We start from the raw sequence: 56,809 nt of genomic DNA on the forward strand, positions 1-56,809 counted from the left end.
GGCTTTGGCGCGATTTGGCTGGCCTCGCCTCACCCATCGCTGTCGTCCTCCGCGAAAGCGGGGGGACCAGTACGCCGCGGCTTCTCGGTTCTATCACTGGCGTCTTCTGGAATACTGGGTCACCCGCCCCCCGTGCGCAATTGCGCACTCGGGCGGGTGACGACAACTGAATGTGTGGCCGCGTTCTCGCGGCGCGATGCGCCCGAGCTTTGCCAGAAATTCCTTGCCCCCAAATGAGAGGGCGCAGGGAAGACCGGGTGCGCGCTGCACCCGCGGTCTCGCGTGCGGTTTGCACAAAACAAAGTGCACACGAGCATACAGGGCAGCGGAGAACACCCGGCCTTCCCTGCGCAGTGGCTTTACGGCTTATGCCGTGCTCTCCCCGGAGACGAGTTCTTGGTTGACTCCGTCGCTGTCGTTCAGCTCTCGCCTACCCGACAGCTTGACACCTGCAACGGGTGCCAGGACCACACGGTTTTGCCGTACGCTTATCCACGCCGTCGTCGAGGCGTAAACCAGCGTCCACCGCAACCCGTCCAACGTCCGTGACGACGGCCGACGCCCTCTGAGAGGGACGGGATGGCGATATATGTGCACCTGATTTTCCTTCTGGTAAACAGAAATATTTTTTATTCTGAGGCTTGACACGTTTTCCGAAAACCAGAACTGATTTGCCCGACGGGTTGTTTTGTCGCAGCCAACCGTCATTGCAAGCGGAACATTCGCCACTCGAATTTCGAGGCCTGCAAGCGCGCTCACATGAAAAAAACACACAAACACATCAGATTAAGAACACACAAACAAATCAGATTGCACTTGCCAACGAAAATGCGGCGGGAACAATCCGGTCCTGTCGGCATTATTGTCAACGCTTCGAATTCCGGGAGACTTCCATGAAAACGGCAAAGATCATGCTGGCTGGACTGGCCGCCCTCACCCTCGTTTCAGCGGCCTCAGCCCAGCAAGCGATGACGGGAACGGTCACGCGAATTGACCGGACCGACGGGACGATCGCAATCCAGTTGCACCGGACTCCAACGCAGAGCGGCACCGTCGGCGCCAACACCGACGGCGCTAAAACAGAGGGTCCTGCCGAAGAGCTCAAGACCAAGATCCAGGGCAATCTGTTGAACGTCCTGCACGCCGGCGACCGGGTCAAGTTTACGCTCACCGACGCGGGGGGGAGCAAAACCATCACCAACGTCGAGCGACCGTAACTGACGGGCACGCACAGCCAAATCGAAACGCAAAAAGGGCCGCGGCAAAACCGCGGCCCTTTCTCCTGGAAGGGTCTGTCGTTACTCCGTGCAGACCTTGGTCGTCTTCATGCCGGTTTCGGCCTCCGTCTTGGTCTTGTAGATGCCGTTGTCGACGACGACGGTGGTCGTGCTGGCCGGCTTGGTTTCGACCACGGTGCACTTCTTCGTGGTGCTGTCGCGAACGACGTAATATTCGGCAGCCATCGCGGTCCCGGCTACGCTCGTTGCGGCAAACGCCAGTGCGCCGATCATCAGAAATTTCTTCAAGGTATCCTCCTCCGATTTTAGTGATGCCATCAGCAACCTGCGGAGAAACCGGATGTTCCACTTTTTCCCGAATGGTTTGCACTTCCCGGATTCCATCCTGGCCTATGCGCAGCGAGCCGGCTCGGTAACAGATCGGGAATAGTCGGCAATACCGCCCACTAAAGACCTCGGTCTTTCCGGCGAGCGGAACAAACATATGGCCGGGAACTTATAGACGTAGTCGCAATCATGCGATGGAGGACGACTGCATGAGACGCATTGCATTGATTGGCTGCGCACTGCTGCTGGCAATGACCGCATCCGCTTCCGCCAGGCTGGGAGTTGCGCCGCTTACCGTGCCGGATGACGGGGTGACCCAGGTCAAGCACGGACGTGGGCACGGTCACGGACATCGCATGGGCCGCGGTGGCCGGGGCCATCATCACGGTTGGGGCCGGGGTCGCGGGCACCATTACGGCTGGCGCCATCACCGTCGTCACTACTGAAACGCTCGCCCGGTGCTGCTTTCATCGATCCATTGCCCCGACGAAAGCAGGCACCGGCGGTATGGACGGTCGCGCCGACAGGCGCGGCCAGTTCAGTTTCCTGACGCCGGTCAGCCCAGCTCCATCTCGACGGCGATCCGGATCAAGTCGGAATGGTTCTTGGCGCCGAGTTTCTGCTTCAGCAGCGAGGTGGTGTTGGCCACGGTCTTGTAGGAAATATCGAGCGCGTCGGCGACTTCGACGATTTTGTCGCCGCGGCCCAGCAAGCGCAGGATTTCCAATTCGCGCGCGGTCATTTGCGAGGCCGGATTGGCCTTGATGGAAGCGCCCGAGAACGTCACTGCCTCAGCCAGTTGCGGCGAGATGAAATTTTCTCCCGAAGCCACCTTACGAACGGCCTTTACCAGCGTCCGCGGATCGTCGCCCTTGGCGACGTAACCCTGCGCGCCCATTTCCACCGCGCGAACCACGAAGGCAGGGTCGTCATTCATGCTGAACATGATGATTTTCGCGTCCGGATCCTCCTTGCGGATCCGTCGCATCAGCTCAAACCCCGAGACGTCGGGAAGTTTGATATCGATGATTGTGACATCCGGTCGCCGCGTCATATAGGCCTTGTGACCGGATTTGGCGTCCGCGGCGTCGTCAATTTTCACCGTCGCGTCCGAAGCGAACAGCGAACGGCATCCGGAAACGACCACGGGATGGTCGTCGACGATCAGGATCCTGGTTGCCGATTTGGCGATGTTCTGCATCCTTGCAGCCCCTTTTGGGATAAATAGGCATTTCGCGATAATTGAAAAGAGAAACCTGCGCTACGGGAGTTAGAATAGTCCGAATGTGGCAGAATCTTTCCCTTCGCATGCGGCTAATTCTCCCGCTCGGCACCATGTTCGTGGCCGCGCTGCTGCTCGGGGCGGTCTCGCTGCAGCTTTTCGCGCCGGCCCAACTGGTGGATGAAAGCGAGCCGGCATCGCGATCGGCAAAGGTGGTCGCCGAGGCGCTCAACAGCGCGCTGCTGACGTCCGCCAACCCGCAGCAAACGCTCGACGCATTTGTGCAGGCGCTGGGCACATCCGAGGCCATCCGCTTCCGCCGTACCGGTATCGAGACGGCGACGCCGTTGCCGGCGGAGATACGCACCCCGCTTGGACGCGTGCCGCACTGGTTCGTCGATCTTCTCGGCCTGCCGGAGATCGGCGCCTCGTTTCCGGTGAGGATCGATGGAAAGCAGGTCGGCGACATCCTGTCTTCGCCCGATCTTTCAGCCGACATCTACGAGAAATGGGTCGGCTTTCTCGCCCTCGTTTCATCCGTCATCGCCCTGATGCTGGTGACCGGAATTATCGCCTATTTGACCGCAGGAACCGTGGTCGATGCGCTGCGGAATCTGGGTGAAGGCCTGACCCGGATGCGGACGGGGGACTACCAGCACCTGATCGCGGCGACGGGTCCGCCGGAGATACGCAAGAGTTCCGAACTGGCCAATGAACTCGCGCGCACGCTGAACCAACTGAGCCAGGACAATCGCAGCCTGCTGCGGAAGGTCGTCTCGCTGCAGGACGATGAGCGCCGCGACATCGCGCGCGACCTTCATGACGAACTCGGGCCATTGTTGTTCGGGATCCGGGCCAACGCGGTGGCGCTACAGGACGGCGCGGCACAGCACAAGAAACTCGGCGCTTCGGTCGAGGCGATGCTTAAATCGGTCGAGGCGCTGCAACTTGCGAACCGCCGTATCCTCGACCGGTTGCGGCCGCTTCATATCCAGGAACTGGGGCTCGAGAAGAGTGTCCAGACCCTGCTGCAGTATGCGCGATCACAGGCGCCCGGCCTCAAGCTGAATGTGCGGATCGATCCCGCTCTGAACGACGTCGACGGGCTGCTTTCCCAGACCATCTACCGGGTTATCCAGGAGGGCGTGACCAATGTCCTCAGGCACGCCAATGCCAGCGCGATCAGCGTCGAGGCGATGATCGAAGGAAACCAGGTATTGGTGGAAATTTCCGACGATGGCGTTGGATTTACACCGGACCAGCGCTTTGGCCGTGGATTGACGGGAATGCACGAGCGCGTCCGGGCCCTGAGCGGGACATTCGAATTCAAGCGGCAGAACAGTCGGACCTATGTCCGGTGCCGTTTGCCGGCTGGCGTGTGAGGCGCACCGCTGGCCCAAGGATGCAGCGAAGGATGCAGCGCGAAAGAACATCAGGTTGAAAACTGGAGTGGCGACCGCGCCGTCACCAGGCGCGATCCGGCACACCAGCGACATCCGGCGCGGTTGCCGGCGCGAACGGGGCGCAGCGGGTTTGCAGAATCTTCCCGGCCGCGTCGAACGTGAAGACAATGCGAACGGGCCTGCCTTCGGAGTTCAGGTAATCGAGCATGACCCCGTCGGCAGACGGCGTGATCTCTTCCAGTCCGAAGGCATTGGGCGAGAACGCCTCGAGCCGGGGCCGCCAATATGATTCAAGCGCAGCCCGGCCCGCATAGGTGTTTCCGCCGTCGCAGCCACATTCGAGCCTTGCTTCGGACGCGTACAGGTCGAGCAGCGGACCAAGCTCATGTCGCCGGCAGGCATCGAGCCAATCGACGACAACAGCCACCTGATCGATATCGTTCGCGATATCCTTGGCGTTATCCTTGGCAATTTCCTTGGCAGTATTCTTGGGCAGGTTCGACATGTCCATTGGCTGCACCTGGCTCGATGGGTCGAGAAAGGCAACGGAGTTAAGGCGATCGTCGTGAACGGGCACTGAACCACCGGTTACCCGCAATTCAGTTTGAAACCAAAAACAATTTGGGTCCACGGAAGTTCCAGGCGCGATCAGCGGATTCAAGACAACCGTACTTTCGAACCAGCAATCTCTGGTAGCGGCAATCCGTACAAACGGTGAGCACGCGGATTCAAGCGTGGCAGCGCGTTTGCACCTTGCAGCCACACACTGCATGCGTCGCGCGTCTGCCTACGCCACAATGCGGATTGACTAGCCTCCGACGCCGCGCCCATAATCCCGATGCAAGGGGCTTTCTGCACGTACCGACCACAAGAGTCGTGACAGTCTGGTGCAAAGGCGGGGTAACGGGCTTGTCGGTATCGCGGCGTCCAATGTTCGGCGAGCAACAGCGGTTCATGCTGTTTCTCATTGCGCCGGCGGCACTCCTGATGCTGCTGTTTCAGGTGCTGCCGATCGTGATCGGCGCCAATGCCAGCTTCCGCGACTGGGCGCTCTACAACCCGAAAAAAATCTGGGTCGGCTTCAGCCATTATTACGCCGTGCTGTCGGATCCGGCGTTTCTCTACGTGGTGCTGCCGAACACCTTCCTGTTCATGATCCTGAGCGTGGCCGGGGCGCTGGTGACGGGACTGGCGCTGGCGCTGCTGCTCAACCGCCCGTTTCGTGGGCAAAAGCTGGTGCAGACCATCCTGCTGGTGCCGCTGATGGTGGCGCCGGTCGTGGCCGCTATCATGATCCGCTGGATGTTCAACGACCAGTTCGGCATCGTCAACACGGTGCTGGAGGCGATCGGGCTGGAAGGCCAGCCTTGGCTGGTGCAGCGCTGGAGCGCCTTCGGCATCATCCTGCTCACCGACATCTGGCTGTGGACGCCGTGGTTCACGCTGCTGCTGCTCGCGGGATTACAGAGCCTGCCGAAGGAGCCGTTCGAGGCGGCCGCGATCGACGGCACCACGACCTGGCGCGTGTTTCGTTTCCTGACCCTGCCGATGCTGCGCCCTGTCATCGTGGTGTGCGTGGTGATCCGCGCCATCGACGCCTTTCGCACCTTCGATATCGTATGGACGCTGACCGGCGGCGGGCCGGGCCGCTCGACCGAGCTGTTCAGCCTCTACGCCTATGTGCACGCATTCCTCAACCTCGATCTCGGCCGCGGCTCGGCGGCAGCGATCATCGGCGGGCTCATCATCCTCGTGATCGGCGTGGTGCTCTACCGCCTCGTCGACCGCATCGCAAAGGCATAATCAGATGCCGATCGTAAGCCGCCCCGATTTCCTGCCCGGATTACCGAAATGGAGCCGCAAGACGCTGTTCGCGCTGGCGCTGTTCGGCATCTGCTTTGCGTTCGCGTTTCCGGTGCTGTGGCTGATCCTGACCTCGCTGCGGCCGGAGTCCGGCGTCTATTACGTCCATCGCGGCACCGAATTCACGCTGGCCAGCTTCGCCGAGGTGCTGACCGACGACCGCATCGTGTCGGCCTTCCTCAACAGCGCGCTGATCTCGACGCTGGCGACCATCTTCTCGCTGCTGGTCACCGTCTCCAGCGGATACATGCTGTCGCGCTTCACCGGACCGGCGTCGCGGATCTGGTTCGGGACCATCTATGTGTTCCGCTGCATCCCCTATATTTCCTGGGTGCTGCCGCTGTATTTCGTGACCCAGAGCTGGGGCCTCTACGACACCTATACCGGGCTGCTGCTGCCGCACGTCGCGGTGCATATCTGCTTCTTCTCGTGGCTGATGAAGGGGTTTTTCGACGGCATCGATCCCAGCATGGAATATGCCGCGATGATCGACGGCTGCACGCGGTGGGGCGCCTTCATCCGCGTCGCCATACCGTCGGCGCTGCCGGCGATCTCGGCGCTCGCGGTGCTGTGCTGGCTGTTCACCTGGAACGAATTCCTGTTCGCGCTGATCCTGACCGGCAACCGCGTGCCGATGATCACGGTTGTCATGGCGCAGTTCGTCACCGAGATGGGGCTGCGCTGGAATTTGATGGCGGCGACCGCCGTGATGGCGCTGGTGCCGGCGTTCCTGGTCGCGCTGTTCGGGCAGAAATATGTGATCCGGGGACTGCGTATCTAGAAACGAAGGGGACGCTGAATACGACGAGGAAACAACACCAAAAACGAGGGAGGGAAGCGATGAAGCAACTGACAAAACTGGCTGTCGCAACGACGGTGGCCCTGTGGGCCGCCGCGGGAAGCGCGAGCGCCCAGGTGACTGAACTGCGGGTCGGCTACCAGCCGAGCCCGATCCAGGACAATTCGATTGCGATGTTCGAGGCCTGGGGCGCCAAGAACGGCGTCAAGATCGTCAAGGTGCCGAATTCCTACGGCGTCTATGTCGAGAAGATGACGGCGTCGCTGACGTCGAACTCCGATCAGTACGACGTGATCTGGCACAATGACGATTGGGGCCAGACCTGGGCGCATCTGCTCGAGCCGATGGATGACGTCGAAGCCAACAAATTTGCTTCCAAGTGGAGCATGTCACCGATCGTGTTCGGCAACGACAAGGGCCAGAACACCGTCGTGCCGATGGGCCAGACCTTCAGCGTGTTCTTCTACCGCTCCGACCTCGTCAAGCCCGAGGAAGTGCCGAAGACGCTGGATGAACTCGTCACCGTGAGCAAGAAGCTGCAGGCTGACGGCAAGGTGAAGTTCGGCTATGTCGCCGGCGCGTCGATGAACAACTCCTGGTTCACCTGGTTCTGGTCGATGTGGGGCAACAATTGCGACGTGCTGCTGCCGCCCTACGAGCGCGACAACAAGAAGCTCGCCGCGGCAGGATGGAAGTCGGGCATGACCGAGCCCTGCATGCAGAAGAACGTCGAATATTGGTGGGATGCGATCAATACCCACAAGATCGTGCCGCGCGGCATGCCGGCCTATGACCGCAACGAAGCCAACGCCGTGTTCATGGCCGGCGACGCCGCGTTCACGGTGGCGGACTCGCTGTGGTGGGGCACGTTCAACGATCCCGCCAAGTCGAAGATCGTTGGCAAGGTGGCTGCGACGCGTTTCCCGCTCGGTCCCGACCGCGCCAAGCCGTTCGCCTGGGACGACATCTGGGGCTGGGCGATCCCGAAGTCGATCTCGCCGGAGCGTAAGAAGAAGGCCAAGGAAATGCTTAACGCGATGATGCTGGACAAGGAAGGCCAGAAGAAGCTGTTCAAGGCGACCGGCGCGCCGCCGCCCAACACCGAGTTCTGGGCGGAGATCGCGGCGGAAGATGCGTTCATGAAGCTCTTGAAGGAATCGGTGCTGGATTCCCCGGACAAGGTGCGCGGCGCCTATTACTTCCCGCAATGGCCCGCCGTGCACAAGGCGTTCAACGACACCGTCACCAAGGCCGTCACCGGCAAGCGCGAGGATATCGCCAAGGTGCTGGCCGAAGGCGCGCCGCTGGTCAGCAAGGCGGCGCAATAAGTCGAAAGCAATATCCCGCCGCGGGAAATCGCGGCGGGATTGTTTTGGGTCAACATGATCTTTATCTTGACGCGTTTTCTTCACGCGAACCGGTATCCACTTCGCTTGAAAACGCTCTAGTAGGGTAACGGCGGGTAAATGGCAGCGATTTCACTCAGCAAGCTCAACAAGCATTATGGCTCGCTGTTCCACGCCGTAAAGGACGTCGATCTCGAGATCGCCGACAAGGAATTCGTGGCGCTGGTCGGCCCGTCCGGCTGCGGCAAGTCGACGACGCTGCGCATGATCGCGGGGCTGGAGGACATCAGTAGCGGTGACATCCGCATCGGCAACCGGGTCGTCAACGACCTGCCGCCGCGCGACCGCGACATCGCGATGGTGTTCCAGAATTACGCGCTCTATCAGCACATGAGCGTCTACGACAATCTCGCCTTCGGCCTGCGCAACAAGAAGACTTCGGAAGCCGAGATCAAGGCCGCGATCGACCGCGCGGCAAACATGCTCGGACTGCACGAATTGCTGGCGCGCAAACCGAAGCAATTATCCGGCGGCCAGCAGCAGCGCGTCGCGCTCGGCCGCTGCATCGTGCGCAATCCGGAAGTGTTTTTGTTCGACGAGCCGCTGTCGAACCTCGACGCCAAGCTGCGCGCGCAGATGCGGATCGAGATCAAGCGCCTGCACGCCGCCATTCCGACCACGTCTGTTTTCGTGACCCACGACCAGGTCGAGGCCATGACGCTGGGCGACCGGGTCGTGATCATGCGCGACGGCCGGGTGCAGCAGGTCGGCACGCCGCTGCAGGTCTACGGCAAGCCCGCCAACAAGTTCGTCGCCGGTTTCATCGGCGCGCCCGCGATGAATTTTGTCAGCGTCACCGTGCGCAGCGATGGCGGCGCGACGACGGTCGAGGCTGATGGCCTCAAGCTGACGGTCGGCGGCGCGGATGCGCGTGCGCTCGCGGCCTATCATGACAAGCCCGTGATCATGGGGGCGCGGCCCGAACATCTCGCCCTCGGCGAGGGCGCGCCGGGCGCAAGCTTTGACGCCCATGTCGAGGTCGTCGAGCAGCTCGGCTCCGAGATCCTGCTCGAGACCCGCGTGGGGAGCCACGGCATCACGGTGGCCCGGGTGCCAGCGGAAACGGTGATCGCGCGTGGCGATCAGGTCCGCGTCTCGGCCCAGCCCGGCCGGCTGCATTTCTTCGATCCGGAAACGGAATTGCCGATTACGGGTTGATTCCTCCCTCTCCGTCATGGCCGGGCTTGACCCGGCCATCCACGTCTTAACTCGGACGAATGAGAAGAAAGTCGTGGATGCCCGGGACAAGCCCGGGCATGACGAAGAAAGAACCCCTCACCGCTTCACGGCGCCGGTCGGGCTGGCAAACCCTTCCATGGTCCGGATCCGCTTTTCCAACCACCAGCCATATTCGGGCGCCCAGTCCTCGAACTTGCGGTTGATGCCGAGATCATGGGCCCAGTGATGGGCGATGTTGGGGTTGTACTGCGATTGCCGGCCGACCGCGATCAGATCGGCCTGGCCTTTTTCGAGCACCGCTTCGGCCTGCTCGGCTTCGAGAATGATGCCGACCGCCATGGTCGCGATGTCGACTTCCTTGCGGACACGCTCCGCATAGGGCACCTGGAAACCGAGGCCGCGCGGCACTTGGGCAGCCGTTGCCGAACCGGAAATGCCGCCGGAGGAGCAGTCGACCACGTCGACACCGCGCGCTTTCAATTCATGCGCCAGCGCCACCGTGTCGTCCATGTTCCAGCCGTTCTGCGCGCCGTCGACCGAGGACACGCGCACGAACAGCGGCATCGTGTCCGGCATTTCGCGCCGTACCGCCTCGACGATGTCGAGCGGCAGCCGCATCCGCCCCCTTCGGTCGCCGCCATATTCGTCGTTGCGGGTGTTTGATATCTGCGACAGGAACGAGGCCAGCAGATAGCCATGGGCCATATGAACCTCGATCACGTCGAAGCCCGCCTTGACCGCGTTTTTCGCGGCGTGCGCCCAGGTCTTCACCATGGCGCGGCAGTCTTCGGCGGTGAGCTGCCGCGGCGTCAGCCATCCCGGCGCCACCGGTTCGCTGGTCGGACCGACCGGCTGCCATAATTTGGCGCCCGCCTCGATCTCTTCCGGCGTGAGCGGACCCATACCGTCCATCGCCTTTTGCGAGGACGATTTGCGGCCGCCATGGGCGAGCTGAAGACCGATCGCGGTGTTCTCGCGCCTCATGAAAGCGATCAGCGGCTTGAAGCTTTCGACCTGGGCGTCGTTCCAGATGCCGAGATCGAACTCGTTGATCAGGCCGATTTCCTCGACGCCGGTAGCTTCGACAAACACCAGACCAAAACCGCCGAGCGCGTAACGACCGAGATGCACCTGATGAAACATGCCGCAGGTCGCCCCGGGATCGGCGCGGTAATGCACCATCGGTGGCACCACCAGGCGGTTCTTCAGGGTCAGGCCGCGAATGCTGAACGGCTGGAACAGCAGGGGGCGTGCGGGATCGGCGGGGGGCGCGTCGGACATCGGTGGCCTGTGGCGTGAACTGCGGGTAGCGAATGATCCATCATTTGAAATCCACGGTCCAGCCAGCCCTTGCATGTCATGCATGCAGCGACGCGCTTCGGCCCCCTAGTCGCCACCGACATCGACATCGAGGCTGGCGGCCTTCAGTGAGGCGATGGTCGCCTCAAGATGGGTCCGGTCTCGGGTTTCGATGACAACCTCAAGGACCACCGCCTTGGCTGGCAGGTCGGTGAAGATGCGTTGATGCGACACCTCGACGATATTGGCGCCTGCCTTGGCCAGGACGGCGACAACCGTGCCGAGCTGTCCGGGCCGATCCACGATGTCGAACTTCAGCTTCGAAAGCCGACCTTCCCTTGCGAGTTGACGCGTCAGCACACCGGAAAGGAGCCGCGTGTCGATATTGCCTCCGCTCAGCACCAGGCCGAGCGAACGGCCCTTGAAGCGGGCCTGATCGGCGAGCACGGCCGCCAAGCCCGCCGCCCCCGCGCCCTCGGTCACCGACTTCTCGATGGTGATGAAAAGGCTCAACGCGTGCTCAATCTGCTGTTCGGTGACGAGTACGATATCATCGACGAGCGCGCGCACGATCTTCGACGTGATCTGACCGGGCGCCTTGACGGCAATGCCCTCCGCGAGCGTGTCACCACGCATGGCTAGATGTTCCCCCTTGATGAGGTTGTACATCGAGGGATAAAGCGCGGCCTGAACGCCGACGATCTCGATATCCGGCTTGAGGGTCTTGGCGGCAACGGCGATGCCGGATATCAGGCCGCCGCCCCCGATTGGAACAACCAGAACGTCGAGATCGGGCACCGAAGCCAGCATCTCGAGCGCGATGGTACCTTGACCCGCGATGATCAGCGGATCGTCATAGGGATGGATATACGTCAAACTCTGTTTTCGACCGTAGTCAGTGGCGAGGGTGGCGGTATCCTCCAGCGTCGCCCCGCCCTCGATCACGGTCGCACCGTGCCGGCGCGTGTTCTCGATCTTCACAGTTGGAGTTCCCACCGGCATGAAGATCGTTGCAGGGATCGAGAGGCAGGCCGCGTGATAGGCCACGCCCTGTGCGTGGTTGCCCGCCGAGGCGGCTGCCACACCGCGCCGCCGTTCGTCGGCCGATAACGCAGACAGCCGATTGAGCGCGCCGCGCTCCTTGAACGTCGCCGTAAACTGCAGGTTTTCGAATTTCAGCCATATGTTCGCGCCCGTGATGTCGGACAACGTACGACTAGGCTCGAAGCTCGTCCGCTTCACGAAGCCGGCGAGCACGCCTGCCGCCGCCTCGATATCGCGAAGGGTAACCGGCAGGTGCGCGAGGGAAGCTTTCAACGTCTCGGTCATGACTATCGAATCTCTGCCGACACGTTCCACGCAGTAAGGGCGAAGACGGAGACGGCGGGTTACACTACCCAACCCACCCTATGAAGCTATTTCAGGAAAAAATACAGTGGCTTCGTAGGGTGGGTTAGCCGAAGGCGTAACCCACCGAGTAAGGGACGAGGATGGTGGGTTACGCTTCGCTAACCCACCCTACGACACCAAGAAGCTACGAAGCGGCGCTCCGCCTTTGCGCGCGCCACCACACGCCGAAGGCGATCACAACCGCGGCCGCCAGGCTGAACCAGGTGATGGCGTATTGCATGTGGTCGTCCTTGAGATGGACATTGAGCGGCCCCGGTTTCGGAATGCCGCTCTCGGGCACCGGTGATTCCAGATCGATATAAAACGGCGCGACATTCTTGCCGCCCTCGCCCCAGCCGAGCGCGCGCGCCATCGCAAGATGATCGCGGGTGAACCAGAGCCGCTTGGCGATGTTTTCCGACGGCGTCAGCGTGCCGGCGGCTTCGGGAAAGCGGAGGTAGCCGGTGAATTTGACCGGCTGGCCGGTGACGAGACGGCCGACCGCGCGATCCTGCTGGGCGCGATCCTGCATCGTGTTCTGCACGAAGCCGGTATTGACCGCGACGATTGCCCCATCGGCGGTTTGCGCCGGCAGGAACGCCCAGGTGCCCGGGCCGGACACGTCGTTACGGACCGAAGAGCCGGAGCTATAGACCATCACATCGGGAAGCCGCGCGTAAGCTCCGGTGAAACTGACGCGGCGGAATTCGTCTTTGGCCGGTGTCAGCGTGCCCCACTGCGCCTGTTCCGGCAGCGCCTTGGGCGCATCGGCCAGCCTTTCGTTCAGGGCGGCGATCAGCGCGTGCTTCTGGTCGCGCCGCTGCAATTGCCAGATCCCAAGGCTCAGGCAGGTCACGATCATCACGAGCGTGAAGATGGCAAAGCCGAGCGTACCACGCCGCCGCGCAACGACGCCGGTCATTTCGGCTCGCGGTCGATCAGGCGGCCGGGTGCGGCCTTGTGATGGTATTGCAGCGCGATCAGCAGCGACTTCATCGAGCGCAGCGGCAACAGCGTGGTCGCCAGAATCAGCGGCAGCCACAGCGCTGCATGCAGCCAGAACGGCGGCTGGTATTTTATCTCCACGATCAAGGCCGATCCGACCACGATCGCACCGGCGATCATGATGATGAAAATCGCCGGCCCGTCGCCGGCATCGATGAAGGCGTAATCGAGCCCGCAGGCTTCGCAGTTCGGCCGCAAATCGATGAAGCCCGCGTAGAGCTTGCCCTTGCCGCAGCGCGGGCAACGGCAGGCGATGCCGCGCAATGCGCTCTCGGTCAGCGTGGGAAGTGTCTCGTCCATTTGCATCCTTCTTCCCCTCTCCCCTTGTGGGAGAGGGTGCACTCGCGAAGCGAGGGCGGGTGAGGGGTCTCTATCCGCGGCGACAGACCCGTCATTCGGTGCCCTGGCCGACGCGAAGCGTCGGCGTTCCAAGAAACGGCGGCCGGAGGCGGCCTACGCCACCTTCATATGTACCGCAAGCTACTTATTGGAGAGCCATTCGCGTACTACCGGGTTGCCTCCACCTCAAGGCTCCCCGAGTGAATAATGGCCGTTTTGTTGCGCTGCCGCCAGTCCCATGGCGCGATGATCGATCCGGACCAAAGGCCCGCACGGTTCTTCTCTCGCAGCGATCTCGTCGGCATCGTAAGCGTGGGAATAGCGGACGAACGACAATGCCCACCCGATCGCACCATCCGCTTGCGCACTCCTCGCCTTCGACGAAGCAACTCGCGAGCGATCTCCGCATTCCCAAGCCTGTCTGCTGGAATGCCGGAATCAGTTTATGGCGGCCGCGACACCGCAGACCCATTTTTCCCAGCGCCTTCGAGGCGACTGCCCTAAGCGGCGCACAGGGAGGTGTGCGTGGCTTTAATGGATGGAAAGTTTGGAGAACTCAGTACCTTGCAACGACGGGGCCACCAAACCGGTACGCTATTCCTATCATTCCAATGTGCGTGTTGAGTTTCAAATCCGTGGCTACCGTTACAACTGAAACACCGGGGGATACCAGCACCAGCGAATTGCTCCACGTTCCGAAGTCCGAGTAACGATACTCAGCACGAAGCATCCAGTTTGCGAAAATTTTCGTGTCGATGCCGACGCCGGCCGTCCAGCCCGTTCGGGTGGAACTGTTCGTCGTCGTCGTAAGAAGGGGGATTGGCGTTGGTCCGCAAAGCGGATCAGTAAAGCTGGTTTCGCAGGTTATGGAGTTGGAGAAGTTCTGGAACGCGATACCGCCAGTCCCATAGAGCAGAACATTGGGAGCTACCAGATATCCGAGCCGCCCCCGCACATTCGCATCCCATCGAGCTTTCACGCTCGATACATTGGCGCCGGGGCCCGGGACACCCAGAATGCAGGTGACCGTGCAGCCGGGCGCGCCCACCGTCGTGACGGTACCATCAAAATACGCGGCATCGAGGACAATGCCGGCAACCCATTGAGGCGCGAACTGATAGTCGTATCCTGCAAAGCCGCCGTAGCGACCGTTTGAGGGGCGAAAGCCTCTAGGCGAACTACCGTCTACCGTTGGGGGAGGAATTACAAAGCCCGGCGCGACAACGCCAATCGACGTCGTGGTCCAATCGGCGTTGGCCTGCTCGCCGCCGATCGAGGCTCCAACATAAAAGCCGGTCCAGGTCGAAACCGCGGCTTCGGGCGCGTAACGAGGGGCTTTCACAGCCATGTCGGCAGCGGATGCGCCCATGGCGCTGGCCGCGAGAACGGATATTGCCAAAGCAAGTTTTCTCATGGAAAGCCCCAGCGCTCGTTGAATGGCCCGAACCAAAGCTTAAACGGGTTCATCGTGCCCAGATGTATCGTTCAGGCCACAGTCGGGACATTTCGGACGAACATGCGGAACCCTGTTCCGCTCTTGCCAACCCGTCCGCCGGCCTGGCGACCGCCAATCGCTGACGATCGGCATCGTGGTGTAGCCGAGCAAGAGCGGCGCCTCGTCAGCGAGCGCATCAACGCCGCGCTTGCAGCCACCAAGGCCGTGCGGCTGCACCTCTTCCGGTAGATCAAGGCCTGCGCCGACATATCCGGAGGCTACGGATGATGGCGGTTTGCTGCCCGTGGTGGAGTGGCCACAGGACCAGCATCAGAGCCTTGAGGAGCAAATTTGAAGCAGCCTGGATGAAATTTCCAAGCAGCACGGCGCGACACAGCGGCAGCGCCTCGCAAGGATCGGCCCCCGACGGTCAAGTCGAGCGTCATCCGATCATATCAACCGGTCGCTTTGCAAAAATCCCTCGCCGTGTAAAAAAACCGCCTTGCCCCGTGATACCACCACCCCACTCTTTGGAAAAGAAATCTGGATTCTCTTTTCGAAAGGTGAAGTATCTTCTCGTTGACAAAAACCTTGTGCGGATTTCTGGGGGCGCCGTCTGTTTCAACAGGAACAATTTCGGCATCATAAATTAGGCCATGCAATTCCGCGAAGATCATGGCTTCGATGACCAATATATCAATGAAGTATTTTTTATGTTTATCATCACCACGAAATTTCGTGCTTTGCGGATGATACTTTCTGGTTGCCATCCACGCATAGATCGCTCCTGAATCAAACAGGAAAGCGGCGGCGGCTTCTATGCCGTCTTTGTCTTTTACCGCAAGCGCGAACGCTTTCTGACGACGGACGCCATTCTCGATGAGTGCCTCTGCAATGCTCAGCGGGGCATAGCTCTGCGCGCCATTGCTGGTAAGATTGCTCTGGTAAAACTTACAAAAGTCAGACGCTGAGATATCCTCTATTTTAGCTTGTTCCAATGCGGTTCTGTATCTAGTTCTTCCGTCTCTTGAAATGGTTTTCAGTACTTTTTCTCTGGCTTGCGCATACGCGTCACGCTCATAATTTTGTTTGCTGGGTGAACGGACGTATTTGGGTATTTTGATGCATTCAAACCCGGCTTTGATGAACGCATCGCGAATGATGCCGGAATCATCATCCAGGATGAATTGGCAGTAACCAATCGATCTAGGTAGCTGCTTTATAATATCGGCAATCGCACCTCGTTTCTCTTCATCACTTATGTGCTTGTCGAGAAAGACGAATGAGCTGAGCCGTCTCCAGTTATCTAAACTTGTTATCCTTGGAAAAATGCCCAGTACGTTTGTTTGGCAATACGGAAAAGCGCATATCAGCTTGCCGGCTCTGTTGAATGCTTTGGCTACCCGGTGCTCCTTCCTGTACGCGATATCTACGAACCAGGGCTGCGAAAAGATCGATACCTCGTCCGGGTGTGCGCCCGCGATCCAATCGCGTTTGCTACTCTTCGGCACGAGCGTCGCCGCCAAAAGGCGGCTCCTCCAATTTTCGAAATTCGCGATGTTCAATATCTTCCGGCGGTAATCGTTCAGTCTATCGGCGCGCGCGGGAGCTCCCCCGACCGCCCGGTAGCCTGTTCAGAGTATTCGGGGGGCGACGCAAGAGTGAGTGCGCAGAAGGATTACCCAAACCGGCAAGCCGCTCCGGCTAGCGCTGAACCGGTCTCCATGCTGTCACGATCCGAGACTTCACCCGTCGGTGACCGTGTCAGCATGAGGATGGTTAACGCCCGGCGATACACGCATCTCGATCGTTAGCCCAAAAGGCAAACGAAAGAAAAAGGGCGGCCCTGCGGCCGCCCTCTTGCAACACAATGATGCCAGATCAATGTGTGGCGTGCGCGACAGCGTCAGCGCCGCGGAACCAGACATAGATGCAGATGAACAGGAACAGCCACACCACGTCGACGAAGTGCCAGTACCAGGCGGCGAATTCGAAGCCGAGATGCTGGGTCGGCGTGAAGTGTCCGGCGTAGGCGCGGAACAGGCAGACCAGCAGGAACACGGTGCCGACAAGTACGTGGAAACCGTGGAAGCCGGTCGCCATGAAGAAGGTCGCGCCATACATGTTGCCGGAGAAGTGGAATGTGGCGTGGGCGTATTCGTAGGCCTGCACGCAGGTGAACAACGCGCCGAGCACGACGGTGAGGATCAGGCCGTATTTCAGGCCCTTGCGATCGCCTTCCAGGAGCGCGTGATGCGCCCAGGTCACCGTGGTGCCCGAGGTCAGCAGCAAGAGCGTGTTGAGCAGCGGCAGATGCCAGGGGTCGAAGGTCTCGATGCCCTTCGGCGGCCAGGTGCCCGGCACGCTGCAGGCGCCTGCCGCGGTGCCGGCGCCACAGCCGAACACCGCGTCGCGGGTGGCGTGGATGGCATCGGCCGGGAACAGCGCGGAATTGAAGAACGCCCAGAACCACGCGACGAAGAACATCACCTCGGAGGCGATGAACAGGATCATGCCGTAACGGTGGCTGATCTGCACCACGCGGGTGTGGTCGCCCTTGAACTGGGCTTCGCGGATCACGTCGCCCCACCAGCTCGCCATGGTGTAGAGCACGCCGATGGTGCCGGCGCCGAACACGATCGGCGCCGCCGCATACATATGGTGCATCCAGCCGATCGCACCGACGGCCATGATGAAGGCCGAGATCGAGCCGACGACCGGCCACGGGCTCGGATCGACGAGGTGGTAGTCGTGGTGCTTCGCGTGCGCCGTAGCCATTGCGGTCTCTCCGTTAGCGGTGCCGGATCCTTCGGCACATCTTCGTCTCAAAAATTCAAAGTCGGGAATTTCGAAAGGCCGAAATTCCCGGAGTTACAGGCTTCCCTTGCGCTTGTCCGGCTCGCCCGAAGCCACCGGCTTCGGCGCCGGATCGCGCACGGGATAGAAGGTGTAGGACAGCGTGATGGTGTTCAGCCCGTCATTCTCGCTGTCGGCGATCAGCGCCGGATCGACGTAGAACACGACCGGCATCTCGCGCTTCTCGCCCGGCGCCATGGTCTGTTCGGTGAAGCAGAAGCAGTTGATCTTCTGGAAATACGCGCCGACCGTCAGCGGGGTTACATTGTAAGCGGCCTGGCCGACCGTGGGCCGCGCCGCCTGGTTGGTCACATGATAAAATACGGTGACGACCTCGCCGATCCTGACCTCGATCTCGTTCTGCTCCGGCTCGAACTTCCAGGGCAGGCCGGCGCCGACATTGGCATCGAACCGCACCGAGATTTTGCGAGCCAGCGGGCCTTGCGACGGCGCCGAGGTAGCGACCTGGGTGGTGCCGTTGAAGCCGGTGGCGCGGCAGAACCAGTTATAGAAGGGAACGGCGGCATAGGCTGCGCCGACCATGAACACCACGACGAAACCGCAGATCGAGGCCACCATCGCATCGCGCGTCAGGCCGCGGCGCGAAGCCTTGCGGCTTGCCTCCGTTTCCCCTCGCGCGATCGGTTGGTTTGCCATCTCCACCACCTACCTACATTTCCAGTTTACATGGGCCGAACTAGAACGGCCGGCCCCTTGACCATGGTGACGGCGAAAAACAGCACGACGAGCACGAGGAGCGCGAGCGCAATCGCGACCGACCGCTGCCGCCGGCTTCTTTTCTGCGCCTCGGTGAGGACGATTCCATCTGGCATCCGCTTGTCGTCCATTCCGGTCCCATGCGCCCCCTACCCGATCAAAGCCATGACGCCGCGCACGACAACCTCGAGCAGCAGCGTGGCGAACAGCGCGAACAGGTAAAGGATCGAGAAAGCAAACAGCCGCCTGGTCGCGCGCAGCGCCGCGGTACCCTCGCGGCGGCGGTAGACGTTGATCGCCAGCGCCATCATTCCGGCGCCAAGCACCAGCGAGGTGATGCCATAGATCGCGTCGAAATAGCCGAGCGGCCAGGGGGCGACGGCGATCGCGACCAGTACGACCGTATAGAGCAGGATCTGCAGCCGGGTCGCGTCGGGGCCGGCGACGACCGGCAGCATCGGCACGCCGGCGCGGGCGTAATCGTCGCTGCGAAACAGCGCCAGCGCCCAGAAATGCGGCGGGGTCCAGAAGAAGATGATCAGGAACAGCAGCACCGGCTCCATCGACAGCGAGCCGGTCGCCGCGGCCCACGCCACCACAGGCGGCAGTGCGCCGGCGGCGCCGCCGATCACGATGTTCTGCGCGGTCCAGCGCTTCAGGAGCATGGTGTAGATCACGACGTAGAAGAAGATCGTGAACGCCAGGAGGCCGCCCGCGAGCCAGTTGACGAGGATGCCGAGCGTCATCACCGAGAAGAACGCCAGGATCAGCCCGAACGCGGTGGCTTCCTCGCGCGTGATGCGGCCGCGCGGGATCGGCCGGTTCGCGGTGCGCGACATCAACGCGTCGATATCGCCCTCATAGGCCATGTTCAGCGCACCGGAGGCGCCGGCGCCGACCGCGATGCAGAGGATGGAAGTGAACGCCAGGATCGGGTGGATATGCCCGGGCGCGATCACGAGGCCGACCAGCGCGGTGAAGATCACCAGCGACATCACCCGCGGCTTCAGCAGCGCGAGGTAGTCGCCGACCTCAGCCTCGGAAATCCGGGGCAACTCGATGGCGTTGTGATCGACGACCGACAAGATTGATCTCGCTTGGTTCTAGGCCGCGGCGCGCCCGAAAGAGCGCGCCGCGAATTATAAGGTTTATTGCACCCGCGGCAGAACTTCGAACTGGTGGAAGGGCGGCGGCGACGACAGCGTCCATTCCAGCGTGGTGGCGCCGGGGCCCCACGGATTATCCGCCGCCTGCTCCTTCTTGATGAATGCATCGATCACGCCATAGATGAAGATCAGCACGCCGAAGCCCGAAATGTAGGAGCCGAGCGAGGACACCAGGTTCCAGCCGGCGAACGCATCCGGATAGTCGATGTAGCGGCGCGGCATGCCGGATAGCCCGAGGAAATGCTGCGGGAAGAACACCAGGTTGACGCCGATGAAGGTGACCCAGAAGTGCAGCTTGCCGATGGTTTCCGAGTACATGTAGCCGGACATCTTCGGGAACCAGTAGTACCAGCCGGCGAAGATCGCGAACACGGCGCCGAGCGACAGCACGTAGTGGAAGTGCGCGACGACGTAATAGGTTTCCTGCAGCACGCGGTCGACGCCGGCATTGGCCAGCACGACGCCGGTGACGCCACCGAGCGTGAACAGGAAGATGAAGCCGATCGCCCACAGCATCGGCGTCTTGAACTCGATCGAGCCGCCCCACATCGTGGCGATCCAGGAGAAGATCTTCACCCCGGTCGGCACCGCGATCACCATGGTGGCGGCGACGAAATAGGCCTGCGTCGCGCTGGACATGCCGACCGTGTACATGTGGTGCGCCCACACCACGAAGCCGATGCCGCCGATCGCGACCATGGCGTAGGCCATGCCGAGATAGCCGAACACGGGCTTCTTCGAGAAGGTCGAGACGATCTGGCTGACCATGCCGAAGCCGGGCAGGATCAGGATGTAGACTTCGGGATGGCCGAAGAACCAGAACAGATGCTGGAACAGCAGGGGGTCGCCGCCGCCGTCGGCGGAGAAGAAGGTGGTGCCGAAATTGCGGTCGGTCAGCAGCATGGTGATCGCACCGGCGAGCACCGGCAGCGACAACAGCAGCAGGAACACGGTGACCAGGATCGACCAGACGAACAGCGGCATCTTGTGCAGGGTCATGCCCGGCGCGCGCATGTTGAAGATCGTGGTGATGAAGTTGATGGCGCCGAGGATCGACGAGGCGCCGGCCAGATGCAGCGACAGGATCGCGAAATCGACCGCCGGTCCCGGATGGCCCGAGGTCGATAGCGGCGCGTACATGGTCCAGCCCGCGCCGACGCCGTTGGCGCCCGGCTCACCCTCGACGAAGGTGGACATCAAGAGCAGCGCAAACGAGGCCGGCAGCAGCCAGAACGAGATGTTGTTCATGCGCGGGAACGCCATGTCGGGCGCACCGATCATCAGCGGCACGAACCAGTTGCCGAAGCCGCCGATCATCGCCGGCATCACCATGAAGAAGATCATGATCAGGCCGTGCGAGGTCACGAACACGTTGTAGGTATGGGCTTCGTGGAACAGCTGGACGCCGGGATACATCAGCTCGATGCGGATCGCGATCGACATCGCCGCGCCAATGACGCCGGCGATGACCGCGAACACCAGGTACATCGTTCCGATGTCCTTGTGGTTCGTCGAATAGACGAAGCGCCGCCATCCGGTCGGATGCGCGTGCGCGTGGTCATCATGGGCGTGATCGTGGTGTGTCGCTGCGCCTGTTGCCATGTTCAAATCCTGCCTTGCAGTCCCTTTTCGGACCTTGCGGTCCCGTCGCCCTTGTCCCTTGCGCCTAAGCCTTAAGCTTGCCTGAGCTTTGCGGCTTACTGCGCCACCGCGCCAGCCGAGGCGTACGAATTCGCCGGGTTGGTCGCATATTTCTTCTTCGCGGTTTCCACCCAGGCCGCGAATTCCTGATCGCTCACGACCCGCACCGCGATCGGCATGAAGGCGTGATCCTTGCCGCACAGTTCGGAGCACTGGCCGTAGAACATCCCGGTCTTGGTGGCCTTGAACCAGGTCTCGTTCAGACGCCCGGGGATGGCGTCGATCTTGATGCCGAAGGCCGGCACCGCGAAGGCGTGGATGACGTCAGCACCGGTGGTCAGAACCTTGACCACCTTGTTGACCGGCACCACCATCTCATTGTCGACGCCGAGCAGCCGGGGCTTCTTGTCCGCCGCCATCAGCGAATCGAACTCGAACTTGCCGTGATCGGGATAGGCGTAGCTCCAGTACCACTGCTTGCCGGTCGCCTTGATGGTGAGATCGGCCTTTGGCACGTCGAGCTGCAGAAACAGCAGCCGGAACGACGGCACCGCGATCGCGACCAGAATCAGCACCGGGATCAGGGTCCAGGCCACTTCGATCAGGGTGTTGTGGGTGGTCTTGGAGGGGACCGGGTTGGCCTTGGCGTTGAATTTCACGACGACCATGACCAGCAGCACGAGCACGAACAGCGTGATGACGGTGATGGTGCCGACCAGCCAGTTATGGAACCAGATGATGTAGTCCATCACAGGCGTAGCGGATTCCTGCAGGGTCCATTCCCACGGCGCTGGCTGCCCCAATTCGGCTGACGCCGTACCGCCGGCGACAAGGGCCATGCCCGCCACCGCAAATCCCAGCAACCGCCGGCCAATCTGGCCCTTCGACATCTTCATGCCGCTCGCGCTCCCTTGATAAATCCCCAAAGCATCCCCGCCGGATGGCCGGAAATGCCGCACGATCCGCCCCTACAAACAGCCCGCCGGAGGTGGCTTGGATGCACACCTCAAAAGTACCGGGGCCAAATCGCTAGAACGCTTCGAAATCCAGCCTCTCAAACCATAATTCGCAGGCTCTCGCAATGCAGTAGTGGGGACCAAAGCCATGCGTCACCGGCTAATCTCTGCATGTCAGGTTTTCCCGGTGAAACAGGCAAAACCCGCCTTTTTGTCCAGCTGCGCCGCTTGACAGGCGGATTACTGGATGTACGCAAAGGCAGGGTGCGCCGCGGGGACCTGATTCGCCGCTGAAGCGCCCTTCCGGCTTGGCATCGGGCTTGATATCGGGCTTGGGAATTGCTTCGAGATTTAGCGAAAGACCGCCTTCAAGGCGCCGTCATTACGTATCAGTCCGAGTAATCATTCAGAGGATCGACCCGGATGAGGCGTTCGAAACATCAGGCAGGACGCAAGCCAGGGCCAGGCCGCTGGCTGGGCGGACTGCTCGCCACCGCGCTCCTGCTCGGCCTGACGGAGGCTGCCAGCGCCCAGGGCGCGGTGCGCTCGGTCCATGGCGACTGGCAGATCCGCTGCGACACCCCGCCGGGCGCCCAGGGCGAGCAATGCGCCCTGATCCAGAGCGTGGTAGCCGAAGACCGCTCCAACGCCGGCCTCACCGTGATCGTGCTCAAGACCGCCGACCAGAAGAGCAAGCTGATGCGGGTGGTGGCCCCCTTGGGCGTGCTGCTGCCCTCCGGGCTCGGCCTGAAACTGGACAATCAGGACGTCGGCCGCGCCGGTTTTGTCCGCTGCCTGCCCAATGGGTGCGTGGCCGAGGTCGTGATGGACGAAAAGCTGCTCGGCCAGCTTCGCACCGCCAAGACCGCGACCTTCATTATCTTCGAGACCCCGGAAGAGGGCATCGGCTTTCCGCTGAGCCTGAACGGGATCGGCGAGGGGTATGACAAGCTGCCGTGAGGCGCCGGGCGCTCACCTCAACGTCCGCTTCGCTTAGTCACGCGCGGCGCCGGCGTAGTAGTCGAACAACCGGCGCGCCTCGATCGAGAGCCAGTCCGCTTCACCCGTGATGTAGCCTTCGACTTGCCCGGTGACGCCGAGCAGGAAGCTGATCGGCATGCCGTACAGCGCGAATGGCGTGTCGACACCGTCGCTGGCGCCGGCACGCCCCACCAGTCCACCGGGATCGAAACCGATTCCGAGGTGGCGAAGCTTCAGCTGCCGGACGAACGGCACGACCACGGATCGATCGCGATCGGTGGTGATGGCGACGACCATAAGGTCGGCGCGGCGGCTTTCCGCGAGTTGATCCAGTATCGGCAGTTCCGTCCGGCAGGCCGCACACCAGGTCGCCCAGAAATTGACGAGAACCACCTTGCCGCGGAAGGACTGCAAATCGAGCACACCTCCGCCGAGACGCGGGATCGGTACCGGCGGGACCGGCCGTGCGCCGCGAAGAAGCGTGAACTGATGCCGGGCCGTTGCGAATGGCGGCGGCCCGCCGGCCGCGGCGCGGCCCGGCAGGGGCGGAATCGCAAGCGAGGCAACCGCGCCCATTATCCCCGCGACAAAGCTGCGGCGGGTCGGGCCGCGAGGCGACGTCATGTCGGATACTCCGCTGTGCAGTTTTGCATCCAGGTTCTGAATCCAAATATCACGATCGGATGTAGGACCAGCCGGCTTCCTGCAATTCGATGATGCGCCCCGGCCCGCTCGGCACCAGATCGACGCCATCGATCAGGGTGACCGGACGCCCCTCCTGGCGCTCCATACCGAGCTTGGTGGCGTCGCAGACCACGAAGCGGATGTTCGAATTGACCGTCCTTAACACCCGCAGCATGTCCTTCACCGGCGAAGTGTCGGCGCGCAGCATGTGAACGCCGGCATTGTAGGCGACGACTTCGATCGTGAACGCTTCGTTCCGCTCCTGGTAGTATTTTGGAAGGTTGAGCGAGGTCGAGATCAGCGCCCGCATCGTGGTGGGATCATCGGTGTTGATCGGCAGCACCAGCCGATGCACGCCGACCGCAGCGGCCTTCGCCTGCGGCTTTGGGCTCGCCGCCTCCGATCCTGTCAGCAACAGGGTCACGGTCAGCGGCACCATGAAGGCCAGGATGAGCCCCGCGGCAATCGTCAATTCACGGCGAGAAAGGTGCATGGCAGCAGTTTCACAAATGCCTGTTCACAAATTCTTGGCAAGCGATGCGATCTGGTCGCGCTTCGCGTAGGCGACGATGGCGCTCAGTGCCAACAGCACCAGAGCAGGCACAGCCGAGCCGCCGATCACAAAGAGATGAGTGACGGTCGCGCCGATCATGATGCAGATCAGCAGCACGGCACCGAAGGCCGCCAGCGACGGCGCGAGGATCAGGATGGCCCCGAGCACTTCCAGCGCCCCGGTCAAATAGCGGAACCATTGACCAAGTCCGATGTGCTGAAATTCCTCAACCAGCATCGGCAGGCCATAGAGCTTGGCGACGCCTGCGCCTGCAAAGGCAAGGGCCAGTAATCCCCTGACGACCCAGAGACCGGCAGACTTCCAGCGCGGCGGCGCCGATGCGGCGGCAAGTGACATTGGTAGCTCCCGATATGTTCCAGCGGTTCAGACCGCGCGGCGCCGTGGCCGACCCGTCAAAGGCTTTCGACACACAAAATTCGGGAGTAAGATAAAAAGTACAAGTAGGATGCTTTTTGTGAGGTAGTATGAAAAAGATGACTATTGCAGAATGCAACGATATTGCCGCCGCGGAACCGTGCCAGCGCGGGGTGGTGGAGCAATTTCATCGTGCGCTGGGGGTCCTGGCCGGAAAATGGAAGGGCGAAATTCTCTGGCAATTGGTCCAGCGCAAGCACCGGTTCGGCGAATTGCGCCAATCGATCCCCGGCGTCACCCAGCACATGCTGACGACGCAGCTGCGCGACCTTGAGGCCAACGGACTCGTGAAGCGCACCGTCTATCCCGAGGTGCCGCCGCGCGTCGAATATGAGATCACGCCATCGGCAAGAGCCCTCAAACCGGTGTTCGATGAACTGTTTCGCTGGTCGCAGGAGCATGGCTTTCCGACCGCGGCGCAGCCCAAGGGTTCTTCCGCCGACAAGAAAGCGTAGCCAAGGTAGATTCCCCCGTCATTGCGAGCCACCGGGTCGCAATGACGCGGAACGACACAGTGACCTCGCTCACAGCCGAGGCAACGGCAATCCTGCCAAGGTTTCCCCATCAACGCGGAGGAGACCGCCATGACTGACGACCGTACGTTCGAGACCCGTGCAGACGCTGCGAAAAGCGAGCTGACCGGGGAGCAACTCAACATCGTATCCGGCGGCAAGTGGTTTGAAATCGTGCGCGTCGAGCACAGTGTGAAGTCCCCGCGAGACGCGGCGTCAGGATTGGCAACCGGGCGCCGCCAGCACTGACCCTGATCTGATTGGGCGTCGTCAGGTTTTCGCCGTCAGGTTTTTCCCGTCAGATTTTTCTTGGCCCTGCCGCTAGAACAGCAGCCCCATCAAAATCAGGTTTTCGTAGCTGCCATCGACCAGGATGGCCTCGCGCTGTACGCCTTCGATCTCGAAGCCGACCTTCTTATAGAGCGCGATCGCGTTCACGTTGTTTTCCCGGACCGTCAGTTCGATCCGCTGCAGCCCGAAGGCCTGTGCGGCGCCCAGCGCCTGCGCGATCAGGCGCTTGCCGATGCCCCGCCCCCGGAATTGCGGCAAAAGGCCCATGCCGAGAACGCCGTTATGGGCATAAATCGGCCTTGGCTTCGGGGTCACGTCGCACCAGCCGATGACTTCACCGCCCGACAGCGCGACAAATTGCGGATAACCCTGTTCGATGATGTCGAGAATGAACGCCCGCGTCGCTTCCAGCGGCGGGGCCTCCAGGAAGGACAGATAGCGCCGCTCCCGCGCCACGATATCGAGGGTCCGGTGAAAGCTGTCGATATGGCCTTGCGTTATCGGAACAATTTCGATCGTAGCCATCGTGCCTGCAACGTGTTGATCCAGCCTCTCGCGAAACTACGAGGAAACAACTATCTTGGTTGCACCCCTCCGACAACGGACTGAATGTAATGACCAACTCCCCCGCTACAACCTCCCTGATCGACCGCGCCAACCTCGACCGCGATTCCGTCCGCCGGGAGATCGCGCGCGGGCTCGAAGGCGCCGATGACGGCGAATTGTTCCTGGAATATGGCCAGACCGAAGCGCTGATGTTCGACAATGGAAGGCTGAAGCAGGCGACCTACGACACTTCGCAGGGTTTTGGCCTGCGTGCGGTCAAGGACGACGCGGTCGGTTACGCGCATTCCTCCGACGTCTCGCTGCCGGCGCTGATCCGCGCCGCCGATGCGGTCGCAGCGGTCCGTGGCGGCTATTCCGGCAGCTTTGCCGCCGCCCCCGCTCACACCAATGTGAGACTCTATGGCGACGACAATCCGCTGGATGCGCCGGGTTTTGAGGCCAAGGTGAAGCTGCTCGCCGAAATCGACGCCTATGTGCGAGACAAGGACCCGCGCGTGCGGCAGGTGACGGCCAGCCTCAGCGCCACCTGGCAGGTGGTGGAAATCCTGCGGCCCGACGGTGAAAGCTACCGCGACATCCGCCCCCTGGTGCGGGTCAATGTTTCCGTGGTTGCCGGCCAGGGCGACCGGCAGGAAAGCGGCAGCAAGGGCTATGGCGGCCGCGAGGGCTATGCGCGCTTCATCGAGACCAAGGCCTGGCGCGATGCCGCCGACGGCGCGATCCGCGAAGCGCTGGTCAATCTGGAATCGGTTCCCGCCCCCGCCGGCGAAATGGACGTGGTGCTGGGGGCCGGCTGGCCCGGCGTCATGCTGCATGAAGCGGTCGGCCACGGGCTCGAGGGTGATTTCAACCGCAAGCAGACCTCGGCCTTCGCAGGCCTGATGGGCAAGCAGGTCGCCGCCAAGGGCGTCACCGTGGTCGACGACGGCACCATGGCCTCGCGGCGCGGCTCACTGTCGATCGACGACGAGGGCACGCCGACCAACCGCACCGTGCTGATCGAGGACGGCATTCTGGTCGGCTACATGCAGGACCGCCAGAACGCCCGGCTGATGAACATGAAGCCGACCGGCAACGGACGACGCCAGAGCTACGCCCATGTGCCGATGCCGCGCATGACCAACACCTACATGCTGTCGGGTGGGCGCGACCCCGCCGAAATCCTGGCCTCAGTAAGGAACGGCATCTACGCCGCGAATTTCGGCGGCGGCCAGGTCGACATCACCTCGGGCAAATATGTGTTCCAGTGCACCGAGGCCTACAAGATCGAAAACGGCAAGATCGGCGCGCCCTTGAAGGGCGCGATGCTGATCGGCAACGGCCCGACCGACCTGCATCGGATCACCATGGTCGGCAACGACCTCTCGCTCGATACCGGTATCGGCACCTGCGGCAAGAACGGCCAGGGCGTGCCTGTTGGCGTCGGCCAGCCGACGCTGCGGATGGAGCGCATTACGGTCGGAGGAACCGGCTAGTGACCAGCGAAAACGAAACTGCGGGTGCCAAACCTTCGAGCTGGCGCGCGCAGCTAGCCCAGATCGCGGCCATCGTGATGGTTGTGTTCGTCGCCAAGGGCGCCTTGGCCGAACCGTTTTACGTACCGTCCGGTTCGATGGAGCCGACGCTCCTGATCGGCGACGCGCTGCTGGCGTCGAAATTCCCCTATGGCTACGGCGCGGCCTCGCTGCCGATCCAGATCACGCTGCCGGAAACCGGCCGCCTGTTCGGCGAGACGCCCAAGCGCGGCGACGTCGTCGTGTTCCGCTGGCCCGGCGACCGCTCGCAGGCCTGGGTCAAGCGCGTGGTCGGGTTGCCCGGCGACCGCATCCAGATGCGGCAGGGCCAGCTCTTCATCAACGACCATGCTGCGACCTTGAAGCCGGATGGCGTGGGCGAAGCTGAAGACGACCGCGGCGGCAGCGAGAAGGCCTATCGCTATGTCGAGACGCTGCCGAACGGGGTCACGCATGCGATCTTCAAGATGCGCGACAACGGCCGGCTCGACAACACGCCGGAGGTAACGGTGCCGACGGGAAAACTGTTTGTGCTCGGCGACAACCGGGACAATTCCGCCGACAGCCGCGTCGCGGTACGCGACGGCGGCGTCGGCCTGTTGCCGATCGACAATCTGATCGGCCGCGCCGACGCCGTGGTCGGCTCATGGGATCTCGGCATCCGCAGCCAGCCGGTATGGACCTGGCTCTCCGGCTTTCGCATGGCGCGGTTTTTCACGTCGGTGCATTGAGAAAGTGTGACCTTCGACGACGTCAGGACGTTCGCGCTGCTGTGGGACGAGGTCGAGGACGGCACGTCCTACGGCACGCCGGCGCTGAAGGTGCGCAAGAAGCTGCTGGCGCGGCTCCGCGAAGACAATGATAGCCTCGTCATGTTCGGCATTCCCCATGACGAACGCGAGATGCTGATCGAAAGCCAGCCGAAGATTTTTTACTTCACCGACCACTACCGCGATTATCCGATCGTGCTGATCCATCTCTCGAAGGCCAGGCGCGCCGTCGTCGAGCCGCTGCTGCGCCGGCACTGGCGCACGCTGGCGTCGAAAAAGGCGGTGAAGGCGTACGACGAATCATAGATCATTCCCGTCATTGCGAGCGAAGCGAAGCAATGACGTGGAAAGAGCATCCATGACCCAAGACGAATTCCTCAACCTTGCGCTGCGCAATCCCGCCAACCGCATCATCGCCGAAAAACTGTTCGAGCTGGCGCTGCCGGATGCCTGGATCGTGGCGGGATGTCTGGTGCAGACGGTGTGGAACGTGCTGACCGGGCGCGATGTCGGTTACAGCATCAACGATTACGACGTGTTCTATTTCGATCCCGATACATCCTGGGCGGCCGAGGACGCCGTGATCCGCAGGCTGCACGGCGCGCTCGGCAAGCTCGACGCCAAGGTCGAGGCGCGCAACCAGGCGCGCGTTCATCTCTGGTACGGAGAAAAGCATGGCCTGCCCTACCCGCCGCTGCGCTGCTCGACCGAAGGCATCGATCGGTTTCTGACGAGGAATACGCAGATCGGCATCCGCCGCACGCCTGATGGCTACGACGTCTACGCGCCCGATGGTTTCGACGATGCCGCCGGCCTGATCGTGCGGCCCAATCCGGGCCCGAATTTCTCCGCGGCGAATTATGCGGTGAAGGCGGCGCGGTGGAAGAAGCTATGGCCGGAGGTGACGGTGCTGGCGGTGGAGGGAATCGCAGAACCGCAGGGTGGGCAAAGCGCAGCGTGCCCACCATTTCAAGACCAAGCTCTTGCTGATTCCAAAGATGGTGGGCACGCTTCGCTTTGCCCACCCTACAGAGCCAACGCAGCTACCGCACCACGCCAGAGGTAAACCCGGCCTTGCGCCGCGGCGGCTTGATGTCTTTTTTCAGGAAGCAATGGCCTTCCGTGCCGGCATAGCCCGGCCGCGCATAGGTCCAGGCCCGGCACTTGTTGTCGGCGGTGCAGGCGGTCTTGCAGGCGTCGTCGCCGTCCTTGCTCTTGACGTCGAAATTCTTGTAGTCGCCGCCGAAGCGGTCGATCGAGGTTTCGATCGCGCTGTTCCTCGGCTCGACCACGCCGGCGCCGCGCACCCCGGAGACGCAGCAACTGTCCTGGACGCGCGTCGGGACGTTGCTCTTGAGCCAGCACACCGCGCCGCTGGTCAGGTCGGTCGGATAGTTGAAGCTCCACGACCGGCAACGCTTGTCGCGTTCGCACACCAGCGCGCAGTCGGCCGGATCGCCCGAGATCACCGGCGAGTTCAGATAATCGCCGCCGGGGCGGTCGAAATTGGCCTGCGCCGCGGCTGGGCGTGCGGGTGCTGCCGCCGCCAAAAAGGCGAGCGTCACCAAACACGCCCTGAGCAGGCGGCCTATCCCCATGTGATTGCTTTCGAATGCGCGCGTTCCGAAGGTTGCCATTGGAGCGGCATCAACCTGTACGGCGGATGAACGGCCCAGAAACGCGGCAACGAGCCGAGCGTGATGATCTCATCACGCTCTATGCTTTTGTTTGCGCATGATCTTTCTCGGAAAACCGGTACCCACCCCGCATCAAGTGCGGGGCATGCTTTACCGGATCATGCGCTAGAAAGCGTATTCCTTGTAGGCCGGTTCCACGGAGCCGCCCCAGGCGCCGTTGAATTTCTCCAGCATCTCTTCGGCCGGCGTGCGGCCGGATTCGAGGATCCGCTCCAGCGGCTCGAGGTGACGGCTTTCGTCACGGCCGAGGTGATCGATGCGGCTGCGCCGCCGCAAGCCGGCATGCGACAGCTTCACGCATTCCCGCGCGATTTCGAACAGATAGCGGTCGCGGATCCGGGCCTTGAAGCCGAAGCGCGGCACGTCGTCGCGCAGCGCCTGACGCTCTGCCGCCGTCCAGTGCTTCACGAGATCCCATGCCGCGTCCAGCGTCGTGTCGTCGTACAAGAGACCGACCCAGAACGCCGGCAGCGCCGGCAAACGGCCCCACGGCACGCCATCGGCGCCGCGCATTTCCAGATAACGTTTCAACCGTACTTCCGGGAAAATCGTCGAGAGGTGATTGGCCCAATCCGACAGCGTCGGCCGCTCGCCGGGCAAGGAACTGTTCCTGCCGTCGAAAAAGGCGCGGAACGACGAGCCTGACACGTCGATATAGCTGTCGCCGCGCTTGACGAAATACATGGGAACGTCGAGCGCATAGTCGACCCAGCGCTCGAAACCCATGCCGTCCTCGAACGCCCATGGGATCATGCCGGAACGCGCATTATCGGTATCGCGCCAGATTTCCGAGCGGAATGACAGGAAGCCGTTGGGCTTGCCTTCGGTGAACGGCGAATTGGCGAACAAGGCGGTCGCGATCGGCTGCAGCGCCACCGATACCCGCAGCTTCTTGACCATGTCGGCTTCGGAGGAGAAGTCGAGATTGGTCTGCACGGTGCAGGTCCGGTACATCATGTCGAGGCCGTATTGGCCGACCTTCGGCATGTAATTGGTCATGATCTTGTAGCGGCCCTTGGGCATCAGCGGTACCTGCGACCGCGACCATGACGGCGTCATGCCGAGGCCGAGAAAACCGATCCCCAAAGGGGTCGCGATCTCGCGCACCTGCGCCAGATGCGCCATCAATTCCGCCTGGGTCTGGTGCACGGTCTCGACCGGGGCGCCCGACAATTCGAACTGCCCGCCGGGCTCCAGCGAAATCGCGCCGCCGCCGGTGACGTCGTACAGCCCGATGATGTTGCCGTGCTCCATGATCGGCTCCCAGCCGAGCAGAAGCTGCATGCCCTCCAGCAGCGCACCGATGCCGCGCGCGCCTTCGTATGGCACGGGGTGATAGCCCTCGAGCGTGAACGGGGTCTTCTCGTGCTCGGTGCCGATGCGGAATTCCGACGGCGGCTTCACGCCGGCCGCCAGCCACGCCACGAGTTCGTCGCGCGATTGCAACGGCGTCATATCGATTTGGTCACGCGCCATAAAAAATCCGGATCTTTGGCGATTCGACCGAACGCGCCGTGTGGCAGGGAGCATTGCGGACAGCGTTGTCCGCAAAAACGATAAGATGAAGGCGTATCATCGGGCGGGAACGCCGTCTCGCGCGGCGACCGCCCTGACTTCGCTGCACGAGCAGCCCAGCCGGTCGAGCAGACCGCAGAGCTTGATGGCGTCGGTGTCGGACAGTTTCGAGCCGACGTGTTTTTCGATCGCGGCGGAATAGGCGCTCCACATTTTCTTCTGCAGCTCGCGTCCCGTCTCCGTGATCTCGACGAACTGGCCGCGCTTGTCGATCTTGCATTCGCGCCGCGCCGCCAGCCCCTCGTCGACCAGACGGTCGATCAGGCGCGAGGTCGAGTATTGCGGGATCAGCATCTGCTTCTCCAGCTCCACCGGGCGCATCTCGCCGGACGGCGCGCGCGACAATTCCAGCAGCGCGTCATACCAGGCGAGCGGCGGGAAGCCCGCCTTCTTCAAATCCTGCTCGACGGCGTCCAGCACCCGGCTCTGCACCCGCATCAGGCGGATCCAGGCGTTGGTCGCCTCGGTCGATGGTTTGCGTTTCATGGTCTGGTCCGTATCCGTCACAGGTCCGTGTCTGTCACAGGTTAGTGTACCGCACTAAATGCAGCTGCATCAATCTTGACTATTACATGCAGATGCATTTAGTCGTTCCTCGGCCCCAAGCCAAGGTTTCCAAAGGCAAGAACTTCCAAAGGGAGAAAATCCAATGAAATTGTACTATTCGCCAGGCGCCTGCTCGCTGTCTCCCCATATCGCGCTCCTGGAGGCCGGTCTCCCCTACGATCTGGTCAAGGTCGATTTGCGCGCCAAGAAGCTGGAAAACGGCGACGACTATCTGACGGTCAATCCGAAGGGCCAGGTGCCCGCACTGGCGCTGGATTCCGGCGAACTGGTCACCGAAGGCCCGGTCATCGTCCAGATGATCGCCGATAAAGCCGCGGACAAGAATCTTGCCCCCACCCGCGACCACGCCGATCGCTACAAGCTGCAGGCCTGGCTCACCTATATCAACAGTGAACTGCACAAGAACATCGGCCCGCAGTTCAGCCCGGTGCTCTCCGATGACGCCAAGGCATTCTTCAAGGACCGGGCGATGGGCAAGTTCAAATATGTCGATGGCGAGCTCGCCGGGAAAGACTACCTAATGGGCAAGCAGTTCAGCGTGGCCGACGGTTACATGTTCACGATGCTGTCATGGGCCGAACGGATGAAATGGGATCTCGCTGATCTCTCCAACCTGATCGCCTACAAGGCCCGCGTCGGCGCCCGCCCGAAGGTGCAGGAAGCGCTGACCAAGGAAGGCCTGCTGAAGGCGGCGTAAGCGATTTTTATATCGGAGATAAGAAAAGGGCCGGATCGATGATCCGGCCTTTTTTGTTTTACCCCGCGTCGTGCCAGCGAAGGCCGGGACGACAACTTTTTTTACGCTGCAACCACAACAAGACGATCAGTATCGCGCCGGACTGAACGCTGATGGATCGGTGAATGTCGCCTCGCCGCTCATCATCTCGGCGAGCAGGCGGCCTGTGGTGGGGCCAAGAGTGTGGCCGTGATGACCATGCCCGAAATGCATCCACAGGCCTTTGTGCTTCGGTGCAGCCCCCACGACCGGCAGCATGTCGGGCATGCAGGGGCGGACCCCGCTCCAGGGTTCGGCCTCCACCGCGGTGCCGAGATCGACAAGCCGCCGCGCCGCCTGCTCCGCCCGTTCGAGCTGGCGCGACTGCGACGACCTTTCCGGTCCCATCAATTCGGCGCCCGACGTAATCCGCAATCCCTTCGCCATCGGCGCCATGGCGTATGCGAATTCGGGGTCGTGCAGCGGCAGATTGAGCCTGCCGCCGCCGGTGAAATGCCGATGATAGCCACGCTTGCGCAGCATCGGAAAACGATAGTCAAACTTTTGCAATAGATCGGGAGACCACGGACCCAGCGACACCACGGCCGCCTCGGCGTCGATCGGGCCATCATCCGACTGAACCGTCCAGCCGGCAGGACCCGGCGCCAACGTGGTCGCATCCCCGTTGACGAAGGTGCCGCCTGCGCGTGTGAACAGATCGGCATAGGCGGATACGAGCCCGCCCGGGTCCGAGACCGTCCATGGGTCGCGCCAGTGAACAGCCCCCGCCCCGGTCTCGTTTAGCCCGGGTTCGGCCGCGGCAAGCTGTGCCGGGCTGATAATTTCCGATCGCACACCGAATTCGGCCGCCAGCATCTCGGCGACCAGCGCCACTTCATCCAGCGCAGCCTGGGTGCGGCGCAGGGAATGATAGCCGCTTCGCTGCACCAGATTGTCCGCGCCGGCTTCCCGGATCAGCACATCATGCTCGCTTGTCGCCCGTGCGATGATCCGCGCGTAGGCCTGCGATATGTGCTGGTGCCGATCCGGAGCGGAATGCCACCAGTACCGCAGCAAAGGACCAAGATGCCGCGGCAGCCATTTTACGCGGTAATGGACATCGTTGGCGCGCCCTGTTGCGATCGCCGCCAGCGTCGCAAGATCGCGCGGCATCGGATAGGGCCGCACCGCTTCGGCCTGGATGAAGCCGGCGTTGCCGTAGCTGGTCTCGCGGCCGGGCTGATTGCGATCGAGCAGCACGACCGACCAGCCGCGGCGCTGTAACTGCAGCGCGGTTGCGACCCCAACCATTCCGGCGCCGAGAACGATAACACTTGGCATTGCGACCATCACCCTTGCATGGGTCCGGGACCGGTCAGGACCAGGCTTCCGCTAATCTCTGGGACCAGCTACATCAAATCGCGGCTGGGCAGTAGGCGGAATTGCGGATGGTGGCTCTGCCTTATATTGATTTGTCAGGATTTTGATGGCCGAGCATGTTCGCGAAACACTCGACCTCCCTGATTGCGAGGTTGTGCTCTTGATTGGTCTTCCAACAAGCAGCACCGGTTTGCGTCAATGGCGATGGCTCTCTGAGATGGAGAGCTGCTTTGCAGAAGCAAAGCTGAAAACCCTATTCACAAAATAAAGGGCCGGATAAATGATCCGGCCCCTTTTGTTGGATGTCGTCCCGGCGAAGGCCGGGACCCATACCGCGTGATCTATCAATAAGACATTGCGGCTAACGGCATCTGCAACAATGAACGACGGTGGTTATGGGTCCCGGCTCAAGGCCGGGACGACGATGGATTTGTGTTACGCCGCCGCCAGCTTCTTCGGCGGGAAGCGGCCATAGAACGTCTCGCCCTTGGCCGCCATGTCCTCGAGCAGTTTCGGCGGCGTGAAGCGGGAGCCGTATTTGGCCTCGAGCTTGTGGCAGAGCTCGACGAACTTCCTGGTGCCCATGAAGTCGATGTAGGACAGCGTGCCGCCGGTGAACGGCGCAAAACCGAAGCCGAGGATCGAGCCGACGTCGGCCTCGCGCATGTCGGTGATGACGTGATCCTCCACCGTGCGTGCGGCTTCCACCGCCTGCACGACGAGAAAACGCTGCTTCAGTTCCTCGATGTCGAGCGTGTCGGGGTCGAGCTTCTTCGGCTGCAGATCGGCAAGTCCCGTCCACAGGCTCTTCTGGCCCTTGCCCTTCTCGGGATAGTCGTAAAAGCCCTTGCTGTTCTTGCGGCCGAGACGGCCCTGCTTCTCGACCAGTTCCACCATCAGCTTCTTCTGATCGGGGTTGATCGAGTTCGGCCCGAGATCGGCCTCGGTCGCCTTCATCACCTTGAGCCCGAGGTCGAGCGCCACTTCATCGGAGAGCGACAGCGGACCGACCGGCATGCCGGCCATCTTGGCGCAGTTCTCGATCATCGCCGGCGGCACGCCTTCGAGGAACATCTCGTTGCCTTCGGCGATGTAACGGCCGACGCAGCGGTTGGCGTAGAAGCCTCTGCTGTCGTTGACGACAATGGGCGTCTTGCCGATCATCCGCGTGTAATCGAGCGCAGTGGCAAGCGCCGCATCGCCGGTGTTCTTGCCGACGATGATCTCGACCAGCATCATCTTCTCGACCGGCGAGAAGAAGTGGATGCCGATGAACTTGCCCTGGTCCTTGAATTCCTCGGCCAGCGAGTTGATCGGCAGCGTCGAGGTGTTGGAGGCGAAGATCGCGCCATCCTTCAGGAGCGGCTGCGCCTTGGCGTAGGTTTCGGCCTTTACTTTCCGGTCCTCGAACACGGCCTCGATGACGAGGTCGCAGTCTTTCAGCACGCCATAGTCGGCGGTGGCGCTGATGCGCGACATCACGGCGTCGCGGTCGCTTTCCTTGGCGCGGCCTTTCTTGATGAGGTCGTCGATCACGGTCTGGGCGTGGCCCTTGCCCTTGTCGGCGCTGGCCTGGTCGCGGTCGATCAAGACCACGTCGATGCCTGCCCGCGCGGAGACATAACCGACGCTGGCGCCCATGAAGCCGGCGCCGATCACCGCGAGCTTTTTCACCTTGGTCGGCGGCACGTTTGGCGGGCGGCGTGCGCCCTTGTTCAGTTCCTGCATCGACAGGAACAGGCTGCGGATCATCGCGGCCGCTTCGTTGGAGCGCAGTACTTTCGTGAAGTAGCGCGACTCGACGCGCAGTGCCGCATCGATCGGCAACTGCAGGCCTTCATAGACGCAGCTCATGATGGCGCGCGCCGCCGGATAATTGTCGTAGGTCTCGCGGCGGTAGATCGCGTTGCCCGCCGGGAACATCTGCATGCCCGCCTTGGAGAACACCGGGCCGCCGGGAAGCTTGAAGCCCTTCTCGTCCCAGGGCGCGACGGCCTTGCCGCCGCCCTTGATCCAGTCCTTCGCCGCCTTGATCATGTCGGCGGGCGGGACGATGGCGTGAATGAGGTTGAGCGCCTTGGCGCGGGTGAGGTTAACAGCCTCGCCCTTGAGCAACAGCTGCATCGCATCGGCAGGCTGCACGATACGCGGCACGCGCTGGGTACCGCCGGCGCCGGGGAACAGGCCGACCTTCACCTCGGGCAGACCGAGCCGGGTCTTCGGGTTGTCGGCGGCGACGCGGTAGTGACAGGCCAGCGTCAGTTCAAAACCGCCGCCGAGCGCGAGACCATTGATCGCGGCGACCCACGGCTTCCCTGAAATTTCGATGTTGCGATACACCTGCGAGAAGCGGCGGCTCTGGTCGAACAGCATCTGGTTGGCGGCCTCTTCGCCCTTGGCCTTGAGCAGATCGGCATATTGATGGGCCATGCCTTCGAGCATCGACAGATCAGCGCCGGCGCACAGCGCCTCCTTGCCCGAGGTGATGACGACGCCTTTGACGGCGGCGTCGGCGGTGGTCTGCTTGACGATCTCCTCGAGTTCGGTGGCCGAGGTCTCGTCGAGCACGTTCATCGAACGGCCGGGCGTGTCCCAGGTGACGAGCACGATGCCGTCGGCGTCGGTTTCCAGCTTGAAATTCTTGAAGGCCATGTGTTGCTCCCGATTGCTTCTTCCTTCTCCCCTTGTGGGAGAAGGTGGCGCGCAAAGCGCGCCGGATGAGGGGTCTCTATCCAATGAGAGATATCTCTCCGCGGAGAGAACCCCTCACCCGTCGCCTCACTGCGTGAGGCGCCACCCTCTCCCACAAGGGGAGAGGGTAAAAATCAAACCCGCTCGATGATGGTCGCGGTGCCCATGCCGCCGCCGATGCACAGCGTCACCAGCGCGGTCGACTTGTTGGTGCGCTCGAGTTCATCGAGCACGGTGCCCAGGATCATCGCACCTGTCGCGCCCAGGGGATGGCCGAGCGCGATTGCGCCGCCATTGACGTTGATCTTGGAGCTGTCGATGTCGAAGGCCTGCATGTAGCGCAGCACCACCGAGGCAAAGGCCTCGTTGAGTTCGAACAGGTCGATGTCCGACTTCTTCATGCCGGAGCGCTCGAACAGCTTTTCGGTGACGTCGACCGGGCCGGTCAGCATCATCGCGGGCTCCGAGCCGATATTGGCAAAGGCGCGAATCCGCGCGCGGGCCTTCAGGCCATGCTTGGCGCCGGCTTCCTTGCTGCCGAGCAGCACGGCGCCCGCGCCGTCGACGATGCCGGAGGAGTTGCCGGCGTGATGCACGTAATTGATGCGCTCGACTTCGGGGTGCGACTGGATCGCGACCGCGTCGAAACCACCCATCTGGCCCATCGCCACGAATGACGGCTGCAACTGACCGAGCGACTGCATCGTCGTTGAGGGGCGCATATGCTCATCCTTGGCGAGGATGGTGAGGCCGTTGATGTCCTTCACCGGCACCACGGAGTTCTTGAAGCGGCCCTCTTCCCAGGCTTTGGCGGCGCGCTGCTGGCTCTGCACCGCGTAGGCGTCGACGTCATCGCGCGAAAAGCCGTATTTGGTGGCGATCAGATCGGCCGAGACGCCCTGCGGCATGAAATAGGCCGGCACCGCCATCGAGGGATCCATCGGCCAGGCGCCGCCGGAGGCGCCGATGCCGACGCGGCTCATGGATTCGGCGCCGCCGCCGATCACGAGCTCATGCTGGCCGGCCATGACCTGGGCGGCGGCAAAATTCACGGCATCGAGGCCGGAAGCACAGAAGCGGCTGATCTGAACGCCGGGGACGGCCTGGCCGAGGCCGGCCTTGAGCGCCGCAAAGCGCGCGATGTCGGAGCCGGCCTCGCCGACTGGATCGACCACGCCGAGCACGACGTCGTCGACGACGTCGACGGCGAGATTGTTGCGCTCCTTCAGCGCCTGCAGCGGCACCGTGGCCAGCGCCAGCGCGGTCACTTCATGCAGCGAGCCGTCGGCCTTGCCGCGGCCGCGCGGGGTGCGAACGTGATCGTAGATATATGCCTCAGGCATGGCTTTCTCCCGTTTCGGTCTTAAGCTCTCCTCGAGCCAGACGAATTTCAGAACATTCCACCGTCATTGCGAGGAGCGTAGCGACGAAGCAATCCATTCTTTCTTTTTCGCGGCAAGATAGATTGCTTCGCTGCGCTCGCAATGACGATGCGTATTTGCAGGACGCTTCAGAACGCTTCCGCCGCCAATTCCATGGTGGTCGCGCAGCCGGTCTGGATGCGCGCAAGGTGCACCGTCGTTTCCGGCAGCATCCGCTCCATGAAGAAGCGGCCGGTCACCAGCTTGGTGGTCAGATAGGGCGTGGCACTCCCCGCCGCAATCTTGTCCTGGGCTACCTTGGCCATCTTTGCCCACATATAGGCGAAGGTGACGAGGCCGAACAATTGCATGTAGTCGGTGGCGGCGGCACCGGCATTGTCGGGCTTGGTGAGCGCATTCTGCATCAGCCACCCGGTGGCCTGCTGCAGATGGCCGAGCGCGGTGGAGAGCGGCGTCACGAACGGCTTCATCGCCTCGTCGGCGCCGTGCTCCTTGGCGAAGGCTCCGACCTCACCGAAGAACGCCATCACGGCGCGGCCGCCGTCGCGCGGCAGTTTGCGCCCGACGAGATCGAGGGCCTGGATGCCGTTGGCGCCTTCATAGAGCATGGCGATGCGCGCATCGCGCACGAACTGCTCCATGCCGTGTTCGGCGATGTAGCCGTGGCCGCCATACATCTGCTGCGCCAGCACCGAATTCGAGAAGCCGACATCGGTCATCACGCCCTTCATGACCGGCGTCATCAGACCCATGTGGTCATCGGCTTCCTGGCGATCCTTCGGGTCGCTTGAGCGGTGGGCGACGTCGCTCTTCAGCGCGGTCCACACCACCATGGCGCGGGCCGCCTCGTTGAAGGCGCGGATCGTCAGCAGCACGCGGCGCACGTCGGGATGCACGATGATCGGATCGGCCGGCTTGTCCGGATCTTTGGCGCCCGTCAGCGACCGGCCCTGCAGGCGCTCGCGGGCGTAGTTGACCGCGTTCTGATAGGCGACCTCGGATTGCGCGAGACCCTGCACCGCGACGCCGAGGCGGGCCTCGTTCATCATCACGAACATGCCCTGCATGCCCTTGTTCTCTTCGCCGATCAGCCAGCCGGTGGCGCCGTCGTAATTCATCACGCAGGTGGAATTGCCGTGAATGCCCATCTTGTGCTCGATCGAGCCGCAGGACACGCCATTGCGTGCGCCGAGCGAGCCGTCGGCATTGACCAGCACCTTCGGCACCACGAACAGCGAGACGCCCTTGATGCCCGCAGGCGCGCCTTCGATGCGCGCCAGCACCAGATGGATGATGTTGTCGGCGAGATCATGCTCGCCGGCCGAGATGAAGATCTTGGTGCCCGTGATCTTGTAGCTGCCGTCGGCCTGCTTGGCGGCCTTGGTGCGGAGCAGACCGAGATCGGTGCCGCATTGCGGCTCGGTGAGGTTCATGGTGCCGGTCCACTCGCCCGCCACCATCTTCGGCACGAACATCTTCTTCTGTTCGGGCTTGCCGTGCACCATCAATGCCGCGGTCGCGCCCATGGTCAGGCCGCCATACATCGAAAACGCCATGTTGGCCGAGCTCTGGAATTCCGTGACGACCTGGCTCAGCGTGACCGGCAGCCCCTGCCCGCCGTATTCTGTTGGCGCGGACAGCCCGAGCCAGCCGCCTTCGGCGACCTGCTTGAAGGCTTCCTTGAAACCCTTCGGCGTGGTGACGCGGCCGTCATCATGGCGGACGCAACCTTCGAGATCGCCGACGCGGTTCAGCGGCTGCAGCACTTCTTCGCTGAGCTTGGCAGCCTCCCCAATAATCGCTTCGCGGACATCCGCGGACGCGTCGGTAAAACCCGGGAGATTGTCGTAGCGGTCGATCTGGAACACATCGTTGAGCAGAAACGTGACGTCTTCAACGGGGGCTTTGTAAGTCGGCATGGTGTTCTCCCGGCAGGGGCAGAATGAATTGGCTGATACGTTTCAGATGAAGGTTGGCAGGCCAGCAGGCTGCTTTACGTTCCTTAAAGATGGGACCTTATCCGGTTCCGGACGACGCGGCCTCACTGTTTTGCGAGTTGCGCGCCCATCAATTGATGCAACAGGTTCATTGCCTTGAGCGGCCGCACCATCACCTTGAAATGCGTAATCTTGCCATCCGCGAAGGTGATGATGTCGACACCGTTGATCACGATGCCGTCGATTTCTTTTTCGAATTCGAGCACGGCGCCATTGTCGCTGCGCCATTCGCCGACATATCTGAATCCCGGGCCGCCCAGCACTTTCTCGGCGCTCGACAGATATTTGAAGGTGATGTCACGCCCGCGCTGCGGGGTATGGACCACGGGACTCTCGAACACCGCGTCGGGGTGCAGCAGATCCCACAGCGCCGCCTGGTCGTGCGACTTCATGTAGCCGTACCATTTGTCCAAGGCGGTTATGGCGGCAGTCACGGTCATGATGCGTCTCCGATCGGCTCAAAGCGGGTTCAGCCCAATCTTTATGCACGTTGACGCATATGCAACTTTATGCATAAAGTCAACGCGGCAATTTGATCGTGAGACGGGCCCCTTCTACTTTGCATGGGGTTGTTTTCGCGATTTTTGGAAGGATCGGCGTAGTGGCGCTCGGTGACGCAATCCTTGCTTGTCTGACGGAGCGTCCGATGTCGGGCTATGAGCTCGCCAAGACGTTCGATTCCTCGATCGGGTTCTTCTGGAAAGCCGACCACCAGCAGATCTATCGCGAACTCTCAAAACTCAGGGATCGCGGCCATATCCAGGGCCACGAGGTGGTCCAGTCCGGCAAGCCCAACAAGCTGGTCTATACGCTGACACAAGAGGGCCGGGCCGCGCTGAGGCACTGGGGCGCCCGGCCGAGCAGCCCGCCAATGATGAAGGACGACCTCCTGGTGCGGCTGTGCGCGCTCGACAGCTTCGATATCGAGCCCTTGCGGGCCGACCTGATGGCGCGGCTGGAACATCACCGCGACCGCTACGCGCGCTACGAGCGCATTCTGAACAAGCTGTTCCCGGACGGCAAAGCCACCTCCGTCGCCGATACCGGCAAGCTGCTGGGACTGCGCATCGGCCTGCGCCACGAACAAGCCGTGGCGGAATGGTGCGAAGAGGCGATCGAGACCCTGGCCGCCGTCGCGAAACCTGCTCCCATCCTGCTGCTCGAAGACACCAGCCGCGAAAGCAACGGCTGAGCAGCAGCGGAACCCGGCTGGTCGGGTTCCAAGTTAACTTTCGGGCCGTCCGGCCCCATTCCTTAACCCGTTATTTACCGTAACGCGAAAAAGTCAGGTTCTGAGGCAGACGACCTGCGCGAAATTCGATTGTCTCCTGGTTGGGACGCGCGGGGAGGCTGAAGGCGCAGGAAGCGCCGGAGTCAGAACCGGACGAGAGCATGAATTCGCGCGTATCGTGGAGTGTAGAGGGCATCGATCCATCGGTCCGCGAAAGGGCCGAGGCTGCCGCGCGGCGCGCTGGCATGTCGCTGAGCGACTGGCTCAATTCCACCATCGGTGATTCCGCCCCTCCGAATTTCCGTGCGTCCCATGACGAGCAGCCGGCGATGCCGAGCGCGGAGAGCCGCGAGGTTGCGGACATTCACCAGCGGCTCGATTCGATCACCCGGCAGATCGATCAGATTTCCCGCCCCGCCCCGCGGAGCGACGCGCCCCGAACCGAAGCGCCCCGCGCTGAGCCGACCGTCGCGCGGCAGCTGAACGACGCCATTTCGCGCCTCGATGCGCGGCTGTCGCAGATTTCAAACCACGCTCCCCGCCAGCCAACGATGCAGGACAGGCAGCGCCAGACCGACCTGGTCGAGCGCGCCGCAGCCCAGGTCTATCGTCCCTCGCCGCCGCTGAGCCCGACGTCGTTTGATTCGGCGATCGCCGAAATCGCCGCGCGCCAGAACGAACTGGACGGGGTGCCGTCCCGGCAGATGCCGCCGCGCAGCGCGCCGCCGATGGCGGCAGGTATGCCGCCGATGGCGCCGAGCGCCCCTGCCATGGCTTATGCGCCACCGATGCAGCCGCCTGCACCGGCGCCCGCACCTGCTCCCATGCCCGCCGGTCCGGATTTTTCGTCGCTGGAACGGCATCTGCTCAAGATCACGAGCCAGATCGAGGCGATGCAGCGCCCCGACAATGTCGAGCAGTCGATTGCGGCCTTCCGCACCGAGCTTGCCGACATCCGCCGCGCCATTACCGAAGCGATGCCGCGCCAGGCGATCGATTCGATCGAGAACGAAATCCGCTCGCTGTCGCGCCGGATCGACGAAACCCGCCAGAACGGCACCGATGCCAACGTGCTGGCCAACCTCGAGCGCGCGCTCGGCGAAATCTACGACGCGCTGCGCTCGCTGAAGCCGGCCGAGCAACTCGCGGGTTATGACGACGCGATCCGCAACCTCGGCACCAAGCTCGACCTGATCCTGCGGACGAACGACGATCCGTCGACGGTGCGTCAGCTCGAAGACGCGATCTCGGCGATGCGCGCGATCGCCTCCAACGTTGCGTCCAACGATGCGCTGGCACGGGTTTCCGACGATCTGCATGCGCTGTCGGCCAAGGTCGATCAATTGTCCCGCGCCGGCGACAACAGCGAGTCGCTGGCCAGCCTCGAACAGCGCATTGCCGCGCTGACCTCGTCGATCGAAACGCGCGAGCGGCCGGTCGCAAGCGACAATTCCGAATATATCGAAGGCGCGCTGCGCTCGCTGTCCGAACGCCTGGATCGGATCCCGGCCGGCAACGACAATGCTTCGGCATTCACCCATCTCGAACAGCGCGTGACCTATCTGCTGGAACGCCTGGAGACCTCCGGCAGCCAGGGCGGTTCTGGCGGCGGCAATCTCGGGCGCGTCGAGGAAGGGCTGCAGGACATTCTGCGCCATCTCGAACACCAGCATGCGAATTTGGCCAGGCTCGCCGACAACACCAGCAGCTATGCGGCGCCGCAGTCGATGGATTCCGGCATCGTCGAAGCCGTCAAGCGTGAGCTGTCGGACATCCGTTTCAACCAGTCGGAAACCGACCGCCGCACGCAAGACTCGCTGGAGACGGTTCACAGCACGCTCGGCCATGTGGTGGATCGGCTGGCGATGATCGAAGGCGATTTGCGCGCGGTTCGCGCCGCACCGCCCGTGGCAGCGCCGGCCCCTGCTGCATACGAAGCCCGCGAAGAAGCGCCGCGCGCGATGATGCCGCCGCCGAGCTTTGCACTGCCGGCCTATGTCCCTCAGGCTCAGCCGCAGGCCTTTGCGCCGCAGCCGAAACCGGAATTGCCGAATCCCGCAGCCTCCCAGGAGCATTTTACCGCCGCGCCGCGCGACTTCCATGCCGCGGAGCCGGTAGCGCCGCCGGCCATTCCGCCGATGACGCCGCGCGCCATCAGCGAAATCCTTGAGCCGCACGCAGCCCCGCCGCGCACCGCGATCGCGCCGGAATTGCCGCCGGATCATCCGCTGGAGCCGGGCACACGGCCGACCGCACGGGCGTCGTCGCCATCGGAGCGGATCGCCGCATCCGAAAGCGTGATCAACGAAATTTCCGCGGCCGCCAAGGAGCCGGTCAGTTCGTCGAGCTTCATCGCCGCCGCCCGCCGTGCCGCGCAGGCTGCTGCCGCCGCGCCCGCCAACGAGAAGGCGGCCAAGGCCGCTGCGAAGGCCGCCTCGAAGGCTACTTCGAAGACCTCCGCCAAGGTTACGGCCATCGACAACGGCAAGACCGACGGCAAGGAGCCGTCGAACATCACTTCCAAGATCCGCTCGCTGCTGGTCGGCGCGAGCGTATTCGCGATCGTGCTTAGCACCTTCCAGCTGGCGATGACGCTGCTCGACACGGGCAGCGCGCCGCAAATACCGCAGATGGAATCCACCGATCCGGCGCCGGCCTCAAAGGCCCCGGCCGAGAACAGCGCCAAGCCCGCCATGCCGGCACCGGCTGGGCCCTCCATGATGTCGCCCGCCCCGATCGGACGGCAATCGAACAACAGCTCCGCACCGAACACGCTGGATGGCGCGCAAGTCGCTATTCCCCAATCCACGATTCCTCAGGCCATAATTCCTCAAGCCGCTATTCCTCAGACCGCGATCCCGCCGCAGGCGGCGATGTCCATCCCGCCGCAGGCGGTGATGTCGCCGATCAATGCCGGCGATATCACCGGCGCGCTCCCGGCCCTGCCGGCCAACGGCAAGCCTGGAATGGTGCAGGTGCCGCCGGGCGAGCAACTGCCCGATGGCATCGGCGGGCCGATGCTGCGCGCCGCTGCGCTGAAGGGCGATCCGACCGCAGCCTATGAAGTCGGCGTGCGCTTTGCCGAGGGCAAGGGCGTGGCAGCCAATCTCGACGAAGCCGCGAAATGGTATGACCGCGCGGCGCAAGCCGGCGTGGTGCCCGCGATCTTCCGGCTCGGCACCTTCTACGAGAAGGGCATGAGCGTCAAAAAGGACGCCGATGTCGCGCGGCGTTACTATCTGCAGGCGGCCGAACGCGGCAACGCCAAGGCGATGCACAATCTGGCCGTTCTCGACGCCGATGGCGGCGGCAAGGGCGCCAACTACAAGGTCGCGTCGCAATGGTTCCGCAAGGCCGCCGATCGCGGCGTCGCCGACAGCCAGTTCAACCTCGGCATCCTCTATGCCCGCGGCATCGGGGTCGAGCAGAACCTCGCCGAATCCTTCAAATGGTTCAGCCTCGCCGCCGCGCAGGGCGATGCGGATTCCGGCCGCAAGCGTGACGATATCGCCAAGCGCCTCGACGCCCAGTCGCTGGCCGCGGCCAAGCTCGCGATCCAGACCTTTACGCCGGAGCCGCAGCCCGACGCCGCCGTTAACGTGGCGACCCCGGCCGGTGGCTGGGACCCGGCGCCTGCGCCCGCAGCTGCGACCAAACCCGCCGCCAAGCAGGCTTCGACCAAGCGCGCCGCAGCCTCGGCGGCGGCGCCGCTGGCATCGACCCGATAATCCCTCCATATAAAGCCGTATGATCTGACGGGGCCGGCGTGGCCTCGCGCGGCTTTGCAGTGAGGATCGATTGTCTGCCGAAGATGGTCAGGACGGGGAAGGCCGTTTCCGAAGGTCGCCGACCGGGCCTTCGGTCGCGCCGCCGCGCAAGCCGGCCGAGCACTCCGCGCCTTCGCCGTGGCGATCTGCTCCGCTGCCGCCTCCTCCTCCGCAGCAACCGCAAACGGTGCGGAGCCAATGGCCGCTCGGCTCCATTCTCATCTTCGTTCTTTTGCTTGCCGGCATCGCCATCCAGGCCTATCGCGACCTCTCGCGGCCCGATGCTTGGGATTACTGGAAGGACCAGTATGTCTCGCCGAGCCTGACCTCCTCGGTGGTCGCCAAACTCGATCTCGATGGCGCCGCGCGTGATCGGCGTGCCCTGTTCATCAAGGGAGAGATCGGACCCGGGGCCGCAAGATGGTTCCGCGAGAAACTGGACGAGGCCCAGCTTGCCGCCGGCGACGTGATCCTGATGTCTTCGCCCGGCGGCGATTTGAATCAGGCCGCGATCATTGGCGAGATCATTCGCTCGCGCGGACTGATCACGGCCGTCGGCACCGCCGATGCCGCGGGCCGCGTCAAACCCTCCTATTGCGCCAGCGCCTGCGTGCTCGTCTATGCCGGCGGCAAGAGCCGCATCGGCGTGTTGGGTTCAGGCTTGGGCGTGCACCGGTTTACCACGACAAAGCAAGTGGATGATCCGCTCGCCGAAGCCCAGAAGATATCAGGCGCGGTGCTGGGCTATATGACCAAAATGGGGGTTTCGTCGTCGGTCGTGCAGGCGATGTCCGAGACCAAGGACATCCGCTGGCTTGCGCCCAAGGAGGCGCTCGCCATGAACCTCGTCACCGATCCCCTCGGAAAGCCCTGATTGCTGTCGTCCCGGCCTTGAGCCGGGACCCATAGCCACCGGCCGCAATTGTCTTGCGCGCTAAACGTTATCTTCCTCGTTCAACAAGGCAGGCCGCGGAGTGGGTCCCGGCTCAAGGCCGGGACGACGAAAATTATTCACCACCCCCGCCGCGCATGTGTGCAGGTGCGGCAAATAATTGCCTTCCGGGGCATTCTTTAGTCCCCCCTGCCACTGATCTGGGTTATGCAAAGATGCGGCAACCGGTCCGCGTGCGCTGACCCTGCGCGCCAATCGGATTCCACTGCCGGCAAATGCTCGAAACCATGCCCTGGGCGGCCGTTAGGCCAGGTCAACGGCAGACAACGAGAAGCAGACGCGCGTGCAGCTCTACCTTCCGATCGCAGACATTCCCGTCAATGTTTTCCTCATCCTGGCGATGGGCGCGGCGGTTGGTTTCGTCTCCGGCATGTTCGGCATCGGCGGCGGCTTCCTGATGACGCCGCTGTTGATCTTCGTCGGCATCGCGCCCGCGGTCGCCGTCGCCTCGGTCGCGAGCCACATCGCGGCTTCCTCCTTCTCGGGCGCGATATCCTATTGGAGGCGACGATCCATCGATCCCATTCTGGCGTTGGTCTTGTTGACCGGCGGTACCGTCGGGACGGCGCTCGGGGTCTGGACGTTTACGCTGCTGCGCTCGCTCGGCCAGCTCGATCTGTTGATCGCGACGTCCTACGTCATCCTGCTGACGACGGTCGGCGGGCTGATGTTCTGGGAAGGCCTGCGCGCGCTGCTGCGGACCCGCCGCGGCGGCGCGGCGACGATACGCCGCCCCGGCAGCCATGGCTGGATTCACGGCCTGCCGCTGAAGATGCGCTTCAAGCGCTCGAAGATCTACCTGTCCGTGATCCCCGTCGTCGTGATCGGCCTGATCATCGGCTTCATCGGCGCCGTCATGGGAATCGGCGGCGGCTTCATCCTGGTGCCGCTGATGATCTACGTGCTGCGGGTGCCGACTTCGACCGTGGTCGGCACCTCGATGGTGCTGACGCTGGTGACGATGATATTCGCCACCCTGCTGCATGCGGTGACCAATCATCTGGTCGACGCCGTGCTGGCGCTGATCCTGATGATCGGCGGCGTGACCGGCGCCCAGTTCGGCGCGCGCGCCGGCCAGAAGATCCGCGGTGAACATCTGCGGCTGCTGCTCGGGCTTCTGGTGCTCGCCGTCGGTATCCGCTTTGCCGTCGAACTGGTGATCCGGCCGGCCGATCTGTTCACGATCCGCGAAACGGGAGGCGGGGTATGAGCGCGCGCGCCTCGCTCATCGTGGCAAGTCTCGTGCTGGGTGCTGCGCTCGCCATTTCGCCGGCATGCGCCGAGCGGCTGATCGTGTCGGTGTCGAACCACCGCGTCACGGTGACGCCGAATTATTCCGGCGAGGAGCTGGTGCTGTTCGGCTCGGTCGAAAAGGACGCCCAGACGCCGGCCGGCCGCAACAATTACGATCTGGTCGTGACCGTCAGCGGACCCCGCGCCGACATGGTGACACGGCGCAAGGAGCGCAAGTTCGGCATCTGGATCAACACCGACTCCCGGCAGTTCCTCAAAGTGCCGACCTATCTGGCGCTGTTTTCCAACCGGCCGTTCGACGCCATCGCTTCCCCCGAAGTGCAGCGCCGGCAGCAACTCGGTCTCAACAATGTCCTGCTGACCCAGCGCGTCGGTCCCGATTTTGCCGACGTCGTGCCCAACGACCCGTTCCGCAGCGCGTTCGTGCGGCTGCGGACCCAGCACGGGCTTTATCGCGAGGAGCAATCGGCGGTGACGTTCCTGACGCCGACGCTGTTCCGCACCGGCATTCCGCTGCCGGGCGAAGTGCCGATCGGCACCTACGACGTCGAGATCAAGCTGTTTGCCGACGGCGCGCTGGTCACGCGTACCGAAACCGCGTTCGAGATCGTCAAGGTCGGTTTCGAACAGTTCATCGCCAACGCCGCCCACAACAATGGTTTCGCCTACGGGCTGGTGACGGCCGTCATGGCGCTGATGACGGGCTGGATGGCGTCGATCGTGTTTCGGAAGGATTGAATCCCGACGTAGCCCGGATGAGCGAAGCGACATCCGGGGCAGTGTCGCGGTGGCTCCCGGATATCGCTGCGCTCATCCGGGCTACGGTCCATTTCGCCAACAGGCTGATTAGCATCGCCGCGTTCACGCAGCACCAGCGGCTCTGCTGGGCCGCGTCACCAGATAAATCCCGAGCGCCACCGGAATGATCCCGAGCAGGTCGCGGAATTCGACGTGCTCGCCCAGCACGAGGAAGGCAAACAGCATGCCGAGCGGCGGCATCAGGAAGTGATAGGCGCTGGCAGCGGTGGCGCCGCAGACCTTCAACAGGTGGAACCACAGGAGATAGGCCAGGATCGATCCGCCCAGCACCAGGAAGGCGAATGCGCCGAGCAGCCGCGCGCTCGGCACGATGTCGCTGACGCTGGAAAACGTGAAGGCGAACGGCAGCAGCGCCAGTCCACCGGCGAGATTCTGCACGCCATTGCCGACCCACAGGCTGCCCTTCGGCGCCAGCACCTTGAACAGGATGGTGCCGACCACGATCGAAGCCAATGACGCCAGCGTGTAGACGATGCCGTCCATGCTGTCTGACCCAACCGACATGCGATGCCAGACGATAAAGCCGACGCCGGCGATGCCGAGCAAGAGTCCCGTCACCTTGCGCCAGGTCAGCGCCTCGCCGAGAAACACCGCGGCGGCGACAGCGGTGAACACCGGATTGGCGCTGACGATCAGCCCGCCGAGGCCGGCGGATACGGTCTTGAGGCCGGTGTAGCCGAGCCCGAGATAGAGCGCGTTGTTGGCGACGCCGAGCACGACGAACACGGCCACGTCGCGCCAGCTGAGCTGCCATCCCTCGCCGCGAAGTGCGGATATGCCGAGGATCAGGACGCCCGCGAGCAAGAACCGCGCCGTGAGCAGGATCAGCGGCGGACAATCGGTGACGCCGATCTTGCCGGCGACGAAGGCAAAGCTCCAGAGCAAGCAGAACAACGTGATCGTGAGCGGCAGCCAGTTGAAACCGGCGCGAGGAACGGCAATCGAGGGCGCAAGCGACATGGGAAGTCTCCTTTGCCCATGATGTAGGCCCGCGCCTTGATATTTAGAAATTAAATGATAAACTGATATCCAGTGGATTTATGAATAGACCTTTCTGAAGAGCGGAGGCGAGCCATGGCCATGCTCGATCTGGAACTGCTGCGCAGCTTCGTCTCGGTGGTGGATTCCGGCGGCTTCACCCGCGCCAGCGAGCGCGTCCACCGCACCCAGTCGACCGTCAGCCAGCAGATCAAGCGACTGGAGGAGGACGTCGGCCAGCCGTTGCTGAACCGGAGCGGCAAGGACGTCACGCCGACCGAGGCCGGTGAACGGTTGCTGTCCTATGCGCGGCGGCTGCTGTCGCTGGCGGAAGAGGCCCGCGATGTGCTGACGCGCCCCGGCAGTGAAGGCGCGATCCGGCTCGGCGTGCCCGAAGATTTTGCCGCCTACCGGCTGGCGAAATTGCTGGCGGCGTTTTCACGCTCGCATCCCGGTTTGCGGATGGACGTCCGCTCCGACCAGAGCACTTACCTGAAGCGCGACCTCGAACGCGGCGAACTCGATCTGGCGCTGTTCAAGCGCGCCGCCGGCGAGAAAATCGGCATCGCGGTGTGGCCCGAACGGGTGCACTGGGTCACCAGCAAGAGCCGGCCCCGCGACACCAGCACTGGCTCGGTGCCGCTGATCGGCTTTCCCACCGGATGCCTCTATCGCTCGCGCGCGATCCACGCGCTGGAAAGCGCAGGCCGCGCCTGGCACATGGCCTACACGTCCTCCAGCCTCTCCGGCATCCAGGCCGCGGTTGCCGCCGGCATGGGCCTGAGCATTCTGTCCGAGATGGCGATCCAGGCCGACCACCGCGTGCTGACGGCGAAAGACGGCTTTGCGCCGATCGACCGAACCGAAGTCGCGCTGGTCGCCGCACCGGATGCCAGCCCCGCCACGTTGCGGCTCGCCGATCGGCTGGCGGAGTTTTGCAATGCGGTGCAGGCAAAGGCGGCGTAGCTTGCGGCGAACTCGGCACGCCCCCTCTCCCGCTTGCGAGGGCTGGGGTGCGCACCAAGTAACGCATGCCGAATGGTGCGTCGGGGGATCAGTTTACTTTCATGTTGCCGGCGCCATCGACATCGCCGGCAGGATTGTATCCGGAGTCGTGCAGGTTCTTGAGGTACACCCGCTGCGACGGGGCACCGGCCGGCGCAAAACCCCCGGCCATGGAAGCGTTGGCGTCGTGGGGGTGGCGGCGCTGCGTTCCAGCCACCCTGGCTCCGGCCCGTGCATTGTACGCACCGTTTTCAAAATTCGCGGCGCTCGCGCCTGCTGGGCCGCCCGGCTCCGCCATCATCTTGCTGGCGGGGGTCGGCGCGCCTTTGTTCAGGACATCGCGATCCGGATACATTGCGCAGTCCGTGCACTGCGCAAACGCTGCGGACGACAGAGCGACCGACATAAAGGATGCGGCAACGAGTGTTTTGTAGTTCATGGTATTTGCTCCATGGTTAAGCGAGTTACAGCTCGCTTTGTTTTGTAATTGGCCTGTTGTCCCGGAGGGACAACCCGGCTCTCCGCCGAGGCCTGATGCGTTTTTCGAGGCAGTCGATGAACCCCGTTGACGCATTGGAGTCGCGGCACGCATGGAGGACACCGACTCCCTTTCGGCCGTCGCCGAACTCCATGTGCCATTGTCGATAGCTTGGCGCGGTGCTGTTGCGCCAATCAACAATGGCTCACCGCATAGTGAAACGGAGTTGACTCACAATTTCAAAATCTACCGATAGATTCGGTCGCAGACGCTGATGCGCGTTCGCTTGGCTTTGGCTCGTATCAGCTTTGGTTCGTATCAACGGTGAGCTGCGGTCGCTCTCTCAGTAACACCGCGACGCTGCGATCGCGTGCAGTCTGTTGTCGCCGAGCACGTGCGCCATCAGGCCCGGTGTCTGGAATATCTTTGCAAACGCCGGATCGCGGATGCTGAGGCCGCCGGTATAGGCGCCGAACGCCGGCATTACCGCGCGTTCGCCGTCGCAGGCGAAGCATCGCCGCTCCATCGAACGGCCGCGAGTGGCGACGCGGGCCTTGGGGTGCAGATGGCCCGCGATCTCGCCTGACGCGCCCGTGGGCTCATGACGGAACGTGATGTTGCCGATCGCGACGTCACTGGCGACGACGCCGCCGAGATCGGACGGCAACGCCGGATCATGATTGCCCGCGATCCAGATCCAGTCGCGCCGCGCCTGCATCGCGGACAGCGCCTCGCGGTCGGGCACCGACAGCCGCTCATGCGCATCGCGGTCGTGAAAACTGTCGCCGAGCGCGATCACCATGCGCGGGTCGTGCCGCGCGATCACGGCAGCAAGCCGGCTCAGCGTCGCCACCGTGTCGTAAGGCGGCAGCAGCACGCCGCGCGCGGCGAAGCTGGAGCCTTTTTCCAGATGCAGGTCGGAAACGACCAGCAGGCGCTGTTCCTGCCAGAACAGCGCGCCGGAGAGATCGGCGAGGAAAGTGACATCCGCAATCGCAACCTTCGAAACCCGCGCCATTTGATCATCGTCCGAAGATTGCGCCGATGCCGTCACGTTCTACCCTGTCGCTTCCTTGACGAGTTCCTCGGCGGCTTCCGCCAGCAACTCGTCGGCCGCTTCGCCATAAACTGACTCGCGGCCGATTTCCAGCATCACCGGCACCGCCAGCGGCGAAACACGGTCGAGTTCCCGATGGATGATTCGGCCCTGAATACGCGACAGCATATCACCGAGCCGCTTGAGATCGAGCAGCCCGGTGGCGGCATCGGCACGCGCGGCGCGCAGCAGCACGTGGTCGGCCTGGTGCTTGCGCAGCACGTCGTAGATCAAATCGGTCGAGAACAGCACCTGGCGGCGGGATTTTTCCTCGCCGGTGAAGCGCCGCGCGATCAGGCCTGATATCACCGCGCAGGTGCGGAAGGTGCGCTTCATCAGTGCGGATTCGGCAAGCCACGCCTCGAGATCGTCGCCCAGCATGTCCGGATCGAACAGCGCGTTGAGATCGAGCTTGCCATGGCGGATCATGAACGACATGTCGCCGAGCCCCCACACCGCGACCGCATATTCATTGGCGACAAAGCCGAGCGGCCGCACCCGCGCCCGCTCCATCCGCCGCGTCAGCAACATGCCGAGCGTCTGGTGCGCCAGCCGCCCCTCAAAGGGATAGCAGATCAAATAATGCTTGTTGCCGCGCGGGAAGGTTTCGATCAGCAATTCCCGCACCGCCGGCACGCGCGAAAAATGCCGTTGCAGCGACAGCCAGTCGCGCACCTGATCGGGCAGCGCGTTCCAGGCACGGTTGTCGTCGAGCAATTTACGCACGCGCTCGGCGAGATAGGTCGACAACGGAAACTTGCCGCCCATATAAGACGGCACCTTGGCATCCGCGTCGTTGGCACGCGAGACGTAGACCTTATCTTCGGCGAGCGCCTCATAGCGCACCACCTCGCCGCCGAACACGAAGGTGTCGCCGACCACCAGTCCCTCGATGAAATATTCCTCGATCTCGCCGAGCATCCGCCCGCCGCGTCCAAGTGGGCCTGATGATCCCGAGCCGCCGCCGCGCGAACGCACCAGCCGGACTTTGAGCATCGGTTCTTCGACGATGGTGCCGACATTGAGGCGATAGCTCTGCCGCACGCGGGGATTGGCGACGCGCCAGCGACCTTGCTTGTCCTGCTTGATGCGCGCGAAGCGCTCATAGGTTTTCAGCGCGTAACCGCCGGTGGCGACGAAATCGACCACGTCGTCGAAATCGGTTCGCGTCAAACCAGAGTAAGGCGCCGATGTCAGTACCTCCGCATAGAGCTCATCGGAAAGAAACGGCTCGCCGCAGGCGCACCCCAACACGTGCTGCGCCAGCACGTCGAGCGCGCCCGTACGTAACGGCGGGGTATCCTGCGCATTCTCCGCGATCGCATCGATCGCAACCGCGCATTCCAGCACCTCGAAGCGGTTGGCCGGCACCAGCACGGCGCGCGAGGGTTCGTCCAGTCGATGGTTGGCGCGGCCGATCCGCTGCATCAGCCGCGAGGACCCCTTCGGCGCGCCGACATTGATCACGAGGTCGATGTCGCCCCAGTCGATACCGAGATCGAGCGAGGAGGTGCAGACCACGCCGCGCAATTTGCCGGCCGCCATCGCGTCCTCGACCTTGCGGCGCTGCGCGACGTCGAGCGAGCCGTGATGCAGCGCAATGGCCAGGCCGTCGTCGTTCATGCGCCAGAAATCCTGGAACAGCATTTCGGCCTGGCTGCGAGTGTTGACAAACACCAGCGTGGTCTTGTTGCGCTTGATCAGCTCGTACATTTCGCCGAGCGCATGGCGGGCGCTGTGCCCCGCCCATGGCAGACGTTCTTTGGTGTCGAGCATCTCGACCACGGGCGCCGCGGCGCCGCCGGCAACGACAATGTCGGCGGACTCGATTTTGCGGTCGCGCTGCGGCACCAAAAACCGCGCCAGCGATTCCGGCTCGGCCACCGTCGCCGACAATCCGATGCCGCGCATTTCGGGCGCCAGCCGCCACAGCCGCGCCAGCCCGAGCGACAGCAGATCGCCGCGCTTGGAGGTGACCAGCGCATGCAATTCGTCGAGCACGATGCGCTTCAACGAGCCGAACAAGAACGGCGCATCGTCGGACGACAGCAGCAGCGCCAGTTGCTCGGGCGTGGTGAGCAGAATGTCCGGCGGATAGCGCCGCTGCCGCTGCCGGCGCGACACCGGCGTGTCGCCGGTGCGGGTCTCGACCTTGATCGGGAGGCCCATCTCGGCGATCGGCGTCTCCAGGTTGCGCGCGATATCGACCGCGAGGGCCTTCAGGGGAGAAATGTAAAGCGTGTGTAGACCGCCGGTGCGTTTGACGCCGCGGCCGGTGGAGATGACGTTCTTTGCGCCCTCCCCTGCACCCGGTGGCGGAGTAGACAGTTCCACCAGCGTCGGCAAAAAACCCGCCAGCGTTTTGCCGGCGCCGGTCGGCGCGATCAGCAGCGCCGAGCGATCTTCACGGGCCTTGGCCAGCAGTTCCAGCTGATGTTCACGCGGCGACCAGCTGCGCGACGCGAACCACCGAAGGAAGCGCTCGGGCAGCAGCGCGGCCGGCTCGGCCGATATGGCGGGTGAGGTCAGGGGCGGCACGGCTAAGAGGTAAGCCGTCAGGATCGCTACGTCGAGGGCTACTAACCTCTCCCCGCCTGCGGGGAGAGGTCGTCGCGAAGCGTCGGGTGAGGGGGTACAGGTCTAACGTTTGACATCGATTTCGCGGAGACAGCCCCTCACCCCAACCCTCTCCCCGCAAGAGCGGGGCGAGGGAGAAGGTCCGCTACTCCGTCACGGGCTTGTCGGAAATATCCCAGTCCTTGCCGTTGAACTGCGAGATGAAGAGGGTCTTCATCGGCGTGTAGTCCTCCGGCGTGTAGCTGAAATTGACGCCGTCGAGGAAATACGGCGAGTGGAAGCCGGCCAGCGTCGTCGCTTGTTTCAACACATTGGCGCGGGTCAGATCGTCGCCGCAGCGGCGCAGGATTTCCGCCATCGACGCCACCTGGCCGTAGCCGGCGAACGCGATGGTGTTGTCAGGATCCACATTGGGCAGATATTTCTTGCGCAGCGCCTCGAACGCCATCACGTCGGGATCCTTTTCCCAGCGCGGCACGCCGACTTCCTTGGCGTAGCGGATGGCGACGATGCCGGTAGCGTTTTCGAAACCGGCGGCGCTGAGGATCGAACGTCCGGTCGAGCCTGCCGAGAGCAATTGCAGCGGCTTCCAGCCGAGTTCGACCACCTTGCGGATCGACTGCGACGACGCCTTGCCGGTCGAGATGTTGTAGAAGACGTCCGCGCCCGACTTGGAGAGATTGATCAGCTGCGAATCGATCGTTGGCTCGGTCAGATCGTAGCTCTGCTCCATGATCACCTTGGCGGTGCCGCCGGCTTCCTCCAGAACCTTCTTGAACGGCGCCAGGAAATCGCGGCCGAAATCGTCGTTCTGGTAGAGAATGCCGATTTTGGCGTTCGGCTTCGTGGCCACGACGTACTTGGCGAGGATGCGCGCTTCGGTCGGGTACAGCGGCAGGCCCGCCATGGTCCATTTGAAATTCTTCGGATCGTTCCATTTCGACGCGCCGGTATTGAGCATCAGCTGCGGCACGCCCTTGGAGTTGAGATATTTATGCACGGCGGTCTGCGGCGCGGTGCCGAGCGAGCCGAACAGCGCCAGCACTTCGTCATTCTCCACCAGCCGCCGCGTCGCTTCCACGCATTTCGGCGCGCTGTAGCCGTCGTCCATGGTCAAGAACTTGACCTTGCGGCCGTTGATGCCGCCCTTTTCGTTCAGCATCTGGAAATAGGCCTCGCCGACCCGGCCGAGCACGCCGTAGAGCGAACCCGGGCCGCTGTGTGGCACGGTCTGGCCCAGCTTGATTTCGGTATCGGTCGCGCCCGGATCGTATTTTTTCTCGGCCGCCCACACGAACGGGGCGGGCATGGCGGCGGCAGCGAGACCGGCAAGAGCGGTGGCACCGAATTGGCGCCGGGTCTGTTTGTTTTTCATGCTGTTTACTCCCTTATAGTTGTTCTTCATTGGTTATTGTCTGAAACCTGAATGCAGTGATCTGTCCTTCAGTTCGTGCGGATCGAAATTGGCTTCGACTTGCGCTGCGTGAGCCGGTATTCCCGGCATTACTGGTCCCGGCCTACCCATTGGTTGTGAGATTCCGGCTGCCCGTTTCCTTCCGCCAGTGCCCGAACTTCGTCGAATGCGGAATGGACATGCTTTTGCACCAAGGCCGCCGCCCGGGATTCGTTCCTGTCAGCAATGGCGGCCACGAACTCCTGATGATCACCCAGCGAACGGCGGCGAATGACAGGGGATGAGAAGTACTTCTGCCGCCACTGAAAGCTCATGAGAAACAAAGGCGTGAGCGTTCGAACGATGATGGCATTCTGGCTGGCCGCCGCCATTGCCAGATGAAACTCGACGTCTTCATTGGCGACATTGAGTTCGGCCTGCACCCGACTGTAATAATTGGCGACCAACCCCCGCAACCTGTTGAGATCGGCATCCGTCCTGCGCGCGCATGCGAGGCGGATCGCATGGGTTTCAAATATGACGCGGGCCTCGCTCACATCGCGCATGGTGCGCTCGTCAAACGGCAAATCCAGATTGGCCTGGATGACCAGGGAATCGAGCCCGCTGTCTTCGAGCGCGTTGCGCAGGAAAATACCGGACTTCGGCCGGCGCTCGGTCAGCCGCAGCGCATCAAGAACCGCCAACGCT

The 56,809-nt window shown here is 62.8% G+C and carries 52 protein-coding genes and 1 pseudogene (1 of these 53 running past the window's edge); 20 read left to right on the forward strand and 33 right to left on the reverse strand.

The window, feature by feature from the left end:
* The first annotated feature begins 893 nt into the window (after window positions 1-893).
* Window positions 894-1,217 (forward strand): hypothetical protein, encoded by a 324-nt coding sequence (locus JQ597_RS16220; RefSeq protein ID WP_212265257.1) that lies wholly within the window; start codon window positions 894-896, stop codon window positions 1,215-1,217.
* 81 nt (window positions 1,218-1,298) lie between these two features.
* Here the strand turns inward: JQ597_RS16220 and JQ597_RS16225 are convergent, their stop codons facing one another.
* Both JQ597_RS16225 and JQ597_RS16230 read right to left on the reverse strand, forming a co-directional pair.
* On the reverse strand, window positions 1,299-1,511 hold the full coding sequence (locus JQ597_RS16225; protein ID WP_502752478.1) for a hypothetical protein: 213 nt from the start codon (window positions 1,509-1,511) through the stop codon (window positions 1,299-1,301).
* Window positions 1,512-2,121: 610 nt separating this feature from the next.
* The gene (locus tag JQ597_RS16230; RefSeq protein WP_212265259.1) at window positions 2,122-2,766 is read right to left on the reverse strand and encodes a response regulator transcription factor; all 645 of its coding nucleotides are present in this window, start codon (window positions 2,764-2,766) and stop codon (window positions 2,122-2,124) included.
* 107 nt (window positions 2,767-2,873) lie between these two features.
* Between JQ597_RS16230 and JQ597_RS16235 the strand changes: the two genes are divergently transcribed.
* Entirely contained in the window at window positions 2,874-4,169 is a 1,296-nt protein-coding gene (locus JQ597_RS16235) for a histidine kinase (protein WP_349628841.1), read from the forward strand.
* An 82-nt stretch (window positions 4,170-4,251) separates the two neighbouring features.
* On the opposite strand, the gene JQ597_RS16240 is transcribed toward JQ597_RS16235, so the two are convergent.
* Window positions 4,252-4,701 (reverse strand): nuclear transport factor 2 family protein, encoded by a 450-nt coding sequence (locus JQ597_RS16240; protein WP_249136155.1) that lies wholly within the window; start codon window positions 4,699-4,701, stop codon window positions 4,252-4,254.
* Between the two features lie 443 nt (window positions 4,702-5,144).
* Here JQ597_RS16240 and JQ597_RS16245 point away from each other — a divergent pair, with 443 nt between their 5' ends.
* The 4 genes from JQ597_RS16245 to JQ597_RS16260 all read left to right on the forward strand — a co-directional run bounded on the left by JQ597_RS16245 (window position 5,145) and on the right by JQ597_RS16260 (window position 9,416).
* Window positions 5,145-5,993: a carbohydrate ABC transporter permease gene (locus JQ597_RS16245; protein ID WP_249147907.1), complete on the forward strand. Its 849-nt coding sequence runs from the start codon at window positions 5,145-5,147 to the stop codon at window positions 5,991-5,993.
* 4 nt (window positions 5,994-5,997) lie between these two features.
* Window positions 5,998-6,834, forward strand: a complete 837-nt coding sequence (locus JQ597_RS16250) for a carbohydrate ABC transporter permease (RefSeq protein ID WP_211997879.1) — start codon at window positions 5,998-6,000, stop codon at window positions 6,832-6,834.
* Between the two features lie 59 nt (window positions 6,835-6,893).
* Window positions 6,894-8,180, forward strand: coding sequence for an ABC transporter substrate-binding protein (locus JQ597_RS16255; RefSeq protein WP_212265262.1), 1,287 nt, complete (start codon window positions 6,894-6,896; stop codon window positions 8,178-8,180).
* A gap of 138 nt (window positions 8,181-8,318) precedes the next feature.
* Entirely contained in the window at window positions 8,319-9,416 is a 1,098-nt protein-coding gene (locus JQ597_RS16260; RefSeq protein ID WP_212265263.1) for an ABC transporter ATP-binding protein, read from the forward strand.
* A gap of 117 nt (window positions 9,417-9,533) precedes the next feature.
* Here the strand turns inward: JQ597_RS16260 and JQ597_RS16265 are convergent, their stop codons facing one another.
* From JQ597_RS16265 to coxB, 12 genes are all read right to left on the reverse strand, one after another.
* Entirely contained in the window at window positions 9,534-10,718 is a 1,185-nt protein-coding gene (locus tag JQ597_RS16265; protein ID WP_212265264.1) for an NADH:flavin oxidoreductase/NADH oxidase, read from the reverse strand.
* Between the two features lie 105 nt (window positions 10,719-10,823).
* Window positions 10,824-12,065: a threonine ammonia-lyase gene (locus JQ597_RS16270; RefSeq protein WP_212265265.1), complete on the reverse strand. Its 1,242-nt coding sequence runs from the start codon at window positions 12,063-12,065 to the stop codon at window positions 10,824-10,826.
* 205 nt (window positions 12,066-12,270) lie between these two features.
* Window positions 12,271-13,047, reverse strand: coding sequence for an SURF1 family protein (locus JQ597_RS16275; RefSeq protein ID WP_212265266.1), 777 nt, complete (start codon window positions 13,045-13,047; stop codon window positions 12,271-12,273).
* Entirely contained in the window at window positions 13,044-13,430 is a 387-nt protein-coding gene (locus JQ597_RS16280) for a DUF983 domain-containing protein (RefSeq protein WP_249133543.1), read from the reverse strand. Before JQ597_RS16280 ends, JQ597_RS16275 begins: the two co-directional genes overlap by 4 nt.
* Window positions 13,431-14,025: 595 nt before the next feature.
* Window positions 14,026-14,883 (reverse strand): outer membrane protein, encoded by an 858-nt coding sequence (locus JQ597_RS16285; RefSeq protein ID WP_212265268.1) that lies wholly within the window; start codon window positions 14,881-14,883, stop codon window positions 14,026-14,028.
* A 476-nt stretch (window positions 14,884-15,359) separates the two neighbouring features.
* On the reverse strand, window positions 15,360-16,430 hold the full coding sequence (locus JQ597_RS16290) for a hypothetical protein (RefSeq protein ID WP_212265269.1): 1,071 nt from the start codon (window positions 16,428-16,430) through the stop codon (window positions 15,360-15,362).
* A 355-nt stretch (window positions 16,431-16,785) separates the two neighbouring features.
* On the reverse strand, window positions 16,786-17,682 hold the full coding sequence (locus JQ597_RS16295) for a cytochrome c oxidase subunit 3 (protein WP_212265270.1): 897 nt from the start codon (window positions 17,680-17,682) through the stop codon (window positions 16,786-16,788).
* Window positions 17,683-17,775: 93 nt separating this feature from the next.
* On the reverse strand, window positions 17,776-18,417 hold the full coding sequence (locus tag JQ597_RS16300; RefSeq protein WP_212036691.1) for a cytochrome c oxidase assembly protein: 642 nt from the start codon (window positions 18,415-18,417) through the stop codon (window positions 17,776-17,778).
* A 26-nt stretch (window positions 18,418-18,443) separates the two neighbouring features.
* The gene (locus JQ597_RS16305; protein ID WP_192735385.1) at window positions 18,444-18,608 is read right to left on the reverse strand and encodes a cytochrome c oxidase system small membrane protein; all 165 of its coding nucleotides are present in this window, start codon (window positions 18,606-18,608) and stop codon (window positions 18,444-18,446) included.
* An 18-nt stretch (window positions 18,609-18,626) separates the two neighbouring features.
* Window positions 18,627-19,562, reverse strand: coding sequence for a heme o synthase (locus JQ597_RS16310; protein ID WP_212265271.1), 936 nt, complete (start codon window positions 19,560-19,562; stop codon window positions 18,627-18,629).
* Between the two features lie 63 nt (window positions 19,563-19,625).
* Window positions 19,626-21,245: a cytochrome c oxidase subunit I gene (ctaD, locus tag JQ597_RS16315; RefSeq protein ID WP_212265272.1), complete on the reverse strand. Its 1,620-nt coding sequence runs from the start codon at window positions 21,243-21,245 to the stop codon at window positions 19,626-19,628.
* A 95-nt stretch (window positions 21,246-21,340) separates the two neighbouring features.
* Entirely contained in the window at window positions 21,341-22,180 is an 840-nt protein-coding gene (coxB, locus tag JQ597_RS16320) for a cytochrome c oxidase subunit II (protein WP_212265273.1), read from the reverse strand.
* A gap of 483 nt (window positions 22,181-22,663) precedes the next feature.
* On the opposite strand from coxB, the gene JQ597_RS16325 reads away from it, so the two are divergent.
* Window positions 22,664-23,200: an invasion associated locus B family protein gene (locus JQ597_RS16325; RefSeq protein WP_249133544.1), complete on the forward strand. Its 537-nt coding sequence runs from the start codon at window positions 22,664-22,666 to the stop codon at window positions 23,198-23,200.
* A gap of 33 nt (window positions 23,201-23,233) precedes the next feature.
* Here JQ597_RS16325 and JQ597_RS16330 read toward each other — a convergent pair whose 3' ends face one another.
* The 3 genes from JQ597_RS16330 to JQ597_RS16340 are packed head-to-tail and all read right to left on the reverse strand — an operon-like array spanning window position 23,234 to window position 24,815.
* A complete protein-coding gene (locus JQ597_RS16330) occupies window positions 23,234-23,845 on the reverse strand; it encodes a TlpA family protein disulfide reductase (RefSeq protein ID WP_212265274.1) in 612 nt (203 codons plus the stop codon).
* 49 nt (window positions 23,846-23,894) lie between these two features.
* A complete protein-coding gene (locus tag JQ597_RS16335) occupies window positions 23,895-24,398 on the reverse strand; it encodes a DsrE family protein (protein WP_212265275.1) in 504 nt (167 codons plus the stop codon).
* A 24-nt stretch (window positions 24,399-24,422) separates the two neighbouring features.
* Complete coding sequence (locus JQ597_RS16340) at window positions 24,423-24,815, reverse strand: DoxX family protein (RefSeq protein ID WP_212265276.1); 393 nt, start codon at window positions 24,813-24,815, stop codon at window positions 24,423-24,425.
* 137 nt (window positions 24,816-24,952) lie between these two features.
* On the opposite strand from JQ597_RS16340, the gene JQ597_RS16345 reads away from it, so the two are divergent.
* Together JQ597_RS16345 and JQ597_RS16350 are read left to right on the forward strand one after the other, a co-directional pair.
* Window positions 24,953-25,348 carry a winged helix-turn-helix transcriptional regulator gene (locus JQ597_RS16345; protein ID WP_212265345.1) on the forward strand — a complete coding sequence of 132 codons (396 nt, stop codon included), beginning with the start codon at window positions 24,953-24,955 and terminating at the stop codon, window positions 25,346-25,348.
* 129 nt (window positions 25,349-25,477) lie between these two features.
* A complete protein-coding gene (locus JQ597_RS16350; RefSeq protein WP_212265277.1) occupies window positions 25,478-25,654 on the forward strand; it encodes a hypothetical protein in 177 nt (58 codons plus the stop codon).
* A gap of 72 nt (window positions 25,655-25,726) precedes the next feature.
* Here JQ597_RS16350 and JQ597_RS16355 read toward each other — a convergent pair whose 3' ends face one another.
* Window positions 25,727-26,221, reverse strand: coding sequence for a GNAT family N-acetyltransferase (locus JQ597_RS16355; RefSeq protein WP_212265278.1), 495 nt, complete (start codon window positions 26,219-26,221; stop codon window positions 25,727-25,729).
* An 89-nt stretch (window positions 26,222-26,310) separates the two neighbouring features.
* Here JQ597_RS16355 and tldD point away from each other — a divergent pair, with 89 nt between their 5' ends.
* From tldD to JQ597_RS16375, 4 genes and pseudogenes are all read left to right on the forward strand, one after another.
* Window positions 26,311-27,738: a metalloprotease TldD gene (tldD, locus tag JQ597_RS16360; RefSeq protein ID WP_212265279.1), complete on the forward strand. Its 1,428-nt coding sequence runs from the start codon at window positions 26,311-26,313 to the stop codon at window positions 27,736-27,738.
* Window positions 27,738-28,508 (forward strand): signal peptidase I, encoded by a 771-nt coding sequence (gene lepB, locus JQ597_RS16365; RefSeq protein WP_312012252.1) that lies wholly within the window; start codon window positions 27,738-27,740, stop codon window positions 28,506-28,508. Before tldD ends, lepB begins: the two co-directional genes overlap by 1 nt.
* 6 nt (window positions 28,509-28,514) lie before the next feature.
* The gene (locus JQ597_RS16370) at window positions 28,515-28,853 is read left to right on the forward strand and encodes an MmcQ/YjbR family DNA-binding protein (RefSeq protein WP_212265280.1); all 339 of its coding nucleotides are present in this window, start codon (window positions 28,515-28,517) and stop codon (window positions 28,851-28,853) included.
* Window positions 28,854-28,905: 52 nt separating this feature from the next.
* Window positions 28,906-29,469, forward strand: a pseudogene (locus tag JQ597_RS16375) (nucleotidyltransferase family protein); the annotation flags it as partial.
* A gap of 121 nt (window positions 29,470-29,590) precedes the next feature.
* Here the strand turns inward: JQ597_RS16375 and JQ597_RS16380 are convergent.
* From JQ597_RS16380 to JQ597_RS16390, 3 genes are all read right to left on the reverse strand, one after another.
* Window positions 29,591-30,145, reverse strand: coding sequence for a PAN domain-containing protein (locus JQ597_RS16380; protein ID WP_212265346.1), 555 nt, complete (start codon window positions 30,143-30,145; stop codon window positions 29,591-29,593).
* Window positions 30,146-30,349: 204 nt separating this feature from the next.
* Window positions 30,350-31,720, reverse strand: a complete 1,371-nt coding sequence (locus JQ597_RS16385) for a glutamate--cysteine ligase (RefSeq protein WP_212265282.1) — start codon at window positions 31,718-31,720, stop codon at window positions 30,350-30,352.
* Window positions 31,721-31,816: 96 nt separating this feature from the next.
* Window positions 31,817-32,305, reverse strand: a complete 489-nt coding sequence (locus JQ597_RS16390) for a MarR family winged helix-turn-helix transcriptional regulator (RefSeq protein ID WP_212265283.1) — start codon at window positions 32,303-32,305, stop codon at window positions 31,817-31,819.
* Between the two features lie 163 nt (window positions 32,306-32,468).
* Here JQ597_RS16390 and gstA point away from each other — a divergent pair, with 163 nt between their 5' ends.
* Window positions 32,469-33,083 carry a glutathione transferase GstA gene (gene gstA, locus JQ597_RS16395; protein WP_212265284.1) on the forward strand — a complete coding sequence of 205 codons (615 nt, stop codon included), beginning with the start codon at window positions 32,469-32,471 and terminating at the stop codon, window positions 33,081-33,083.
* 126 nt (window positions 33,084-33,209) lie between these two features.
* On the opposite strand, the gene JQ597_RS16400 is transcribed toward gstA, so the two are convergent.
* The 5 genes from JQ597_RS16400 to JQ597_RS16420 form a co-directional block, all read right to left on the reverse strand.
* Window positions 33,210-34,442 (reverse strand): NAD(P)/FAD-dependent oxidoreductase, encoded by a 1,233-nt coding sequence (locus JQ597_RS16400; protein ID WP_212265285.1) that lies wholly within the window; start codon window positions 34,440-34,442, stop codon window positions 33,210-33,212.
* Between the two features lie 474 nt (window positions 34,443-34,916).
* A complete protein-coding gene (locus tag JQ597_RS16405; RefSeq protein ID WP_212265286.1) occupies window positions 34,917-37,133 on the reverse strand; it encodes a 3-hydroxyacyl-CoA dehydrogenase NAD-binding domain-containing protein in 2,217 nt (738 codons plus the stop codon).
* 173 nt (window positions 37,134-37,306) lie between these two features.
* Complete coding sequence (locus JQ597_RS16410; RefSeq protein WP_212265287.1) at window positions 37,307-38,515, reverse strand: acetyl-CoA C-acetyltransferase; 1,209 nt, start codon at window positions 38,513-38,515, stop codon at window positions 37,307-37,309.
* Window positions 38,516-38,682: 167 nt separating this feature from the next.
* Window positions 38,683-40,473, reverse strand: a complete 1,791-nt coding sequence (locus JQ597_RS16415; RefSeq protein WP_212265288.1) for an acyl-CoA dehydrogenase C-terminal domain-containing protein — start codon at window positions 40,471-40,473, stop codon at window positions 38,683-38,685.
* A gap of 122 nt (window positions 40,474-40,595) precedes the next feature.
* Entirely contained in the window at window positions 40,596-40,991 is a 396-nt protein-coding gene (locus JQ597_RS16420; RefSeq protein ID WP_212265289.1) for a nuclear transport factor 2 family protein, read from the reverse strand.
* 161 nt (window positions 40,992-41,152) lie between these two features.
* Between JQ597_RS16420 and JQ597_RS16425 the strand changes: the two genes are divergently transcribed.
* The 5 genes from JQ597_RS16425 to JQ597_RS16445 all read left to right on the forward strand — a co-directional run bounded on the left by JQ597_RS16425 (window position 41,153) and on the right by JQ597_RS16445 (window position 48,493).
* Complete coding sequence (locus JQ597_RS16425) at window positions 41,153-41,743, forward strand: PadR family transcriptional regulator (protein WP_212265290.1); 591 nt, start codon at window positions 41,153-41,155, stop codon at window positions 41,741-41,743.
* Window positions 41,744-41,943: 200 nt separating this feature from the next.
* Window positions 41,944-45,510, forward strand: coding sequence for a tetratricopeptide repeat protein (locus JQ597_RS16430; RefSeq protein WP_212265291.1), 3,567 nt, complete (start codon window positions 41,944-41,946; stop codon window positions 45,508-45,510).
* A 70-nt stretch (window positions 45,511-45,580) separates the two neighbouring features.
* Complete coding sequence (locus JQ597_RS16435) at window positions 45,581-46,423, forward strand: COG3904 family protein (protein WP_212265292.1); 843 nt, start codon at window positions 45,581-45,583, stop codon at window positions 46,421-46,423.
* Window positions 46,424-46,784: 361 nt separating this feature from the next.
* The gene (locus tag JQ597_RS16440) at window positions 46,785-47,711 is read left to right on the forward strand and encodes a sulfite exporter TauE/SafE family protein (protein ID WP_212265293.1); all 927 of its coding nucleotides are present in this window, start codon (window positions 46,785-46,787) and stop codon (window positions 47,709-47,711) included.
* A complete protein-coding gene (locus tag JQ597_RS16445) occupies window positions 47,708-48,493 on the forward strand; it encodes a TIGR02186 family protein (RefSeq protein WP_212265294.1) in 786 nt (261 codons plus the stop codon). Before JQ597_RS16440 ends, JQ597_RS16445 begins: the two co-directional genes overlap by 4 nt.
* A 123-nt stretch (window positions 48,494-48,616) precedes the next feature.
* Here JQ597_RS16445 and JQ597_RS16450 read toward each other — a convergent pair whose 3' ends face one another.
* Window positions 48,617-49,534, reverse strand: a complete 918-nt coding sequence (locus JQ597_RS16450) for a DMT family transporter (RefSeq protein WP_212265295.1) — start codon at window positions 49,532-49,534, stop codon at window positions 48,617-48,619.
* 120 nt (window positions 49,535-49,654) lie between these two features.
* Between JQ597_RS16450 and JQ597_RS16455 the strand changes: the two genes are divergently transcribed.
* The gene (locus tag JQ597_RS16455) at window positions 49,655-50,518 is read left to right on the forward strand and encodes a LysR substrate-binding domain-containing protein (protein ID WP_212265347.1); all 864 of its coding nucleotides are present in this window, start codon (window positions 49,655-49,657) and stop codon (window positions 50,516-50,518) included.
* 88 nt (window positions 50,519-50,606) lie between these two features.
* Here the strand turns inward: JQ597_RS16455 and JQ597_RS16460 are convergent, their stop codons facing one another.
* The 5 genes from JQ597_RS16460 to JQ597_RS16480 form a co-directional block, all read right to left on the reverse strand.
* Window positions 50,607-50,996 (reverse strand): hypothetical protein, encoded by a 390-nt coding sequence (locus JQ597_RS16460; protein WP_212265296.1) that lies wholly within the window; start codon window positions 50,994-50,996, stop codon window positions 50,607-50,609.
* Window positions 50,997-51,378: 382 nt separating this feature from the next.
* Window positions 51,379-52,053 carry a ligase-associated DNA damage response endonuclease PdeM gene (gene pdeM, locus JQ597_RS16465; protein WP_212265297.1) on the reverse strand — a complete coding sequence of 225 codons (675 nt, stop codon included), beginning with the start codon at window positions 52,051-52,053 and terminating at the stop codon, window positions 51,379-51,381.
* Window positions 52,054-52,092: 39 nt separating this feature from the next.
* Complete coding sequence (locus JQ597_RS16470) at window positions 52,093-54,669, reverse strand: ligase-associated DNA damage response DEXH box helicase (protein ID WP_349628843.1); 2,577 nt, start codon at window positions 54,667-54,669, stop codon at window positions 52,093-52,095.
* A gap of 184 nt (window positions 54,670-54,853) precedes the next feature.
* Complete coding sequence (locus tag JQ597_RS16475) at window positions 54,854-56,083, reverse strand: ABC transporter substrate-binding protein (RefSeq protein WP_212265298.1); 1,230 nt, start codon at window positions 56,081-56,083, stop codon at window positions 54,854-54,856.
* 128 nt (window positions 56,084-56,211) lie between these two features.
* Window positions 56,212-56,809 carry the 3' portion of a FadR/GntR family transcriptional regulator gene (locus JQ597_RS16480; protein ID WP_212265299.1) on the reverse strand. The gene runs 152 nt beyond the window's last position, so 598 of the gene's 750 nt are visible here — the last part of the coding sequence; its start codon lies off the right edge, out of view; it ends in the stop codon at window positions 56,212-56,214.

This window comes from Bradyrhizobium sp. AUGA SZCCT0177, from assembly GCF_018130125.1.
Taxonomy (GTDB): Bacteria; Pseudomonadota; Alphaproteobacteria; order Rhizobiales; family Xanthobacteraceae; genus Bradyrhizobium.

What these genes read in the sequence shown, in the direction of transcription:
- JQ597_RS16335 (WP_212265275.1), bottom strand. Translation starts at nt 24,398, where the DNA reads ATGCACCTTTCTCGCCGTGAATTGACGATTGCCGCGGGGCTCATCCTG.
- JQ597_RS16345 (WP_212265345.1), top strand. Translation starts at nt 24,953, where the DNA reads ATGACTATTGCAGAATGCAACGATATTGCCGCCGCGGAACCGTGCCAG.
- JQ597_RS16275 (WP_212265266.1), bottom strand. Translation starts at nt 13,047, where the DNA reads ATGACCGGCGTCGTTGCGCGGCGGCGTGGTACGCTCGGCTTTGCCATC.
- JQ597_RS16325 (WP_249133544.1), top strand. Translation starts at nt 22,664, where the DNA reads ATGAGGCGTTCGAAACATCAGGCAGGACGCAAGCCAGGGCCAGGCCGC.
- JQ597_RS16415 (WP_212265288.1), bottom strand. Translation starts at nt 40,473, where the DNA reads ATGCCGACTTACAAAGCCCCCGTTGAAGACGTCACGTTTCTGCTCAAC.
- JQ597_RS16230 (WP_212265259.1), bottom strand. Translation starts at nt 2,766, where the DNA reads ATGCAGAACATCGCCAAATCGGCAACCAGGATCCTGATCGTCGACGAC.
- JQ597_RS16380 (WP_212265346.1), bottom strand. Translation starts at nt 30,145, where the DNA reads ATGGGGATAGGCCGCCTGCTCAGGGCGTGTTTGGTGACGCTCGCCTTT.
- JQ597_RS16270 (WP_212265265.1), bottom strand. Translation starts at nt 12,065, where the DNA reads ATGACCGAGACGTTGAAAGCTTCCCTCGCGCACCTGCCGGTTACCCTT.
- JQ597_RS16285 (WP_212265268.1), bottom strand. Translation starts at nt 14,883, where the DNA reads ATGAGAAAACTTGCTTTGGCAATATCCGTTCTCGCGGCCAGCGCCATG.
- JQ597_RS16475 (WP_212265298.1), bottom strand. Translation starts at nt 56,083, where the DNA reads ATGAAAAACAAACAGACCCGGCGCCAATTCGGTGCCACCGCTCTTGCC.
- JQ597_RS16450 (WP_212265295.1), bottom strand. Translation starts at nt 49,534, where the DNA reads ATGTCGCTTGCGCCCTCGATTGCCGTTCCTCGCGCCGGTTTCAACTGG.
- JQ597_RS16430 (WP_212265291.1), top strand. Translation starts at nt 41,944, where the DNA reads ATGAATTCGCGCGTATCGTGGAGTGTAGAGGGCATCGATCCATCGGTC.
- pdeM (WP_212265297.1), bottom strand. Translation starts at nt 52,053, where the DNA reads ATGGCGCGGGTTTCGAAGGTTGCGATTGCGGATGTCACTTTCCTCGCC.
- JQ597_RS16445 (WP_212265294.1), top strand. Translation starts at nt 47,708, where the DNA reads ATGAGCGCGCGCGCCTCGCTCATCGTGGCAAGTCTCGTGCTGGGTGCT.
- JQ597_RS16235 (WP_349628841.1), top strand. Translation starts at nt 2,874, where the DNA reads ATGCGGCTAATTCTCCCGCTCGGCACCATGTTCGTGGCCGCGCTGCTG.
- JQ597_RS16350 (WP_212265277.1), top strand. Translation starts at nt 25,478, where the DNA reads ATGACTGACGACCGTACGTTCGAGACCCGTGCAGACGCTGCGAAAAGC.
- JQ597_RS16330 (WP_212265274.1), bottom strand. Translation starts at nt 23,845, where the DNA reads ATGACGTCGCCTCGCGGCCCGACCCGCCGCAGCTTTGTCGCGGGGATA.
- JQ597_RS16240 (WP_249136155.1), bottom strand. Translation starts at nt 4,701, where the DNA reads ATGGACATGTCGAACCTGCCCAAGAATACTGCCAAGGAAATTGCCAAG.
- JQ597_RS16400 (WP_212265285.1), bottom strand. Translation starts at nt 34,442, where the DNA reads ATGCCAAGTGTTATCGTTCTCGGCGCCGGAATGGTTGGGGTCGCAACC.
- JQ597_RS16260 (WP_212265263.1), top strand. Translation starts at nt 8,319, where the DNA reads ATGGCAGCGATTTCACTCAGCAAGCTCAACAAGCATTATGGCTCGCTG.
- JQ597_RS16420 (WP_212265289.1), bottom strand. Translation starts at nt 40,991, where the DNA reads ATGACCGTGACTGCCGCCATAACCGCCTTGGACAAATGGTACGGCTAC.
- JQ597_RS16280 (WP_249133543.1), bottom strand. Translation starts at nt 13,430, where the DNA reads ATGGACGAGACACTTCCCACGCTGACCGAGAGCGCATTGCGCGGCATC.
- JQ597_RS16355 (WP_212265278.1), bottom strand. Translation starts at nt 26,221, where the DNA reads ATGGCTACGATCGAAATTGTTCCGATAACGCAAGGCCATATCGACAGC.
- JQ597_RS16410 (WP_212265287.1), bottom strand. Translation starts at nt 38,515, where the DNA reads ATGCCTGAGGCATATATCTACGATCACGTTCGCACCCCGCGCGGCCGC.
- JQ597_RS16305 (WP_192735385.1), bottom strand. Translation starts at nt 18,608, where the DNA reads ATGGACGACAAGCGGATGCCAGATGGAATCGTCCTCACCGAGGCGCAG.
- JQ597_RS16385 (WP_212265282.1), bottom strand. Translation starts at nt 31,720, where the DNA reads ATGGCGCGTGACCAAATCGATATGACGCCGTTGCAATCGCGCGACGAA.
- JQ597_RS16245 (WP_249147907.1), top strand. Translation starts at nt 5,145, where the DNA reads ATGCTGTTTCTCATTGCGCCGGCGGCACTCCTGATGCTGCTGTTTCAG.
- tldD (WP_212265279.1), top strand. Translation starts at nt 26,311, where the DNA reads ATGACCAACTCCCCCGCTACAACCTCCCTGATCGACCGCGCCAACCTC.
- JQ597_RS16225 (WP_502752478.1), bottom strand. Translation starts at nt 1,511, where the DNA reads ATGATCGGCGCACTGGCGTTTGCCGCAACGAGCGTAGCCGGGACCGCG.
- JQ597_RS16340 (WP_212265276.1), bottom strand. Translation starts at nt 24,815, where the DNA reads ATGTCACTTGCCGCCGCATCGGCGCCGCCGCGCTGGAAGTCTGCCGGT.
- gstA (WP_212265284.1), top strand. Translation starts at nt 32,469, where the DNA reads ATGAAATTGTACTATTCGCCAGGCGCCTGCTCGCTGTCTCCCCATATC.
- JQ597_RS16405 (WP_212265286.1), bottom strand. Translation starts at nt 37,133, where the DNA reads ATGGCCTTCAAGAATTTCAAGCTGGAAACCGACGCCGACGGCATCGTG.
- JQ597_RS16460 (WP_212265296.1), bottom strand. Translation starts at nt 50,996, where the DNA reads ATGAACTACAAAACACTCGTTGCCGCATCCTTTATGTCGGTCGCTCTG.
- coxB (WP_212265273.1), bottom strand. Translation starts at nt 22,180, where the DNA reads ATGAAGATGTCGAAGGGCCAGATTGGCCGGCGGTTGCTGGGATTTGCG.
- ctaD (WP_212265272.1), bottom strand. Translation starts at nt 21,245, where the DNA reads ATGGCAACAGGCGCAGCGACACACCACGATCACGCCCATGATGACCAC.
- JQ597_RS16255 (WP_212265262.1), top strand. Translation starts at nt 6,894, where the DNA reads ATGAAGCAACTGACAAAACTGGCTGTCGCAACGACGGTGGCCCTGTGG.
- JQ597_RS16455 (WP_212265347.1), top strand. Translation starts at nt 49,655, where the DNA reads ATGCTCGATCTGGAACTGCTGCGCAGCTTCGTCTCGGTGGTGGATTCC.
- JQ597_RS16300 (WP_212036691.1), bottom strand. Translation starts at nt 18,417, where the DNA reads ATGGCAAACCAACCGATCGCGCGAGGGGAAACGGAGGCAAGCCGCAAG.
- JQ597_RS16390 (WP_212265283.1), bottom strand. Translation starts at nt 32,305, where the DNA reads ATGAAACGCAAACCATCGACCGAGGCGACCAACGCCTGGATCCGCCTG.
- JQ597_RS16265 (WP_212265264.1), bottom strand. Translation starts at nt 10,718, where the DNA reads ATGTCCGACGCGCCCCCCGCCGATCCCGCACGCCCCCTGCTGTTCCAG.
- JQ597_RS16220 (WP_212265257.1), top strand. Translation starts at nt 894, where the DNA reads ATGAAAACGGCAAAGATCATGCTGGCTGGACTGGCCGCCCTCACCCTC.
- JQ597_RS16250 (WP_211997879.1), top strand. Translation starts at nt 5,998, where the DNA reads ATGCCGATCGTAAGCCGCCCCGATTTCCTGCCCGGATTACCGAAATGG.
- JQ597_RS16295 (WP_212265270.1), bottom strand. Translation starts at nt 17,682, where the DNA reads ATGGCTACGGCGCACGCGAAGCACCACGACTACCACCTCGTCGATCCG.